At 66.2% G+C, this 55,847-nt stretch carries 50 protein-coding genes and 1 pseudogene (2 of these 51 cut by a window edge); 29 read left to right on the top strand and 22 right to left on the bottom strand.

Annotated elements, in window-relative coordinates:
- Positions 1–489: the start of a cation diffusion facilitator family transporter gene (locus tag JCQ34_RS16390; RefSeq protein ID WP_286399246.1), read on the bottom strand. 600 nt of this gene lie to the left of the window's left edge; the window shows 489 of its 1,089 coding nt (coding positions 1–489); the start codon lies at positions 487–489; its stop codon lies beyond the left edge, outside the window.
- On the bottom strand, positions 486–863 hold the full coding sequence (locus JCQ34_RS16385; RefSeq protein WP_286399244.1) for an ArsR/SmtB family transcription factor: 378 nt from the start codon (positions 861–863) through the stop codon (positions 486–488). Before JCQ34_RS16385 ends, JCQ34_RS16390 begins: the two co-directional genes overlap by 4 nt.
- Positions 864–1,026: 163 nt before the next feature.
- On the opposite strand from JCQ34_RS16385, the gene JCQ34_RS16380 reads away from it, so the two are divergent.
- Positions 1,027–1,863: an alpha/beta fold hydrolase gene (locus tag JCQ34_RS16380; RefSeq protein WP_286399242.1), complete on the top strand. Its 837-nt coding sequence runs from the start codon at positions 1,027–1,029 to the stop codon at positions 1,861–1,863.
- 83 nt (positions 1,864–1,946) lie between these two features.
- On the opposite strand, the gene JCQ34_RS16375 is transcribed toward JCQ34_RS16380, so the two are convergent.
- Positions 1,947–2,372 carry a response regulator transcription factor gene (locus JCQ34_RS16375; RefSeq protein WP_286399240.1) on the bottom strand — a complete coding sequence of 142 codons (426 nt, stop codon included), beginning with the start codon at positions 2,370–2,372 and terminating at the stop codon, positions 1,947–1,949.
- A 69-nt stretch (positions 2,373–2,441) separates the two neighbouring features.
- Entirely contained in the window at positions 2,442–3,185 is a 744-nt protein-coding gene (locus JCQ34_RS16370) for a GAF and ANTAR domain-containing protein (RefSeq protein WP_286404607.1), read from the bottom strand.
- 253 nt (positions 3,186–3,438) lie between these two features.
- On the opposite strand from JCQ34_RS16370, the gene JCQ34_RS16365 reads away from it, so the two are divergent.
- From JCQ34_RS16365 to JCQ34_RS16350, 4 genes are all read left to right on the top strand, one after another.
- Positions 3,439–4,032, top strand: a complete 594-nt coding sequence (locus JCQ34_RS16365; protein ID WP_286399237.1) for an adenylate kinase — start codon at positions 3,439–3,441, stop codon at positions 4,030–4,032.
- 44 nt (positions 4,033–4,076) lie between these two features.
- Positions 4,077–4,943, top strand: a complete 867-nt coding sequence (locus JCQ34_RS16360; protein WP_286399234.1) for an NAD-dependent epimerase/dehydratase family protein — start codon at positions 4,077–4,079, stop codon at positions 4,941–4,943.
- Positions 4,944–5,298: 355 nt separating this feature from the next.
- Positions 5,299–6,966, top strand: a complete 1,668-nt coding sequence (locus JCQ34_RS16355) for a S8 family serine peptidase (protein WP_286399231.1) — start codon at positions 5,299–5,301, stop codon at positions 6,964–6,966.
- A 176-nt stretch (positions 6,967–7,142) separates the two neighbouring features.
- Entirely contained in the window at positions 7,143–7,928 is a 786-nt protein-coding gene (locus JCQ34_RS16350; RefSeq protein ID WP_286399228.1) for a phosphatase PAP2 family protein, read from the top strand.
- A gap of 34 nt (positions 7,929–7,962) precedes the next feature.
- Here the strand turns inward: JCQ34_RS16350 and JCQ34_RS16345 are convergent, their stop codons facing one another.
- Positions 7,963–8,280: a MerR family transcriptional regulator gene (locus tag JCQ34_RS16345; RefSeq protein ID WP_286399225.1), complete on the bottom strand. Its 318-nt coding sequence runs from the start codon at positions 8,278–8,280 to the stop codon at positions 7,963–7,965.
- 141 nt (positions 8,281–8,421) lie between these two features.
- Here JCQ34_RS16345 and JCQ34_RS16340 point away from each other — a divergent pair, with 141 nt between their 5' ends.
- The 4 genes from JCQ34_RS16340 to JCQ34_RS16325 all read left to right on the top strand — a co-directional run bounded on the left by JCQ34_RS16340 (position 8,422) and on the right by JCQ34_RS16325 (position 11,425).
- On the top strand, positions 8,422–8,847 hold the full coding sequence (locus tag JCQ34_RS16340; protein WP_286404604.1) for an Hsp20/alpha crystallin family protein: 426 nt from the start codon (positions 8,422–8,424) through the stop codon (positions 8,845–8,847).
- A gap of 65 nt (positions 8,848–8,912) precedes the next feature.
- Positions 8,913–9,308 (top strand): J domain-containing protein, encoded by a 396-nt coding sequence (locus JCQ34_RS16335; protein ID WP_286399223.1) that lies wholly within the window; start codon positions 8,913–8,915, stop codon positions 9,306–9,308.
- Between the two features lie 78 nt (positions 9,309–9,386).
- The gene (locus JCQ34_RS16330) at positions 9,387–9,764 is read left to right on the top strand and encodes a hypothetical protein (RefSeq protein WP_142132599.1); all 378 of its coding nucleotides are present in this window, start codon (positions 9,387–9,389) and stop codon (positions 9,762–9,764) included.
- 98 nt (positions 9,765–9,862) lie between these two features.
- Positions 9,863–11,425 (top strand): glycoside hydrolase family 1 protein, encoded by a 1,563-nt coding sequence (locus JCQ34_RS16325; protein ID WP_286399217.1) that lies wholly within the window; start codon positions 9,863–9,865, stop codon positions 11,423–11,425.
- A gap of 57 nt (positions 11,426–11,482) precedes the next feature.
- On the opposite strand, the gene JCQ34_RS16320 is transcribed toward JCQ34_RS16325, so the two are convergent.
- Positions 11,483–12,595, bottom strand: a complete 1,113-nt coding sequence (locus JCQ34_RS16320) for an App1 family protein (protein ID WP_286399213.1) — start codon at positions 12,593–12,595, stop codon at positions 11,483–11,485.
- Between the two features lie 32 nt (positions 12,596–12,627).
- Positions 12,628–13,359, bottom strand: coding sequence for a DUF72 domain-containing protein (locus tag JCQ34_RS16315; RefSeq protein ID WP_286399210.1), 732 nt, complete (start codon positions 13,357–13,359; stop codon positions 12,628–12,630).
- 64 nt (positions 13,360–13,423) lie between these two features.
- On the opposite strand from JCQ34_RS16315, the gene JCQ34_RS16310 reads away from it, so the two are divergent.
- From JCQ34_RS16310 to JCQ34_RS16300, 3 genes are all read left to right on the top strand, one after another.
- A complete protein-coding gene (locus tag JCQ34_RS16310) occupies positions 13,424–15,232 on the top strand; it encodes a glycoside hydrolase family 15 protein (RefSeq protein WP_286399208.1) in 1,809 nt (602 codons plus the stop codon).
- 114 nt (positions 15,233–15,346) lie between these two features.
- On the top strand, positions 15,347–15,637 hold the full coding sequence (locus JCQ34_RS16305) for a hypothetical protein (protein WP_286399205.1): 291 nt from the start codon (positions 15,347–15,349) through the stop codon (positions 15,635–15,637).
- A complete protein-coding gene (locus tag JCQ34_RS16300) occupies positions 15,637–16,350 on the top strand; it encodes an HAD family hydrolase (protein WP_286399202.1) in 714 nt (237 codons plus the stop codon). Before JCQ34_RS16305 ends, JCQ34_RS16300 begins: the two co-directional genes overlap by 1 nt.
- Before the next feature lie 19 nt (positions 16,351–16,369).
- Here JCQ34_RS16300 and JCQ34_RS16295 read toward each other — a convergent pair whose 3' ends face one another.
- Entirely contained in the window at positions 16,370–16,618 is a 249-nt protein-coding gene (locus JCQ34_RS16295; protein ID WP_286399200.1) for a hypothetical protein, read from the bottom strand.
- A gap of 199 nt (positions 16,619–16,817) precedes the next feature.
- On the opposite strand from JCQ34_RS16295, the gene JCQ34_RS16290 reads away from it, so the two are divergent.
- Positions 16,818–17,999, top strand: coding sequence for a zinc-dependent alcohol dehydrogenase (locus tag JCQ34_RS16290; protein ID WP_286399197.1), 1,182 nt, complete (start codon positions 16,818–16,820; stop codon positions 17,997–17,999).
- Positions 18,000–18,080: 81 nt separating this feature from the next.
- On the opposite strand, the gene JCQ34_RS16285 is transcribed toward JCQ34_RS16290, so the two are convergent.
- The 4 genes from JCQ34_RS16285 to JCQ34_RS16270 are packed head-to-tail and all read right to left on the bottom strand — an operon-like array spanning position 18,081 to position 23,273.
- Complete coding sequence (locus JCQ34_RS16285) at positions 18,081–18,893, bottom strand: bifunctional allantoicase/(S)-ureidoglycine aminohydrolase (RefSeq protein ID WP_286399195.1); 813 nt, start codon at positions 18,891–18,893, stop codon at positions 18,081–18,083.
- Between the two features lie 17 nt (positions 18,894–18,910).
- Entirely contained in the window at positions 18,911–20,185 is a 1,275-nt protein-coding gene (locus JCQ34_RS16280) for a DUF6986 family protein (RefSeq protein WP_286399192.1), read from the bottom strand.
- 1 nt (position 20,186) lies between these two features.
- The gene (aceB, locus tag JCQ34_RS16275) at positions 20,187–21,785 is read right to left on the bottom strand and encodes a malate synthase A (RefSeq protein ID WP_286399191.1); all 1,599 of its coding nucleotides are present in this window, start codon (positions 21,783–21,785) and stop codon (positions 20,187–20,189) included.
- A gap of 36 nt (positions 21,786–21,821) precedes the next feature.
- Entirely contained in the window at positions 21,822–23,273 is a 1,452-nt protein-coding gene (locus tag JCQ34_RS16270; RefSeq protein WP_286399189.1) for an NAD-dependent malic enzyme, read from the bottom strand.
- A gap of 221 nt (positions 23,274–23,494) precedes the next feature.
- Between JCQ34_RS16270 and JCQ34_RS16265 the strand changes: the two genes are divergently transcribed.
- A complete protein-coding gene (locus tag JCQ34_RS16265) occupies positions 23,495–24,250 on the top strand; it encodes an IclR family transcriptional regulator (protein ID WP_286399188.1) in 756 nt (251 codons plus the stop codon).
- A gap of 128 nt (positions 24,251–24,378) precedes the next feature.
- On the opposite strand, the gene JCQ34_RS16260 is transcribed toward JCQ34_RS16265, so the two are convergent.
- The gene (locus tag JCQ34_RS16260; RefSeq protein ID WP_286399187.1) at positions 24,379–25,884 is read right to left on the bottom strand and encodes a nucleobase:cation symporter-2 family protein; all 1,506 of its coding nucleotides are present in this window, start codon (positions 25,882–25,884) and stop codon (positions 24,379–24,381) included.
- 137 nt (positions 25,885–26,021) lie between these two features.
- Complete coding sequence (gene pucL, locus JCQ34_RS16255) at positions 26,022–26,930, bottom strand: factor-independent urate hydroxylase (protein ID WP_286399186.1); 909 nt, start codon at positions 26,928–26,930, stop codon at positions 26,022–26,024.
- A 360-nt stretch (positions 26,931–27,290) separates the two neighbouring features.
- Here pucL and JCQ34_RS16250 point away from each other — a divergent pair, with 360 nt between their 5' ends.
- Both JCQ34_RS16250 and JCQ34_RS16245 read left to right on the top strand, forming a co-directional pair.
- Positions 27,291–27,485, top strand: a complete 195-nt coding sequence (locus JCQ34_RS16250) for a hypothetical protein (RefSeq protein WP_286399185.1) — start codon at positions 27,291–27,293, stop codon at positions 27,483–27,485.
- A 203-nt stretch (positions 27,486–27,688) separates the two neighbouring features.
- Complete coding sequence (locus tag JCQ34_RS16245) at positions 27,689–28,684, top strand: glycoside hydrolase family 16 protein (RefSeq protein WP_286399184.1); 996 nt, start codon at positions 27,689–27,691, stop codon at positions 28,682–28,684.
- Positions 28,685–28,697: 13 nt separating this feature from the next.
- Here the strand turns inward: JCQ34_RS16245 and ligD are convergent, their stop codons facing one another.
- On the bottom strand, positions 28,698–29,942 hold the full coding sequence (ligD, locus tag JCQ34_RS16240; RefSeq protein ID WP_286399183.1) for a non-homologous end-joining DNA ligase: 1,245 nt from the start codon (positions 29,940–29,942) through the stop codon (positions 28,698–28,700).
- Between the two features lie 31 nt (positions 29,943–29,973).
- Entirely contained in the window at positions 29,974–31,344 is a 1,371-nt protein-coding gene (locus JCQ34_RS16235) for an 8-oxoguanine deaminase (protein ID WP_286399182.1), read from the bottom strand.
- A 402-nt stretch (positions 31,345–31,746) separates the two neighbouring features.
- On the opposite strand from JCQ34_RS16235, the gene JCQ34_RS16230 reads away from it, so the two are divergent.
- From JCQ34_RS16230 to JCQ34_RS16195, 8 genes and pseudogenes are all read left to right on the top strand, one after another.
- Positions 31,747–32,241 carry a nucleoside deaminase gene (locus JCQ34_RS16230; RefSeq protein WP_056330103.1) on the top strand — a complete coding sequence of 165 codons (495 nt, stop codon included), beginning with the start codon at positions 31,747–31,749 and terminating at the stop codon, positions 32,239–32,241.
- A 14-nt stretch (positions 32,242–32,255) separates the two neighbouring features.
- Positions 32,256–33,797 carry an NCS2 family permease gene (locus JCQ34_RS16225; RefSeq protein ID WP_286399177.1) on the top strand — a complete coding sequence of 514 codons (1,542 nt, stop codon included), beginning with the start codon at positions 32,256–32,258 and terminating at the stop codon, positions 33,795–33,797.
- Positions 33,798–33,894: 97 nt separating this feature from the next.
- Complete coding sequence (locus JCQ34_RS16220) at positions 33,895–35,103, top strand: XdhC family protein (RefSeq protein ID WP_286399175.1); 1,209 nt, start codon at positions 33,895–33,897, stop codon at positions 35,101–35,103.
- Entirely contained in the window at positions 35,094–36,023 is a 930-nt protein-coding gene (locus tag JCQ34_RS16215) for an FAD binding domain-containing protein (RefSeq protein WP_286399173.1), read from the top strand. Before JCQ34_RS16220 ends, JCQ34_RS16215 begins: the two co-directional genes overlap by 10 nt.
- 2 nt (positions 36,024–36,025) lie before the next feature.
- The gene (locus tag JCQ34_RS16210; RefSeq protein WP_286399171.1) at positions 36,026–38,860 is read left to right on the top strand and encodes a molybdopterin-dependent oxidoreductase; all 2,835 of its coding nucleotides are present in this window, start codon (positions 36,026–36,028) and stop codon (positions 38,858–38,860) included.
- An 87-nt stretch (positions 38,861–38,947) separates the two neighbouring features.
- A complete protein-coding gene (locus tag JCQ34_RS16205; protein ID WP_286399169.1) occupies positions 38,948–39,928 on the top strand; it encodes an aldo/keto reductase in 981 nt (326 codons plus the stop codon).
- Between the two features lie 26 nt (positions 39,929–39,954).
- Complete coding sequence (locus JCQ34_RS16200) at positions 39,955–40,602, top strand: uracil-DNA glycosylase (protein WP_286399167.1); 648 nt, start codon at positions 39,955–39,957, stop codon at positions 40,600–40,602.
- A gap of 50 nt (positions 40,603–40,652) precedes the next feature.
- Positions 40,653–42,229 (top strand): annotated as a pseudogene (locus JCQ34_RS16195) (DUF222 domain-containing protein).
- A 90-nt stretch (positions 42,230–42,319) separates the two neighbouring features.
- Here JCQ34_RS16195 and nboR read toward each other — a convergent pair.
- Both nboR and aceE read right to left on the bottom strand, forming a co-directional pair.
- On the bottom strand, positions 42,320–43,024 hold the full coding sequence (nboR, locus tag JCQ34_RS16190) for a nicotine blue oxidoreductase (RefSeq protein WP_286399164.1): 705 nt from the start codon (positions 43,022–43,024) through the stop codon (positions 42,320–42,322).
- Between the two features lie 79 nt (positions 43,025–43,103).
- Complete coding sequence (gene aceE / locus JCQ34_RS16185; RefSeq protein WP_286399160.1) at positions 43,104–45,872, bottom strand: pyruvate dehydrogenase (acetyl-transferring), homodimeric type; 2,769 nt, start codon at positions 45,870–45,872, stop codon at positions 43,104–43,106.
- A gap of 312 nt (positions 45,873–46,184) precedes the next feature.
- On the opposite strand from aceE, the gene JCQ34_RS16180 reads away from it, so the two are divergent.
- From JCQ34_RS16180 to JCQ34_RS16170, 3 genes are read left to right on the top strand one after another with little or no spacing between them, the layout of a single operon-like run.
- Entirely contained in the window at positions 46,185–47,753 is a 1,569-nt protein-coding gene (locus tag JCQ34_RS16180) for an NCS1 family nucleobase:cation symporter-1 (RefSeq protein ID WP_286399158.1), read from the top strand.
- A gap of 53 nt (positions 47,754–47,806) precedes the next feature.
- Complete coding sequence (locus JCQ34_RS16175; protein ID WP_286399155.1) at positions 47,807–48,550, top strand: aspartate/glutamate racemase family protein; 744 nt, start codon at positions 47,807–47,809, stop codon at positions 48,548–48,550.
- A gap of 13 nt (positions 48,551–48,563) precedes the next feature.
- Positions 48,564–49,325, top strand: coding sequence for an SDR family oxidoreductase (locus JCQ34_RS16170; RefSeq protein ID WP_286399153.1), 762 nt, complete (start codon positions 48,564–48,566; stop codon positions 49,323–49,325).
- 30 nt (positions 49,326–49,355) lie between these two features.
- Here the strand turns inward: JCQ34_RS16170 and JCQ34_RS16165 are convergent, their stop codons facing one another.
- From JCQ34_RS16165 to JCQ34_RS16155, 3 genes are read right to left on the bottom strand one after another with little or no spacing between them, the layout of a single operon-like run.
- The gene (locus JCQ34_RS16165; RefSeq protein WP_286399150.1) at positions 49,356–49,733 is read right to left on the bottom strand and encodes a sterol carrier family protein; all 378 of its coding nucleotides are present in this window, start codon (positions 49,731–49,733) and stop codon (positions 49,356–49,358) included.
- 39 nt (positions 49,734–49,772) lie between these two features.
- On the bottom strand, positions 49,773–50,789 hold the full coding sequence (locus JCQ34_RS16160) for an asparaginase (protein ID WP_286399148.1): 1,017 nt from the start codon (positions 50,787–50,789) through the stop codon (positions 49,773–49,775).
- Between the two features lie 60 nt (positions 50,790–50,849).
- Complete coding sequence (locus JCQ34_RS16155) at positions 50,850–52,436, bottom strand: molybdopterin-dependent oxidoreductase (protein WP_286399147.1); 1,587 nt, start codon at positions 52,434–52,436, stop codon at positions 50,850–50,852.
- A 98-nt stretch (positions 52,437–52,534) separates the two neighbouring features.
- Here JCQ34_RS16155 and purD point away from each other — a divergent pair, with 98 nt between their 5' ends.
- Positions 52,535–53,851, top strand: a complete 1,317-nt coding sequence (purD, locus tag JCQ34_RS16150) for a phosphoribosylamine--glycine ligase (protein WP_286404602.1) — start codon at positions 52,535–52,537, stop codon at positions 53,849–53,851.
- Between the two features lies 1 nt (position 53,852).
- Positions 53,853–54,791, top strand: a complete 939-nt coding sequence (locus JCQ34_RS16145) for a phosphoribosylaminoimidazolesuccinocarboxamide synthase (protein WP_286399145.1) — start codon at positions 53,853–53,855, stop codon at positions 54,789–54,791.
- Positions 54,792–54,862: 71 nt separating this feature from the next.
- Here the strand turns inward: JCQ34_RS16145 and JCQ34_RS16140 are convergent, their stop codons facing one another.
- Positions 54,863–55,847, bottom strand: partial view of a helix-turn-helix domain-containing protein gene (locus JCQ34_RS16140; RefSeq protein ID WP_286399143.1) — the 3' portion only. Its footprint extends 281 nt past the window's final position; the window shows 985 of its 1,266 coding nt (coding positions 282–1,266); the start codon falls outside the window, past its right edge — the gene reads right to left on this strand; the stop codon is at positions 54,863–54,865.

The raw sequence follows: 55,847 nt of genomic DNA, 5'->3' as shown, positions 1-55,847 counted from the left end.
GGCCACGATGAACAGGCCGGCCAAGTCCTCGGCCCTGCCGTAGCCGTAGGTGTACCGGCGGGTGGCGGCCCTGCGCCCCAGGATGAACGCAATCCACAGGGGCACCGCGGTCAGGGCGTCGGAAAAGTTGTGGATGGTGTCCGCCAGCAGGGCCACCGAACTGCTGAACAGGACCACCACGAACTGCAGAACGGTGGTGGCCAGCAGAAGGAACATGCTGATTTTCAGCGCCCGGATGCCCTCGGTGCTGGCCTCCATCGCATCGTCGATCGAATCGGCGGCATCGTGCGTATGCGGGACGAACAGCTCGATCAGCCAACCCTTGAAGCCGGAGTGGTGATGATGCCCGTGGTCGTGGTCGTGGTCGTGGTCGTGGTCGTGGCTGTGCCCATGGCTGTGGTCGTGGCCGTGATCATGCCCGTGCCCGGCGTGGCCGTCCTCGTGGGGGTGGCTGTGCGCATGCGTCGACTCCTGATGCGGCCCGGTCATGAAGCGCTCCTGTCTGCAGTGTGGGCGGGAACGCGGTGGTGCGCGGGCTCCCCGCCGAGTGCGTGCTCGGCTTGGAAGATGGCGTCGGCCACCAACTGGCGGGCGTGCTCATTCTCCAGCCGGTACAGCACCCGCGTGCCCTCCTGCCGCGTGGACACCATCCTGGCGAGGCGCATCTTGGCCAGGTGCTGGGAGACGGCGGCGGGGGATTTGCCCACCACATCGGCCAGGGCTCCCACCGCCATCTCGCCGTCACGCAGCGCCAGGATGATCCGCACCCTGGTGGCGTCGGCCAGCATGGCGAAGACCTCCACCGCCAGCTCCACATACTGGCTGTCTGTGCCCAACGAGCAAGCATTAGTATCTGCATTCATGCGCATATAGTGTCATAACTTCAGCCCTGGAGCACAATTTGGGCAGTCCCGCTGCGGTCGAATTCAGGCCTGCTCCCGGGCGGCGGCGCACCCTAAAGTAGGAGGTGCACGGCCACGGCGCTCCGCCTGCCGCCCTGATCAGTCTCGAAAGGAATTCGCCCCGATGGCTTTCATCACCGTAGGTACCGAGAACAGCACTGATATCGAGCTCTACTACGAGGACCACGGCTCGGGCCAGCCCGTGGTGCTGATCCATGGCTACCCGCTGGATGGCTCCTCCTGGGAGAAGCAGACCGCGGCTCTCCTGGGTGCGGGCTACCGGGTTATCACGTACGACCGCCGCGGTTTCGGCAAATCCAGCAAGCCCACGGAGGGCTATGACTACGACACCTTCGCTGCGGACCTCAACACCCTGCTCACCACCCTGGACCTGAACGACGTCGTACTGGTGGGCTTCTCCATGGGAACCGGCGAGGTGGGCCGCTACCTGGGCACCTACGGCTCCGTCCGCGTCGCCCGTGCCGCGTTCCTGGGCTCACTGGAGCCGTACCTGCTTAAGACCGACGACAACCCCGACGGCGTCCCGCAGGACGTGTTCGACGGCCTCAAGGAAGCTGTTACTGCTGACCGGTACGCCTTCTTCTCCGAGTTCTTCAAGAACTTCTACAACGCGGACACCTTCCTGGGCACCCCGCGCCTCAGCCAGGAAGCGGTGAACGCCAGCTGGAACCTTGCTGCAAGCGCCGGTGCCACCGCATCGGTCGCCGCCCAGCCCACCTGGCTCACCGACTTCCGCCAGGACATCCCCAAGATCGATGTTCCGGCCCTGATCGTGCACGGCACCGCCGACAACATCCTCCCCATCGATTCCACCGGGCGGCTGTTCGCCAAGGCACTGCCCAGCGCTGAGTACGTGGAGATCGAAGGCGCACCGCACGGCCTGCTGTGGACGCATGCCGCAGAGGTCAACCAGGCGCTGCTCGGCTTCCTTTCCAAGTAGGCGCTGACGGAAGAAGGGCGACGGCGGCTGCCCGCCGCCGTCGCCCTTCTTCCCAACGGCCGTTCCCGGCCAGGGCGTTGTGCCTAGGCGTGGGGTTCGCCTGCCGTTGTCTGTTTCCGGGACGCAGGCTGTTCTAACGGCGGTGTTGATGCCACAAGTTGCCGTGCCAGCTCTTTCAGTTCCCCTGGACGGAACGGCTTGGTGAGATAGCCGGCAGCCCCTGACGCCATGCCGGCCAGCACGTCGTCGTTCTCGGAACGTGCCGTCAGGAACAACAGGGGTGCGGTGGTGAGGGCACGGATGGCGCGGGCCACCACGTGCCCGTCCATATCCGGCAGGCCAAGGTCCAGGGTGACCAGGGCGATGGCGGGATCAGCAGCGGCGGCGATGCCCTCTGCCCCCGTGCCCACGGCTGTCACTTCAAAGCCCGCACGGGACAGGACCACTGTGATCAGTCCCCGGATATCGTCGTCATCCTCCACGACAAGGCAAACACGCTGCTGTTCCATTCAAGGCCCCCCGGCGAAAAGTTGGCACCAGTCTACTGGTGGCGGAACACCTTGCCGCAGACCGCCGTCCTAGCCGTCGTAATGTGTACGCGCAGGCCCCTGGCCCAAGGCATTCACAACGGCAGCGGCCACATCGTGCAGCTTGGTGTTTCGGGTACTCGATGCCGTCTTCAGGATGCCGAACGCGTCCTGCTGGCTGCACCGGTTCTGGGCCATGATGATTCCCACCGCCATATCGATGACCGTGCGGGATTCCAGCGTGGCGCGGAGGTTCGCCGCCGTTTCGCTGTAATGCGCAAAGCGGACTGCGAGGCGGAGCGCCAGCGAGGTCTGGCTGACGAAATCCTCGGCGAACGCCAGCACCCGGCCTTCAAAGCGGTTGGCCCGACGGGAGTACAGCAGCAGCGCAGCCTTGGTTTCCCCTTCAAGCCGGAAAGGAAGCGCCGCGACCGATTGGACGCCCTGGGCAACGACGGCAGAGGAGTATTCCGGCCAGCGGTCATCCCCGGCAAGGTTCGGCGCGTGCACAGTCTCCTGGGCGGTGATTGCGGTGAGGCTGGGCGTTTCTGCAAACCTGTGCTCAAGCCGGCCGAGGGCCTTGGCTTCTTGGCTGCTGCTGGCGATTGTGGCTGTTTTCCGCTGCCGGAGCAGGGTGATGGCACACAGCATTTCATCGCCGGGCTCGGAGAGGTTGCGGGCGGACACCTGCGCCAGCTCCGTAAGGAAGTCCTCAACGTCGGAGCTGTTGAGGACCAGTTCATGCAGGTGTTCGGTAATGGATGTATCGGTTTTTGCTGTTGACTCGCTGGCCACGGTTCCTGGTGCCATTCGTTCAGGTCAAAACGAGCCTGCAACACACAAACGCCCCGCAACTGGGCGGGGAGCCGGTGATGGTCGCTGGATCGACGAACTTTCCAACGGCCTGCTGCTAAACCGATAACCAGAGTATATACATTCGGGGCGGCACGAAGCCCACAACCACTTGGGGCGGTGACGCCGTTTGCCGGCGCTGGAAAAGGGTACCGGTCACAATGAAGCGGGTAACGCCCCGGGGAAGGGCAGGAACATGACCAGGCTCCTCATCATCGGCCCACCAGGCTCCGGCAAAGGGACACAGGCAGAACACTTGGCGCGGCACTTCGGAGTGCCCGCCGTTTCCACCGGTGACATCTTCCGGAGCAACGTCAGCCGGCAGACAGAGCTCGGAAACCAGGCCGCGGACTACCTGGACGGCGGCCACTTCGTGCCGGACCATCTCACCAACGCGCTGGTGCAGGACCGCCTCCTTGAACACGATGTCCGGCACGGCTTCCTGCTGGACGGGTATCCGCGGACAGCGCCGCAGGCAACCGAACTCGACAACATGCTCGCGGCGCAGGGACATGCGCTGGACGCAGTTATCGAACTGCAGGCGCCGGACGCGGAACTGGAGGAGCGGATGCGCCGCCGTGCGCTGGAACAGGGACGAACGGATGACACCATCGACGTCTTCCGGCGCCGGCTGGACCTCTACCGCCGGGAGACGCATGAAGTAGTCTCGGTGTACGCGGGCCGGGGCATCCTGGTGTCCGTCAACGGCAGCGGTGATCCGGGAGCGATTACCGGCCTGGCGATCGCCGCCGTCGAACAGTTCCTGGCAGCCCCGCGTCCCCCGTCCTGACCGAAACACCACACGGAGAAGCACTCGAACAGAAGGAAACACTGATGAGAATTGCCGTTACAGGCGGAAACGGAAAACTGGGGCGGCACGTGGTGCGCAGGCTCACCGACGACGGCCACCAGGTCCTCACCCTGGACCGCGCAGGTGACCGCAGCCCGGACCTGCTGATGGTGGACCTGCGCAATTATGGCCAGGTGGTGGACGCGCTGCTGGGCGTTGATGACCGGCATGACGGGTTCGACGCCGTGGTGCACCTAGGTGCCATTCCTGCCCCCGGCATCCTTCCGGACGCAGCAACGTTTGAAAACAACATGCTCTCCACCTACAACGTCTTCCAGGCGGCACGCCGCGCGGGCATTAAGAAGGTGGTGTACGCCTCCAGCGAGACAGTGCTGGGGCTGCCGTTCGACATCGACCCGCCCTACATCCCGGTGGACGAGGAATACCCGCCCCGGCCGGAGAGCACCTACTCCCTGGTGAAGACCCTGGAGGAGCGGATGGCCGTGGAAATGACGCGGTGGGACCCGGAACTGAGCATCACGGGCCTGCGGTTCTCCAACGTCATGGACGAAGCCGACTATGCGCGGTTCCCCTCCTTCGACGAGGACGCAACCCTGCGGAAGTGGAACCTCTGGGGCTACATCGACGGCAGGGACGGTGCCCAGGCCGTGGCACGGGCACTGGAGAACGCCAAGCCAGGGTTCGAAGCCTTCATCATTGCCAATGCAGATACCGTCATGAGCCGGTCAAGCGCCAGCCTGGCCGCTGAGGTCTTCCCGGACGTCAAGGTCACCAAGGACCTGGGCGAGCACGAAACGATGCTGTCCATCGACAAGGCGCGGCGCCTGCTGGGTTTCGAACCCGAGCACAGCTGGCGGAACCACGTTCCGGCAGCCACCCGCGCCGGCTAAAACCAGCAAAAACGCCGGCCCGCAGGAATCCCCAAGGGTTGGCACAGGATCATCCAAGGAGCCGGAAGCCACACGCTTCCGGCTCCTATCCTTTTGGTACAGCCACCGTCTGTCCGGCTCCCGGGAAGGATTCCCCCGGCTGATACCGGCGCCCAGCCACCACGAGGACCCCAAAATTCGTAATCGATCCTTCCTGCTGCCTGCCCTCACGGCGCTGCTCTCCGCCGTCGCCCTTTCCACCCCGTCCCTTCCGGCCGTCGCCGCCCCTGCCTCCCCGGCCGGTTCCGGCGGAGCCGGCAACGCAACCGGCCGCTACATCGTCCAGTACGCGCCCGGAACCGATGTCGCCGCGGAGGTGTCCGGACTGCACGGCCAGGGACTCGCCGTCGGGCGCACCTTTGAGCACGCCATCCGTGGCGCCGTCGTCACCGCCAACCCGGCCCAGGCGGCCGCCCTTGCCAAGTCCGGAAAGGTGCTGTCCGTCGAACCCGATGCCCCCGTCAAGGTCTCCGGGACGGAGCAGCCGGCCCCTTGGGGCCTGGACCGCGCCGACCAGCGGACGCTGCCGCTCTCCGGTTCCTACTCCTGGACGGCGGCCGGCGCCGGCGTGACCACCTACGTGGTGGACACCGGCATCCTGGCTTCGCACACAGACTTCGGCGGCAGGGTGGCCGCCGGCTGGACCGCCGTGGCGGATGGCAACGGCACCATCGACTGCAACGGTCACGGCACCCACGTGGCCGGAACCGTTGCCGGCTCCACGTATGGAGTGGCCAAAAGCGCCACCCTGGTGCCGGTCAGGGTGCTTGACTGCAGCGGATCCGGCTACAACTCCGACGTCGTGGCCGGCCTGGACTGGATCGCCGCGAACCACGCAGCCGGCACCCCCGCCGTAGCCAACCTTAGCCTGGGCGGAGCCGCCAGCAGCACCGTGGACAATGCCATCCAGGCAGTCATTGACGACGGCGTCACCACCGTGGTTGCCGCCGGAAACTCGGCCGTGGACGCCTGCACCACCTCTCCGGCCCGCGTTCCCGCGGCCGTCACGGTGGCCGCCAGCGACTCCGCCGACAAGCAGGCATCGTTCTCCAACTTCGGATCCTGCGTGGACCTGTATGCTCCCGGCGTCGGCATCACCTCCGACTACTACACCTCCACCACTGCCACGGCATCCATGTCCGGAACCTCCATGGCGGCACCGCACACCGCCGGCGCCGCGGCCGTGCTGCTGTCTCAGAATCCTGCCCTGACGCCGGCCGACGTGGCCGCGGCGCTGGTTTCCAACGCCACGCCCGGGGTGATCGGCGGGGCCACCACCGGGACCCCGAACCGCCTGCTGTTCACCGGTACGGACGCAGCTGCTCCTGCGCCTGCTCCCGCCCCTGCACCAACTGTCGCGTCCGTGTCGCCCGCGGGGAAGGCAACGGCGGTGGCAGTGGGCACCAACGTGACGGCCACCTTCGGCACCTCGGTGCAGGGCGTGTCCGCGGGGACCTTCGTGCTGCGGAATGCAGCCGGCGCCAGCATCGCCGCGGCCGTCAGTTACAACGACACCACCAGGACGGCCACCCTTGACCCGGCTGCAAACCTGGCCGCAGACACCACCTACACGGCAACCCTGGTGGGCGGAGCCTCTGCCATCCGCGATGCTGCGGGTACGCCGTTGACCACCATCAGCTGGACGTTCACCACCGGTCCGGCGCCCACGGTCACCAGCTACAGCCCGGGCAGCAATGCCTCCCTGGTCCGCAGGAGCAGCAACGTCAGTGCCACGTTCAGCGAGGCGGTCCAAGGCGTTGGCACGGCCACCTTCACCCTGAAGAACGCTTCCACCGGGGCAGTGGTGGCGGCAACGGTCTACCGCAACGGCACCACCAACCAGTGGATCCTCGATCCCCAGGCAGCGCTGGCCGCCAAGACCCGGTACACCGTAACGCTGACCGGCGGTGCCACCGGCATCCGGGACCTGGCGGGGAACCCGCTCGTTTCCCGCAGTTGGCAGTTCACCACCGGCTCGTTCTAGCCGCCAAGCTGCCGGAGCGCCGCGGCGCCCGCCCTGGACCACGTCCAAGGCGGGCGCCGCGGCGTACGGCCCCATGATGGAGCGAATGACCCTTCGCCGGGATAATCTTCAGCCTAGGCATTTACCATGGCCGTTATTCGGCATGGCTATAACAGGGCGCAGGGACGGGCAGCACATTGGCACAAAATTCAGCAGGTTCCGCAGTCAAGAAAGATGGCAACGGCAGGTGGCGTACCTTCCATGAGAAGTTCGTGGTGGAGGAGCGGTATATCGACCCTGCCGACCGGCGCCGCCTCTACCGGACGTCGGTGATCCTGGCCGTGGTGGGGCTGGCCCTCTTCATCGCCACACTGGTCAGCGTTGTCCAGGCCGACGGACTTTCCTTCGCCGACCACCCGGTGCACGACTGGCTCCTGACGACACGTTCGGCAGCGGTGACGGCCATCATGATCTTCCTGGCAATATTCTTCGGCCCCATCGCGCTCCCAATCATCATCCTGGTGGTGATCCTCATCTGGGGGTTTGCGGCCAAACACGCCTGGCGCCCCATCCTGCTGGCCGCGGCCATGCTGACCGGGGTGATCATCTCCCAAATCATCCTGCATATCGTCCAGCGCTCGCGGCCGCCCGTGGACCAAATGCTCTTCGGTGCGGACCAGACCTTCTCGTTCCCGTCCGGGCACGTGCTGGGAGCCTGCGACTTCCTGCTGGTGGGTGCCTACCTGATCTTCTCCCGCCGCCGGAACCCGCGCGCGGCGGTGTTCGGATTCATCGGCGCCGGGATCGGGATCGTCCTCGCCATCGCAAGCCGTCTGTACCTTGGATACCACTGGCCCACGGACACGCTTGCGTCGTTCTCACTGTCGCTGCTCATCCTGGGCGGCGTCATCGCCCTGGACACCTGGCGGACGGCCCGGATCCCCGGGGAACCCGTCACGGGAGAACTGTCAAAGCCCGAGTAATCAGCGCGGGTGGACCTTCCATTCCAGGACCTTTTTACTGCGGCCGCGACCGTGCGCGCTTCAGGGCACGGTGGAGTTTGACGTTCGTTGCCTCCAGCTCCAGGACCTTGGCAACGCCCGCCAGGTTCAGCCCTTCTTCGAGGAGCTCGCCAATCCGCAGCAGCACCGCGATATCGTCGTCGCTGTACTGGCGGGTTCCCCCGGCAGTCCGCGAAGGTGTCAGCAGACCCCTCGTTTCGTAGAGCCTGATGTTCTGCTGTCCCGTTCCCGTAAGCTCGGCCGCCACTGAGATGGCGTACAAGGCCTTTGAGCCGGGGGCCCTTGGTCCGCGTCCTGCATCAGGTCCTGCCATTGTTTCTCCCAAAATCGGCCCGTCCGGTGTCTTGCTTCAGTTTGCCACTGGTGCTATAAAAAATCTATATCCACCGCCATAGATTAATCGTCGGTGGGTAACCACAGATCCAACACCTGGAAGCTGAAGGAGTGGGAAATGATGTTGATGCGTACTGACCCGTTCCGTGAGCTGGACCGGCTCACGCAGCAGGTCTTTGGAACCACCGCCCGCCCGGCTGCCATGCCCATGGACGCCTGGCAGGAGGATGGCGAGTTTGTGGTGGCGTTCGATCTTCCCGGCGTGAAGCTGGACAGCCTGGACCTGAACGTTGAACGGAATGTCCTGACCGTCCGGGCGGAGCGCCAGGACCCCACGCAGCCCAACGTTGAGCTGGTGGCCTCGGAGCGTCCCCGTGGTGTGTTCAGCCGCCAACTGATCCTGGGCGACACCTTGGACACGGAGAAGATTAAGGCCAGCTACGACCAGGGCGTCCTGACCCTGCGGATTCCGATGGCTGAGCAGGCCAAGCCGCGCAAGATCGAGATCCAGACCCAGCAGGGCGACATGCACCAAATCGGCACCTAGATCCATGCTTTCCCGCCAGTGCCCCCGCCTTCCCGGCAGGGGCACTGGCGGAACAGGAGGCTGGGATGACTGACATCCGCGATTACTACACCGTCCTGGGGGTGGCCAGGGATGCCACCCGGCAGGATATCTCGCACGCTTACCGCGCCCTGATGCGCAGCCACCACCCGGACATGGACGGCGGCCACCCGGACGTGGACGCTGGCCAGGGGGACATTGACGGCGGCCCTGCCGCTGGGGGCGCGCACAGTGGAGACTCCAAGCAGGGGGATGAACTCCTCCGGATCATGCAGGCGTTCAACGTGCTGCGCGACCCGGAGCGGCGCGCGGCGTATGACAGGAAGCTGGCGGCAACGGCGCCCATCATCATCCCCGTCCGGAAGGTCCACAGCGCCGGGGCACCAGCCGGGCCTGCGATCCGCATCACTGCGGTGCGGTGGGAAAGCGGACCCTGGGCCTGAACCGGGCCCGGACAGCAGCCCACACCAAACAGGCCCACGATTTGAATACATACCCTTTTCAAGGAGGCGGAACACTGCATGAGCGAGTGGCGGCGCTACGATTCACACCTGATCCCCGCGTTCCACGAACGTTTTGAGCAACGGTGGGGCGCAGGCACCGCGCCCTTCCTGGACCCCGAGGCGCATGAACAGCCGCTGCCCCGGGCGCAGTGGATCAACCCGGCCACCGGTGCCGCCCTGGCGGTAGTTCCGGTCTGGACCGCCGACGAGCGGCAGCAGCGTTCGTTCGGTGTGTTCTACCTGCCGCCAGGAGGGGACATCTGGGTCCTGCGGCCCGGCTACACCGGCTATTTGGAACCGTCCGACGGCGACTCGGAGCACCTGGTGACCTTGCGCAATGACGCCTTCCGCAAGGCAGTGGCGCACGCCAAGGAGTTCCTTTTCGGTTCGCAGTAGCCGCTGTGCTGCGTGGAGGGTTGCTGCTCGTCAGCCGCCCTTCCCTGTGAGATTCTGGGACATACTCTGACCACTGCGACCCAAAAAGGCTGGACCCAATGCACATCACCGCCAAGGACCTTGCAGCACTCATCCCACCGGGGTTCACCCTTGGCGTCGCAACCGCAGCATTCCAGATCGAAGGGGCACTGGATGAGGGCGGGCGCGGTCCGGCGGCCTGGGACAGGTTCGCAGCCAAACCGGATACGATCGTTGAGAACCACAGCCCGGTGGTGGCGACGGACCACTACCACCGGATGCCCCAGGACGTGGCGCTCCTGAAGCAGTTGGGCGTGGACTCATACCGGTTCTCTTTCTCCTGGCCGCGCATCCAGCCCGGCGGCACCGGCCCTGCCAACCGTGCCGGGCTGGCCTTCTACGACCGGCTCCTGGACGAGCTCCTGGCCAGCGGCATCTCGCCCATGGCCACCATCTACCACTGGGACACACCCCTGGAACTGGAGGAGGCCGGCGGGTGGATGAACCGGGACACTGCCTACCGCCTGGGGGAGTACGCCGCCATCGTGGCCGAAGCATTCGGGGACAGGGTGGCCCGCTGGGTCACCATCAACGAACCTGCAACGGTGAGCGCCAACGGCTACGCATTCGGGCTGCATTCGCCGGGCAAGGAGCTGGCCTTGGGCGCCTTCCCCACCGTCCACCACCAACTGCTGGGCCATGGGCTGGCCGTCCAGGCCCTGCGCGCCGCGAGGGTACCGGGTGAGATCGGGATGACCAACGTGTACTCGCCCATGGTGCCGAACTCGATCAACCCGCTGGACAAAATCAGCGCTGGAATCATGGACCTGGGCCAGAACCGGCTCTACGCGGACCCGGTCCTCACGGGTAAGTACCCGGACCTGATCCGTGCCGCAAAGTTCTTCAGCTCGTTCGAGCACCCCGACGAGGACATGGAGATCATCTCCCAGCCCCTGGACTTCTACGGGCTCAACTACTACATGCCCACCAAGGTGGCGGCGGGGCCCGGCGGCGGTACCGTGCCGTCAAGCATGGCTGAGGCCATGGGCAGCGACCTCAGCGCTACGGGCAGCGGGACAACGCCGTTCCACGTCGAGACCTGGCCGGAAGCGGACATCACCGCCTACGGCTGGCCGGTCAAGCCGGAGTACATGGCGGTGGCGCTGAAGGAAATGGCGGAGCGGTACCCCAATTTGCCGCCCGTGATCATCACCGAGGGCGGCGCGAGCTTCGAGGACATCATCGTCCGGGACAAGTCCACCAACACCCTGTTCATTCCGGATGAACGCCGGCTCAAGTACCTTTCCGATCACCTGGAAACCGCGCTGCGCGCCACGGCGCCCGGCGGTGTGGCGGAGTCCATGGACCTGCGCGGCTATTACGTATGGTCCTTCCTGGACAACTTCGAATGGTCCGCCGGCTACAAGCAGCCGTTCGGCCTCCTGCACGTGGACTTCGAAACGCTGGAGCGCACGCCCAAGGCGTCCTACTTCTGGTTCCAGGAGCTCATCGAGGAACGCGACCTCGCCGCGGCGGCGGAACTGGCCATCGCCCAGGCTGTGGTCCCGGATGTTCTGGTCGATGACGGTGTGGAAGGCTCTGAAGCGCCCGACGACGGCGCGGCCTTGGGTGCCAACGCCTAGACCGCAGGTGCAGGCGCCGGCCGTGGCGGCACAGTGCCGGACCGCTACAGTGCCGGATCAGCCCCGGAGCAGGTCCAGCATGGCGAGCTGCCTTGCGATGCCGGCGCCGTCGGGGGAATAGATCCACGGCACCCTCGAGGTGGTGTGGTCCCCGTCTTCCGAGTGCCCGCCGGCGAATACCGACTCGCTGACAGACAGTTGCCGGATGGCGATCGCCGCAACCTTATCCGGGTTCTCAGCCGCGAAGGCGGAATAGATGGTTTCGTCGTGCTGGCCGTTGTCGCCGATCAGGAGCCACCGCATGTCCGGAAACTCCTGCGCCAGCCGCTCCAGATTCCGGTGCTTGTGGTCCTGGCCGCTGCGGAACCAGCGGTCCTGGGTGAGCCCCCAGTCCGTCAGCAGCAGCGCGCCCTTGGGATACATGTTGCGGGTCAGGAACCGTGCCAGCGTGGGGGCGGCGTTCCAGGGCCCGGTGGACAGGTAGATGACCGGTGCTTCGGGGTGCTCGATGGTCAGCCGGTCCAGCAGCACGGCCATGCCCGGGGTGGCCATGCGGGCGCGCTCGCTGAGCACAAAGGTATTCCACAGTGCCAGGAAGGGCCGGGGCAAGGCGGTGACCATCACGGTGTCGTCGATGTCGGAGACGATGCCGAATTCCACACCGGGAGCGATCACCTGGATCAGTGCCTCTGCCGGCTCGGTTCCCTCCGCGCGGAGCACCGCAGTGTGCCAGCCGGGGGAGAGCTGGACATCCACCTCAGTGTCGATCAGCCCGCCCCGGTCCGCCGTGACGTGGGTGACCACGTCCCCGATGGTGATTTCGACGTCGCTGTACTGCAGCGGCACCCCGGTGAAGGCGCGCCAGCCGCGGATGTTCTGGTTGCCGTTTTTCGCTTCGTGCTCCGCCTTGCTTCCCGGCAGCGGCTTCTGCGTCAGCAGCACCCGCCCCAGCACCCGCACCCGGGTGGTGGAACCGTAACCCTGGTAGGCGATGGTCTGCGGCACGAACTTCCACCGTTTGGCGAGCTGGATCCGGACGTCATTGACGCCGTCGGACAGCCGGTGTGCCAGCCGGAAGAACTGGCTTCCGGAAAGCGCAACGCGGCCCTTGGTGTTGTCCCTGGGCGGGCGTGCCGTGTCATGGGCGGGGTTCTGCGGAGCCGTGTCCATGGCACCACTCTGCCATAGCGCGGCAACCGCCATCAGCCGTTGCCCAGGATCCCGCGCAGGGTCTGGGCGTTCCGCACTGCGTTCCCGCCGCCGTCGTTGTTGAAGTAGGCGTAAACGTCGATGCCCGCACCGTCCCACTCCCGGATCCGGTCCGCCCACCACTGCATGTCCGCGTCCGAGTAGGAGCCGCCGTACAGGTGCTCCTGGTCCGGGCCATGCAACCGGACATAGGTGAACGGCGCGGTGGTCCGCAGGATGCAGGGCAGGTTGGCGCCGCTCATGATGCAGTACGCCGCCTGGTGGCGTTCAAGCAGCTCAAATACCTCCGGGCAGTCCCAGCTGGGGTGCCGGAATTCAAGGGCAACCCTGATCCAGGACGGCAGGACGCCCAGGAAATAGTCCAGCCTCGCGTCGTCCCGCTCCAGCTGGGGCGGGAGCTGGACCAGGAGTACGGCACGTTTGTCCCCGAGTTCATGCCAGCACCTGGTGATGCGCTCCACCCAGACTTCAGGCGAGTACAGCTTGCGGGCGTGGGTCAGTCCGCGGGGGGCCTTGACGGACATGCTGAAACCGGGCGGCAGGCGCCTGTTCCAGCCCGCGAAAGTGGTGTCCCGCGGCCACCGGTAGAAGCTGGCATTCAGTTCAACCGTGCTGAACCTGGAGACGTAGCACTGGAGCCGGTCCCGGACGGGCAGCCCGGGCGGGTACAGCACGTTCTCCCAGTGGTCGTAACTCCAGCCGGAGGTGCCAATGTGGATTGCCATTTGCCTCAGGCTACACCCGGACATTTCCCCTTCCGTTGGGGGCTCTGTATGGCAGGGTAATGTCATGGTGCGAATTGAGGATTATGCGGTGGTTGGCGACCTTCACACCGGGGCCCTGGTCAGCAAGGAGGGCTCAATCGACTGGCTTTGCCTGCCACGGTTCGATTCGCCCGCGTGCTTCAACGCCCTGCTGGACACCCCGGACGCCGGCCGCTGGCTGCTGGCACCCGCGGGCGGAGGAACGTGCACCCGCCGGAGCTACCGGGACGGCAGCCTGGTCCTGGACACCGAGTGGGACACCCCGGAAGGAACCGTCCGCGTCACCGACTTCATGCCGCCCCGCGACTCCGTTGCCGACATCGTCAGGATCGTGGAAGGCGTCAGCGGCAGCGTCAGGATGCATGGCGAGCTCATCATGCGGTTTGACTACGGGCACATCATTCCATGGGTCCGCAAGGACAAGCGCGGGCTGCATGCCATCGCGGGACCGGACGCCGTCTACCTGGTCACCCCCGCACCCCTCCACGGTGAAAACATGCACACCGTCAGCGACTTCACCGTGAACGCCGGCGACAAAGTCCCGTTCGTGCTGACCTGGGCACCCAGCCATGTGGGGAGGCCGGTCAGCGTGGATGCCGAGGACGTCCTCGACAGCACCTATGAATTCTGGCGGGGATGGTCCTCGCAATGCACGGTGGAGGGGAAGTACCAGGAAGCCGTGGTTCGCTCCCTGATAACGCTCAAGGCGCTGACCTACGCCCCAACCGGTGGCATCGTTGCTGCCGTCACCACCTCCCTTCCCGAGCAGCCCGGCGGCCAGCGCAACTGGGACTACCGCTACTGCTGGCTGCGGGACGCGGCCATGACCCTGCAGGCGCTGCTGGCCGCGGGGTACACAGCCGAGGCCTCTGCCTGGCGGGACTGGCTGCTCCGTGCGGTTGCCGGCGACCCCGCCGACCTGCAGATCATGTACGGGATCCACGGTGAGCGGCGGCTGCCGGAGATGGAGCTGCCCTGGCTGAAGGGCTACGAGAACTCGGCCCCTGTGCGGATTGGAAATGCGGCGGCCGAGCAGTTTCAGCTGGATGTATGGGGAGAGGTACTGGACTGCCTGGCGCTGACCCGGAACTCGCTGCTGAAGCACACTGACGAGGCCTGGGATGTGCAGATCGCGCTGATGGAACACCTGGAAACCATCTGGGACCAGCCGGACAACGGGCTCTGGGAGATGCGGGGGCCGCGCCGGCACTTTACCCACTCCAAGGTCATGGCCTGGGTCGCGGCAGACCGGATGGTCAAGGGCGTGCGCGAGTCCGGCCTCCCCGGTCCCGTGGAGCGCTGGGAGGCGCTGCGGGACCAGATCCGCGCGGACATCATGGCCAACGGATTTGACGCAGAGCGCAATACGTTCGTCCAGTCCTATGGCCGGCCCGAACTGGATGCCAGCCTGCTGCTGATTCCCAGGGTGGGCTTCCTGCCCAACGACGATCCCAAGGTCATCGGCACCATCGAGGCCATCCAACGGGAACTGACCCAGGACGGGTTCGTGCTGCGGTACAAGCCGGAAGAGAGCGACGACGGCCTGCCGGGCGATGAGGGCGTTTTCCTGGCCTGCTCGTTCTGGATGGTGGAGGCGCTCCTGGGCGCCGGGCGCCATGAGGAATCGCGCGAGCTCTTCGAACGGCTGCTGGAGCTGCGCAACGATGTGGGGCTGTTGAGTGAGGAATGGGCGGTCAAAGCCGGCCGCCAGCTGGGTAACACCCCGCAGGCGTTCAGCCACTTTGCCCTTGTGACTAGCGCTCTTGAGCTCCATCAGGATACGGTTCGGCGCAGTGACACCCCCCTTCCGTCCGCAAGGGCGGATTCGCGCTGAGGCGGCGCGGACCGGGGCTGGAACTTCTCCTTCGCGGGATAGATAAGTATACTTACTAACACCTCATGGAGTGCTCCCAAGCACAGCGCCGTGATTGATGGAGGAGTGAAAGCTATGGCCGGATTTTTTGAGCTCGTTGATGCCCCTGACGGTGGTTACCGGATCAGGATGATGGACGGAAGCGGGAACCTGATGGCCATCTCGGTCACCTTCCCCACGAAAAGGGCAGCGGTGGCAGGCGTCGCCATGGCCCGGGAAATCGCAGGCACGGGCCTTATTCGGGACAAGAGCCTGGACGGCGCCGGGTCCGTCATTCGTGAGCGCGTGCGGCCCGTCAATTCCCCCAAGGAGGAAGCGGCCAGGCGGAAAAAAGCGCCTGAGGTGCGACGGGCAGCGGTGGGCTGATGACCGAGTCCATGACACCCCCTGGCGGCGACCGACGGGGGGTCCTCTTTGACGTTGACGGCACCCTGATCGACTCGTCCTACATCCACACCATCTCCTGGTGGGGCGCTTTCCGCCAATACGGGCACGACGTGCCAATGGCGGCCATCCACCAGCTCGTCGGCATGGGTGGCGCCCGGTTGGTGGACAACCTGCTGCCGTCCGACCGCGACCGTGACGAGGACGAGGACATCATGGCCAGCCATGGGGCGCTGTACGCCTCGCATTGGCCCTCGCTCCGCCCCCTGGACGGGGCCAAGGAACTGCTGGGCCAGTGCCACGCCGGCGGGCTGGCCGTTGCGCTGGCCTCCTCGGCCCGGCAGCGGGACCTGCAGGTCATGCGGTCAGTGCTGGACGCGGACGCCTTCATTGACGTGGCAACCAGCGCCAACGATGCGAAGGAAAGCAAGCCGGCGCCGGACATCCTCGAGGCGGCACTCGAGTCGGCGGGCGTGGACGCGGCGCATGCGGTCTATGTCGGGGATGCTGTGTGGGACATGAAGGCAGCCGGAGCCTTGGGCATCCCGGCCATTGGGCTCACCTGCGGGGGCATCCAGGCTGCGCAACTGCGCGAGGCGGGCGCCGTCGAGGTTTACGAAGGTCCGCGCGACCTGTTGGAAAATCTTGGCTCAAGCGCCATCGGCCGTCTGCTTGCACTGCAGCCGAACCCTTAGTTCGCCGCGGCTGCCCAACTCACAGCGGCTGGCCGCCGGGTACTGAGTCCTCGTTGCCGGCAACAGCAGGTTTTGTCCACGACACGACCACCCTGACGGAGCCGTCGACGTTCCGCTCAATGTCGGTGGCCACCTCCGCTGCGGGCGCGCCCATCTCCTCCACCCGCTTCCGGTACGTGTCAACCAGTTCCACCAGGCTGTCCTCCGTCCATTCGCCCGGACGCATGCGGGTGGAGATTTCGACCGGTTCCGGCTGGTACAGCGACATGGCGTTCCTCTTTCGGGTGCTCTTTCTTGGTGTTCCGGGACTCTTCCTACGCTAGAAGGAGTGGACGCCTGCCACAAGCTTTTAGTCAGCATGCTTACTTTTTTCCCTCAAAACCGATACGGTCGAAGAAAGGGTGCCCGCGGGTGCCCTGCCCGCCCCGGGAGACCCCCTACGGGCAAAGCAGAGCGAAAGGGAGACTGTGAAAGCACTGACGTGGCAAGGAAAACGGTCGGTAAGCGTAGAAGAAGTACCCGATCCCGTCATCCAGGAACCGACGGATGCGATCGTACGCATCACCTCCACCGCGATCTGCGGATCTGACCTGCACCTCTACGAGGTCCTGGGCCCGTACATGCACAAGGGCGACGTCATTGGCCACGAGCCAATGGGCATCGTGGAAGAAGTGGGCAGCAGCGTCACCAATCTCCGCAAGGGCGACCGCGTGGTGATTCCGTTCAACATCTCCTGCGGCTCCTGTTACATGTGCAAGATGGGGCTGCAGTCCCAATGCGAAGTCACGCAGGTCAAGGAAAAGGGATCCGGCGCAGCCCTCTTCGGCTACTCCGAGCTGTACGGGTCCGTTCCCGGCGGCCAGGCCGAGTACCTGCGGGTGCCGCATGCCGATTACGGGCCGGTCAAGGTGGGCAACGAGCTTCCGGATGACCGGTATCTGTTCCTCTCCGACATCCTGCCCACCGCCTGGCAGGCCGTGGAATACGCGGACGTCCCGGCGGGCGGCACCCTGGCCGTGTTCGGCCTCGGGCCGGTGGGCCAGTTCGCCAGCCGCATCGGCGTCCATCGCGGGTTCCGCGTCATCGGTATCGATCCCGTCTCCGAACGGAGGGAGATGGCAGCGCGGCACGGCGTGGAAACGCTGGACCTGAGCAAGACCATCGGCGACGAACTCCGGGAAATGACCGGCGGCCGCGGCCCGGATGCGGTGGTTGACGCCGTCGGAATGGAAGCCCACGGCTCCCCGGTTGCGGGATTCGCCCACCAGGCGCTGGGGCTCCTGCCGGACAAGCTCGCGCAGAAGGCCATGGAGACCGGCGGCGTGGACCGGCTGGCGGCGCTGCACGCCTCCGTCGACGCCGTCCGCCGCGGCGGCACCCTGTCCCTCAGTGGCGTGTACGGCGGCACCGCCAGCCCCATGCCGCTGCTCACCATGTTCGACAAGCAGCTGCAGGTGCGCATGGGCCAGTGCAATGTGCGGAACTGGACGGACGCCATCCTTCCCCTCGTGGAGGACGACGCCGATCCGCTGGGCGTGATGGACCTGGTTACCCACCGTTCGGGGCTGGATGGTGCTCCCGCCCTGTACGAGAAGTTCCAGAAGAAGGAAGACGGCTGCATCAAGGTGGTCCTCAACCCGGGCGCCTAAGCCTTACCAGTAACACATAAACAGCAGGGGCCGTTATGGAAATCCATAACGGCCCCTGCTGCTGCCCGAAGGCGGAAACGGCTAGGTCAGCTTCACCTGGCGGTTCATGTCCTTGTAGAGCAGGTAGCGGAACTCGCCGGGGCCGCCGGCGTAGCAGGCCTGCGGGCAGAAGGCGCGCAGCCACATGAAGTCGCCGGCCTCCACCTCCACCCAGTCGTTGTTCAGCAGGTACATGGCCTTGCCCTCCAGGACGTACAGGCCGTGTTCCATCACGTGGGTTTCCGGGAACGGGATCACGCCGCCCGGCTGGAACGTGACGATGTTGACCTGCATGTCGTGGGCCAGGTCGCTGGAATCCGTGAAGCGGGTGGTCTTCCAGACGTCGTTGGTGTCCGGCATGGACGTAGGCTGAACGTCCTTCTCGTTGGTGACGAAGGACTTGGCCTCGTACCCTTCCAGGCGCTCGTAGGCCTTGCGGATCCAGTGGTAGGACACGACGTCGTCCGAAACGTTCTCCACGCCCCACTCCGAACCGGCGGCCAGGTAGGCGTAGCCGCCTTCCTCCATCTGGTGCAGCTCGCCGTCGAGGGTCAGGTTGAGCTTGCCCTTGGTCACGAAGACGACGCCTTCCACGCCTGACTCGAATTCGGCCTTCGGTGCGCCGCCGCCCGGAGCGATCTCGACGATCAGCTGGGAGAACGTGGTGGCGAAACCCGAAATGGGCCGGGCGATGATCCAGGAGCGGGTGTTGGAGAAGCCAGGCAGGTTGGACGTGACGATGTCCGTCATCACGCCCTTGGGGATCACCGTGTAAGCCTCGGTGACGATGGCGCGCTCGGTGGTCAGGTGGGTCTGCGGCGGCAGTCCGCCGCTGGGGGAGTAGTACTTGCCCATGAATGGATTCCTTTTGCTTACGAGTTGGAAGTGGTGGCCAGCCGCGGGTGTGCCAGCGCGGTGAGCTGCGGAATTCCGACGCCGGCGAGCGCCTGGACCTCCTCGGCACCCACAGCGCCGCACTGGACGCCGCGGAGCACGAAGGCGGCCAGGGCGCGGGCAGTGGCAGGCTCATCCATGACGCCGCCTAAGGTCCGCTCCACGTAGTTGCGCAGGCGGGCGGCAGCGGCCGGCAGGCCCTCGCGGTAGAAGGCGTAAGTGGCAGCGAACCGGCTGGGCAGCTGGGCCGGGTGCAGGTCCCAGCCCTGGTAGTAGCCGCGTTCCAGTGACCGCCGGACCAGGCGGCCGTGCAGCTGCCAGGCGTTCTCCACGTTGTCGCCCACGGGGATGATGTTGGTGGAGCCATCGGAGAGCCGGATGCCGGTGCCGGCCACGGCCAGCTGCATGACTTCCTTGGCAAAGTCCGCCACGGGGTGCTCCATGGACTGGTACTCCGCGGAGATCTGGAGGGAGGCCGAGTAGTCGTAGGTGCCGTAGTGCAGCCCGCTGATCCGCCCGGGCACGGCATGCGGCAGCTGAGCCACCGGCAAGGTTCCTTCCGGGCCCAGGATCAGCTGCGGAGTTTCCACCTGCACCTCGAACCGGAGGCGGCCGGCGGGCAGGCCGTGGACTTCCTCGAGCCGGGACACCGCATAGTCCATGGCCTTTACCTGCGCCACCGTGGTGACCTTGGGCAGGGTCAGCACCAGGCCTTCCGGCAGCTCGCCCGCCTGGGCGAGGCCGGAGACGAACAGGTCCAGCGTCCGCAGCCCGCGGGCCCGGGTGGGAGCCTCGAAGCACTTGAAGCGGATGCCGATGAACGGGGGAGCGGACCCGGAAGCGGCTGCCGTGGCCACCGCGGATGCTGCCGCAACGGCTGCGGCGTCCTCGGCGTCGTCGCCCCTGTCCCCGAAGCCGTCCTCAAAGTCCAGGCGCAGGTCCTCGATCGGCTCGTCTGCCAGCTTTGCCGCCACCCGGCCGGCCACTGCCTCGGCGAGGGCCGCTTCCTGGCCCAGGAGCCGGCCCAGCTTTTCGAACCCGCCGTGGGCTTCCGCCGTCGCCGCCGCCTGGGCGCCCCAGTCAGCCGCGAACGACGGCGTGAACCGGTCCGCGGGCACGTACACCGTGTGCACGGGCTGCCGGGAGCCGTCGTCACCCGGGTAGTTCTGTTCGAGCAGCCGGTCCGTGGCGGCAAGCTGCCCGTCAATAGCGGCCAGGTCCCCTGCAGAGAGTGAGGGTTTGGGTGTTGCCATCTCAGCCCACCAGTTCGTACGCGGGCGTGGTCAGGAAGTCCGTGTAATCGTCGGAGAGGCAGATGTCCGCGATCAGCTCGCTGGCCGGCTGGTAGTAACGGCGGAACGCCTCATCGCCAAACTCGGTGCGGAGCCGCTCGGTCTCCTCGCCCAGGACCCGCTCCACCAGTTCCTTGGTCACCGTGTTGCCGGTGTCCGCCAGGATCGACTTGTTGCGGATCTGCTGCCACACCTGGGAACGGGAGATCTCCGCGGTGGCGGCATCCTCCATGAGGTTGTGGATGGCAACGGCGCCGTTTCCGGACAGCCACACCGCGGTGTAGGCGACGGCCACGTAGAGGTTCAGGCGCAGGCCGGCCTCCGTGACCTGGCCGTCCGCGGACTGGACGTCCAAGAGCTGGTCCGCCGTCACGGAAACCTCCGGACGCTGCTTGTCCACCTGGTTGGGCTTGTCGCCGAGGACGGAGTCGAAGACCTCGCGGCAAGTAGGGACCAGGTCCGGGTGGGCTACCCAGGAACCGTCGAAGCCGTCGTTTGCCTCGCGGGTCTTGTCAGCGCGGACCTTTTCGAAGGCGGCCGCGGTGACTTCCGGGTGGCGCCGGTTGGGGATGACCGCTGCCATGCCGCCCATGGCGAATGCCCCGCGCTTGTGGCAGGTCTTCACCAGGAGTTCGGTGTAGGCACGCATGAACGGGGCGGTCATCACCACGGAGGCGCGGTCCGGCAGGACGAACTCCTCGCCGGCGTCGCGGAAGTACTTGATGATGCTGAACAGGTAGTCCCAGCGGCCGGCGTTCAGGCCGGAAGCGTGGTCCCGCAGTTCGTACAGGATCTCGTCCATCTCGAAGGCGGCCGGGATGGTTTCGATCAGCACGGTGGCGCGGATGGTGCCCTGGTTCAGGCCAAGGTAGTCCTGAGCGAACACGAACACGTCGTTCCACAGGCGTGCCTCGAGGTGGCTCTCCATCTTGGGCAGGTAGTAGTACGGGCCCTGTCCGTTGAGCACCAGCTGCTTGGCGATGTGGAAGAAGTGCAGCCCGAAATCCACCAGCGCGCCGACGGCCGGTTCGCCGTTGACCAGCAGGTGCTTTTCCTGCATGTGCCAGCCGCGGGGGCGGGCCACCACGACGGCGAGCGGCGCGTCGGTGCGCAGGCGGTACTCCTTGCCTTCCTCGGAGGTGAAGCTCAACGTGCCCTGGGCCGCGTCGCGGAGATTCAGGATGGCGTCGATGACATTGGCCCAGGTGGGCGTGCTGGCGTCCTCGAGGTCCGCCAGCCACACCTTGGCGCCGGAGTTCAGGGCGTTGATGGCCATCTTCGCCGGCGACGCGGGCCCGGTCATCTCCACCCGGCGGTCCTGCAAAGCCGCCGGTGCCGGCGCAACCTTCCAGTCGCCGTCGCGCACCTCCTTGGTCTCCGGCAGGAAGTCCAGCTTGCCGGTCTCGGCTACCCGCCGCCGCTTGACGGCGCGGGCCGCCAGGAGCTCGTTGCGGGTGCCGGCGAACCGGTTGTGGAGCTCCTCCACGAAGGCCAGTGCCTTGGGCGTGAGGATCTCCTCCGCGCGGTCGATCGGCCGGGGATCTGTGACGGTGATGGCCATTTCTGGTCCTTTCCTATGGCTGGGAAGTCGTGCGGGTCAGGCGGAGGCGAGTGCCGGCGCTGGTTCCTTGGCAGGGTCGGCCGGTTCGGCATCCGTTGCAACGTTTGAGGCGTGGGCTGCGGCCGCGACGGCGGCCGCGACGTCGGCGGTCACGTGGGGGTCGAAAATGCTCGGGATGATGTAGCTCGCATTGAGCTCATTATCATTCACGCGGTTTGCGATTGCCTCGGCGGCAGCCACCAGCATTTCCGGGGTGATGTCGCTCGCGCCGACATCCAGGAGCCCGCGGAAGAGGCCGGGGAAGGCCAGGACGTTGTTGATCTGGTTGGGGAAGTCGCTGCGGCCGGTGGCCACCACGGCGGCGTGCCGGGACGCGATTGCGGGGTCCACCTCGGGGGTGGGGTTGGCCATGGCGAACACGATGGCGTCCTTGGCCATGGAGGCAATGTGCTCTTCACCGAGGATGTTCGGGGCGGAGACGCCAATGAAGACATCGGCGCCCACCAGGGCCTCGTGCAGGCCGCCGGCGAAGCCCTCCCCATTGGTGTTGTCTGCGATCCAGGTGCGGTGGGAATCGTTGTAGGTCTCGCCCTTGTGGATGGCACCGGAGCGGCCTGCGGCCACGATGTGCCGTGCGCCCTGGGCCTTGAGCAGCTGGATGATGGCGGAGCCGGCGGCACCGACGCCGGATACCACGATCCTGACGTCCGCGATCTTCTTGTCCACCACGCGCAGGGCGTTGACCAGGGCGGCCAGGGTAACGATGGCGGTGCCATGCTGGTCGTCGTGGAAGACCGGGATGTCCAGTTCCTCACGCAGGCGCGCCTCGATCTCGAAGCAGCGGGGAGCAGCGATGTCCTCCAGGTTCACGCCGCCGAAGACGGGTGCCAGGAGCTTGACCGTCCGGATGATTTCCTCGGTGTCCTGGGTGTCCAGGCAGACGGGCCAGGCGTCCACGTTGGCGAACTGCTTGAAGAGGGCGGCCTTGCCCTCCATGACCGGCAGGGCCGCGGCGGGGCCGATGTTGCCCAGGCCCAGCACGGCGGAACCGTCGGTAACCACGGCGACGGTGTTGCGCTTGACCGTCAGGTTGCGGGCTGCGGCAGGATCCTCGGCGATGGCAAGGCAAACGCGGGCGACGCCGGGCGTGTAGGCGCGGGAAAGATCGTCGCGGTTGCGCAGCGGGACCTTGGGGACGACTTCGAGCTTGCCGCCGAGGTGCATCAGGAAGGTGCGGTCCGAGACGTGCTGGACTGTGACGCCGTCGAGGGCGTTGAGGGCGTCCTTGACGCGTGCAGCGTGGTCGTCGTCGGTGGTGTTGCAGGTGACGTCGACAACGAGGGTCTCGTGGTGGGACTCGGTGACGTCGAGGGCGGTGATGGCCGCGCCGGCTGCTCCGACGGCTGCGGCAAGTTCGCTGGTGGCGCTGAAGCTTGAAGGCGCTTCCACGCGCAGGGTGATCGAATTTCCGGGGCTGGGGTTCGCCATTGAATGTCCTCCTGTTTGGGCCTGGTCCGGCTTCTGCTCTAATCCGAATGTTTTCGTATTATGGATATTATTATCTACTTTATGGAAACACAACCCCTCCGAATGCGACTGTCCCATCGCATCGCGGTGGGCAACTGTGTGCTGTATGTTGGGTGTTCTAAGCAACTCTTTTCACGATGCGGATAAGAGTTGTCGGATTCCGAGCCATAGGAGACAACGGAATGGCAGAAAAAGCCTCTGGCGGGGTGCAGTCGGTGGAGCGCGTCTTCGAACTGCTGGAGCTCATCACCGATGCCGGCGGAGACGTCACCCTCAGCGAGCTGTCGTCTTCCACGGACCTCCCGCTGCCCACCATCCACCGCCTGCTCCGCACCCTGGTGTCGCTGGGCTACATCCGGCAGCTCCCCAACCGGCGCTACGCACTGGGCCCCCGCCTCATCCGACTGGGCGAAGGTGCCAACAAGCAGCTGGGCGCCTTGGCCCAGCCCCAGCTGAAGATCCTGGTGGACCGGCTGGGGGAGACCGCCAACATGGCCGTGCTGGATTCGGACATGGTCATTTACGTGTCGCAGGTGCCGTCGCTGCACTCCATGCGCATGTTCACCGAGGTGGGCCGCCGGGCCCACACCCATGCCACCGGCGTGGGCAAGGCCATCCTGGCCCAGCTGGACGACGACACTGTCCGCGGCATCGTGGCCCGCGCCGGGATGCCCACCCCCACGCCCAAGAGCATCGGCGATGTGGAGGAACTCCTGGCCGATCTTAAGCTCATCCGCGAGCGTGGCTACTCCATTGACGAGGAGGAGCAGGAGCTCGGCGTCCGCTGCTTCGCCATGGCAGTGCCCAACGCCCCCACGCCCGCTGCAATCTCGGTGTCCGGGCCGGTATCCCGGGTGGATGAGGACTTCGCGGATAAGGCCGTGCCCATCCTCCGCGAAGCCGCCGCGGCGATCTCCCGCGAGCTCAACCGCACCTGACCTTTTGAGGGGCCCACGCCCGCAGGGTTCCCTGGCCGAGCTTGCGAGGTTAGGGTGCGGGTGGGGTACGACGGCGGCCCGCACCTTTCGCGAAAGGTGCGGGCCGCCGTTTTGCGTTTCCCGAACAGTCAGTGCTCTGACGCCTTCTCGGCTGACTGGACGGGAACTTCCTTGCCATCGCAGTCGATGAGCTTGCCGTTCTCGAACCGGTCGCCCTCGGCCAGGCAGCGGAGGTCCTCGGCGCGTACCAGGCGCTCGGTACCGGCGACGAACACGGACTGGTTGTCCGAGTTGCCGGCCCGGAGGTGGTTGAACAGCAGGTTCAGCAGGATGGCCATGACCGCGGCCGAGCTGATGCCCGAGTGGAAGATGGTGCCGAACCAGGACGGGAACTGGTCGTAGAAGGTGGGGGCTGCGATCGGGATCATCCCGAAGCCGATGGAGGCGGCCACCACGATCAGGTTCATGTTGTTCTTGTAGTCCACCTTGGACAGCGTCCGGATGCCGCTGGCCGCGACGGTGCCGAAGAGTACGATGCCGGCGCCGCCCAGGACGGGGGTGGGTACTGCGGCCACCACGCGGCCCAGGACGGGCAGCAGGCCCAGGACCACCAGGATCACGCCGCCGGCGCTGACCACGAACCTGCTCTTGACACCCGTGATGGCCACCAGGCCCACGTTCTGCGCGAACGCGCTCTGGGTGAAGGAGTTGAAGAGCGGGGACACGGCGCTGGACAGCATGTCCGCGCGCAGGCCGTTGCCGATCCGCTTGGAGTCAACCTTGGTGCCCACGATCTCGCCCACCGCGATGATGTCCGCGGAGGTTTCGGTGAGGGTCACCAGGATGACGATCAGCATGGAGATGATGGCGGCGACCTCAAAGGTGGGCGGTCCGAAGGCGAACGGGGTGGGGAAGGCGACGATCTCGCCCTGGCCCACCTTGGAGAAATCGGCCATACCGAAAACGACGGCGATCAGCGTGCCCAGGACCATGGCCAGCAGGATGGACAGGCGGGAGATGGCGGCGCTGCCCACCTTGCTCAGGAGCAGGACGATGCCCATGGTGGCTGCTGCCAGTCCGATGTTCGCCACGCTGCCGTAGTTGGGCGCCTTGTTGTTGCCGCCCATGGCCCAGTTGGCGGCCACCGGCATAAGTGTCAGGCCGATGGTGGTGATCACCGTGCCGGTGACGACAGGCGGGAAGAAGCGGATGATCTTCGAGAACAGTGGAGTGATTAGCAGACCGATCAGCGAGGCCGCGATGACGGAACCGAAGACTGCCTGGATGCCGCCGCCGCCGTGGACGATGGCCACCATGGTGGAGACACCTGCGAAGGAGACGCCCTGGACCAGCGGCAACTGGGAGCCGAAGAAGGGAATGCCGACGGTTTGCAGGATGGTGGCCAGGCCGCCGACGAACAGGCAGGCGGCGATGAGCAGGCCGATGTCCTGCGAGTTCATCCCGGCGGCCGCGCCGATGATCAGGGGCGGGGCGATGATTCCGCCGTACATGGTGAGGACGTGCTGGAAGCCGTAGGCAAACATGCTTCCGATGGGGAGCCGCTGGTCCTCCGGGCGGGCCGGCCGTGCGCCTTTGCCGGCGGCTGCGGGGGCCAGTTTCTTCTTGGTGTTCATGGCAGACTTTCTTGGTTCATGGCAGACGTCATCGTCTGGCTAACTGGTGTCTGGCTAACAGGTGAAGCTATGGGTTTGGGGATGCTGATGGCGGGCCCGGCTATCGAAGTCCGGGCCCGCCGCTTTGTAGCAGCGCTTTAGCAGAAGCCGGCGATGCCCGACCAGGCAGCAGGGGCTGCCGCTGCGTCGTCGCGCTGCACGGTGGCCTCGATCAGGCCGTACGGGCGGTCGGCGGCGAAGAAGACCTCGTTGGGGTTGTCGAGGCCGAACGGCGAGAGGTCCACCAGGAAGTGGTGCTTGTTGGGCATGGAGAACTTGATCTCGTCGATTTCGCTGTGCGCTTCAAGGACCTTGGTGCCCATGTCAAACAGGGTCTGCTGCAGCGCATGGGAGTACTTCTCGGTGAAGCCTTCGAGCAGGAGGCCCTTGACGTCGTCGTAGCTCTTGTTGAAGTCCAGGGTGCTGAAGTCCGTGCCGGTCTTGAAGCGCCAGCGGGCTGAAACGTCCGTGGCCAGGATGCGGTCGGTGGTTTCGGGCAATGTGGTGTAGCGGTCCCGGGGGTAGCCGACAAAGCCGGACTGCGTGGACTTCAGGACGGTCAGATCCTTGAGTCCGGAGATCAGGTGGCTGGTGGCCCCGTCCCGGACCAGGACGGCGGTCCGGACTTCCTGGCCGTTGCGGACGAACGAGTGGTCGTGTTCGCTGCCGTGGGCCTGGATCCGGTTCCAGGCGTAGGACTCAGCTTCCCAGCGACCGCCGTTGACCCAGTCGAAGCTGGAAGTGAAGTGCTCGCCGAGGCGCAGCAGGAACTCTTCCGGGGAGCCGATGCCGTCGCGGGCAAAGGCGTAGATGGTGTTCTTCTGGGTATCCGTGGCCACCACGTGGGCGTTGTCGCCCTCAAGGTGGGCCGCGGCGAAGTCGCCCCGCAGCTGCGAGGTGACGTTCAGGTCCTCAATCTCGTGGCGGTTGCTGTCGCGGGTGATCTTGACGACGCGCACTTCTGCCTTGCCGTACTGGTTCTCGCCGAGGATGATCTTGCTGCTCATGGTCTTTTCCCAACTTCCGGTAAGTGGAACCTAGGTTCCATCACTGAAATTAAGCGCGCGTTTCATGCGCGTTTCCGATGGAGCCGACCCAACAAAAAAGAGCCGGCATCCGTTGATGCCAGCTCATTACGACCCTGCCTGCTGCTCCCAGGTTACGTGACGTGCGCCACGAGTTGCATACCAGCGTACCCCCACAATCCGGTGGTGTACATCACAGATTCAAAAATCACTTTGTGACCGGTTCGGGCGGGCGGGGCCGGGTGGGACGCCGGAGCGGCTATTGACCGCGCCAGTAATCGGGCCCTACTCTTTTCACATAGCAAAAATAGCTTTCCGTAATATGAAAATTAGGAGGTTCCGATGTACCAGCAGGACAACCATTCCGTGTCGGCAACGCCGTCCACAGGAGCCGGCGCAGAGGAGTTCTACCTCCCGCTCGGAGGTGGAATTGATCCGGATCTGTACGTGCCGGAGGACCGCCTTCACCCCACCGGCCGCTTCTCCCGGTGGATCCAGTCTTTGCCTGTTTTCGGTGGCGGGGCCGCACGCCGGTAGAAGCCGGCACGGTGCACGCGCAATTTCGTCGCCTGCGAGTACCCTGCAGTCATACCGCGTGTCGGTGATATGAAAGGCGAGTAGTTGCTACTCGCGACTGCCGGCGGCGCTTCACCTAGCCTTGCACAATAGACGGCAGTCCATGGCCCTGGTGTTCAGCCCAGGACTTGGCCAGCCTCCGTTATGTGCACGGAAGGACAGCGATGCCACAGGCCACAGCCCGCTTGGTGCAGGTCCTGTGCTGCCTGTTGGTCCTGGCGGGGCTGTCGGGAAGTGCCATCCGGCTGCAGGACCCGGTTGATGCGTCTTCGCCCGGCCAGGACCCGTCCGTGCCGGCTGCTGACCCGCTGGCGGGGAAGGCGCCTTCGGATCCCAAAGACGGCGCACCGCAGCAGGCGGCGGAGCCGGGCGGGACTGCTGCGTCCGCTGCGCAGCCACCTGAAGCTGAAGGGACTGGCAAAGCCGACGATTCCCCTGTCGGGGCGGCCGGCGATGACGCCTCCGCCAAAGGCACGCCTGTAGTGGCCAGTAAGGAAGCGGGACCACTCGGCCCTCCAGGGCCGTGGCAGCTGGTGTTGGACGAGGAGTTCGACACTCTTAATACCAGCCTTTGGACTCCCTACTGGTTCCGTGACTGCCACCCCGGATCGACGAAGAACGGCGTCAAGACCTGTTCGGGCAACGTCAAAGTGGAAAACGGAAACGCGGTCCTCCAGTTGTCCGACTCCCAATCCGGAGCGTTGCTCTCCACTAATCCCAAAGACGGCGTTCCGGGCCATGTGGGCTTTCAGTACACCACCGGATACGTCGAGGCCCGGATCTACTTCCCGGGAACCTGCTCGGGCGGCATCCACAACTGGCCTGCGTGGTGGACCACCGGCCAAAAGTTTCCCTCGACCGGCGAGATCGATATCGCCGAGCCGCTTGAGGGCACCATGACCACGGTCTATCACTCCACTGACAGCGACCCCGCCAAATGGTTCGTAGGCTGCTACGCCGGCGGTTACCACACCTATGGCGTGCACCGGAAGGTTGGCGTAAATGACATCTACTTCGACGGCAAGCTTGAGTTCTCCTACGCCACGAACGACGGGAACGCTCCGCACTACCTGATCCTGAACGTCGGCATTTGGGCGGACAAGAAGACCTTGGGACCGGCCGGAGCATTCAAGGTGGACTGGGTGCGGGCCTGGAAGTGACCGGCGCCCGGCGTCAGGAGCCGGGCCGCCCCGGCCACTGCTTGCCGGCCCAGGGGTCGTAGTCCGCAACGAGTTCCTCCTGAACCGGGCGATCGGTGTCGGGAACGTGCTGCAGGTTCACCCGCACGCGGTACCAAAGCGAGCTGGACCCGCGCATCCCGTCAACCAGGACATCAGCGGGCTGCAGGGATTTGACGACGGCGGCGTGCCGGCTTTTCCATTCATCGAGCGCTGCGAGGGCTTCCGGCTTGGTCTTGGTGCGGGCCACCTCGATCAACGGCATGGAGGACTGCCGGCGGCCGGACCCGTTGCCTGACCGGGGGGCCTTCTCGGCGGGGCCCAGCTCTTTTGCGAGGGCCAGGAGCCCGTCCAGCCTGCCCACTGAATCATCGATGCCGGTGTGCGGATCACCGATCCGGGCGTACCGCTCCAAAACCGTGCGCACCGTGAACTCTTCAGGCCGGGCAGTGCGCATCTCCTCCCACGTGACCGGTGTGGAAACGCGGGCATCGGGCAGCGGCCGGACGGAGTAGGCGGAGGCCACGGTGCGGTCCTTGGCGTTCTGGTTGAAGTCCACGAAGACGCTCTCGCCGCGCTCCTCCTTCCACCACCGTGCGGTAGCCAGGCCGGGAGCCCGGTTCTCCACCTCCCGCGCCAGGGTTTCGGCAGCGAGACGGACGTCCTTGTAGGACCACTCGGGGGCAATGCGGACCAGGATGTGCAGCCCGCGCGAACCGCTCGTCTTCGGCCATCCCACCAGGCCTGCGTCCTCCAGCACCTCCTGCGCCACGTACGCCACGTCCACAATCTGCGACCAGCCCACTCCCGGCATGGGGTCAAGGTCCACCCGCAGCTCGTCCGGGCGCTCAAGGTCCTCCGCGCGCACCGGATGCGGATTCAGGTCCAGGCAGCCGAGGTTGATAACCCAAGCCAGTCCGGCAGCATCCCGGATCACGGCTTCCTCCGCCGAGGTCCCGGACGCGTAATGCAGCGTGGTGGTGTCGATGAAGGGAGGGTGGTTTTCCGGCACGCGCTTCTGGAAGAAGGGCTCCGCGTCGATGCCCTTGGGGAACCGCTTGAGCACCATGGGCCTGCCGCCCGCGCCCCTCAGCGCGCCGTCTGCCACCGCCAGGTAGTACTTGACCAGGTCCAGCTTGGTCAGCCGCGGCCCGGGGAACACCACCTTGTCCGGGCTGGAGATCCGCACTTCGATCCCATCGATCTCCAGAACCTCGGGTGGCGTCTTTGACGGTGTCATGGCGCCACGCTAGCAGCGGGCCGGGCGCATGTCAGCCGTTGACCAGCCTCTTTGCCGCCGCCGAGTGGTCCGCAATGAGGCCGGCCACGTCCAGCCCCGGGATCTGCCCGTCCACCACCCGCCACTGCCCGCCCACCATCACCCGGTCCGCCCGGTCGGCGGCGCACAGGAGGAGGGCGGCGATGGGGTCGTGGCTGCCGGAGAAGCGGAGGTCGTCGAGCCGGAACAGCGCCAGGTCGGCCTGCATGCCGGGTGCCAATTGGCCCAGGCCGGTCCGTCCCAGTACGGCGGCGGATCCGCGGGTTGCCCAGCCCAAAGCCCGCTCCACCGGCACATCGGCGCCGTACCGCAGCCTTTGGAGGTAGAGGGCCTGCCGGGCTTCCAGGATCATGTTGGAGGCATCGTTCGATGCCGAGCCGTCCACTCCCAGCCCCACCGGGACTCCGGCGGCCTCCAGTTCCAGGACGCGGGCAGTTCCGGAGGCAAGCCGCATGTTGGAGGTGGGGCAATGCGCGACGCCGGTCCCCGCCGCACCGAGGCGGGTGATCTCGGCGTCGCTGAAGTGGATTCCGTGCCCCAGCCAGGTGCGGTCCGTCAGCCAGCCCACGCTGTCCAGGTAGTCAACTGTCCGCAGGCCGAAAATCTCCCGGCAGAAGTCCTCCTCGTCGAGGGTTTCGGCCAGGTGCGTATGCAGGCGGACGTCCAGCCGCTCGGCCAGGGCAGCGCTTTCGGCCATGATCTCCTTCGTTACCGAAAACGGCGAACAGGGTGCCAGGGCGATCTGGACCACCGCATCGTCCCCGCGCTCGTGGTACCGGCCCACCAGGCGCTCGCTGTCCGCCAGCACCACCTCCGGGTCCTGCACGGTGGACTGTGGCGGCAGGCCGCCGTCGTCCGTTCCCAGCGTCATGGACCCCCGGGTGAGTGTGGCCCGCATGCCCAGCCGCCGGACCGCCTCAACCTCGATGTCCACGGCATCCTCAAGCCCCGCAGGGAAAAGGTAGTGGTGGTCGGCGGCGGTGGTGCAGCCGGAGAGCAGCAGCTCGGCCAGTGCCACCGTGGCAGCCAGTTCCAGGTCCTTCGGCGTGAGCCGGGCCCATACCGGATACAGGTTCTGCAGCCAGGGGAACAGCGGGGCGTTGGCCACCGGACCCCAGGCGCGCGTGAGGGTTTGGTAAAAGTGGTGGTGCGTGTTGATCAGGCCCGGCAGCAGCGCATGGCTGCCGGCGTCGAAGGTCTCCGTGCAGGGCGCAGACGGCTGCTGCCCCGCGGCCAGGACCTCGGTGATAACGCCGTCAGCAACCACCACCCCGCCCGAGGCGTCAAGGGTATTGGCGGTGAAGGCGGCCAGCGGATTGCGGATCCATAAACGGGAGGCGGATGCAGGGGTGGGGAGCGTCATGGCGGTCCTTGTCTGAGCGGAAGGCGGTGCGGTGCGTCCAGCTCAGTGATGCCCTGTCTGCTGATCCAGGTAGCCGTTCCTGCGGGCAGGACGGGTGCTGCCAGCGTAGGGAAACGATCCCGCCTGCGTGAACGCCGGCATTTATGACTGTGGCGGCGGAAGGGAGGTGAAGAGCCCGAAACATGCATTTCACATAGCGAAATTAAATTTCCAGAAAACTATGGCGTAGCCCACAAACCGGTGCTAATCTCGATTCTGCCAAAGGCGGGCACCCGAACCCGGGAAGCTATCTACCAGGCGCAACTTAACCTTCACAGCACATGCTGAAGCCTGGTAACCGTTCGCACCTGGTTTTACTGGTCCTGCGCGGCGACAGGCTTCCCGGCAAAAGGAAGTCGCATCATGAGTACCACCGTCACGGCCGAACAGTTTTTGGCCCGCTCCATCAGGCTGGCAACAGCCAATGTCCTCAACAGCGGAGGCCCGTTCGGCGCCATGATCGTCACGGCGGACGGGCAGACGTTCGACGGCGTCAACCGCGTCACCGCGGACAATGATCCCACCGCCCACGCCGAAGTTACCGCCATCCGCACCGCCTGCCGCGAACTGGGCACCTTCGACCTCAGCGGCGCCACCCTCTACACCAGCTGCGAGCCGTGCCCCATGTGCCTGGCCTCCGCACTCTGGGCACGGGTAAGCCGCGTTGTCTACGCCGCAGACCGCCACGACGCCGCCTCCGTCGGCTTCGACGACGCCGTGTTCTACGAGTACTTTGAAAACCAGGACAGGGATTCCCTGATGCCGGTCTCCAAGCTGGAACTGGGCGATCCCCAGGCCCCGGCCCCGCTGGAGCCCTTCAACACCTGGAACACGCTCGAATCCAGGATCGACTACTAGGCCCGGCGGCTCCGATGACCATCCTGGACCATTCCCACGAGGAGCGTTCGGCTCCAACCACCAGCACCACCCGGCGGGCGCCGCGCACTTCCACGCAGGCAACCGGAACACCGCGGCCGCCGGCGCCGGAATCCTTCCTGGACCGTTTCTTCCAGATCACCCGGCGCGGCTCAACCCTTGCCCGCGAATTCCGGGGCGGCCTGGTCACCTTCTTCACCATGGCGTACATCGTCATCCTGAACCCCCTCATCCTGGGCGGTTTCAGCGCCGACAACGCCCCCACCGACGTCGCCGGCGGCTGGCTCTCCGCAGCCCAGGTGGGCGCCGTCACCGGCCTGACCGCCGGCGTCATGACCATCCTCTTCGGCCTCATCGCCAACCTGCCGTTCGGGCTCGCCGCGGGACTGGGCATCAACTCCTTCCTGGCCGTTTCGGTGATCCACGAAGTTACCTGGCCGGAGGCCATGGGCCTGGTGGTGATCAACGGCATCCTGATCGTGCTCTTCGGCGTCACCGGCGCGCGGACCGCCATCTTCCGGGCCGTTCCCAAAGAGCTGAAGGCCGCCATCACGGTCGGCATCGGCCTCTTCATCGCTTTCATCGGCTTCGTGGACTCCGGCTTCGTCCGGCCCACCGCGGGCGGTCCGCCCGTCCAGCTGGGCGACGGCGGCTCCATCACCTCCGTGCCCACGCTCGTGTTCGTCGTCGGACTCCTGGCCATGGGCATCCTGGTGGCACGCAAGGTCCAGGGCGGCCTGCTCATCGGTATCGTCGGCACCACCGTGCTGGCCGCGGTCGTGGAAGCCATCATGAAAATCGGCCCCGCCAGCTCCACCAACCCCGGCGGCTGGCACCTGAACACTCCCGTTCTGTCCGGCCAGCTGGTGTCGGCCCCGGACCTGGGCCTGGTGGGCCAGTTCGACCTGTTCGGCTCATTCGCCAGGATCGGCGGACTCGCAGCCACCATGCTGGTCTTCACCCTCGTGTTCACCAACTTCTTCGACGCCATGGGCACCATGACCGGCCTGGCCAAGAGCGCCGGCGTCGCGCACAAGGACGGCACGTTCCCGCGGCTGAAGTCAGCCTTCATCGTGGAAGGCTTCGGCGCCGTGGCGGGCGGGGCCACCTCCGGTTCCTCCAACACGGTCTACATCGACTCGGCGGCCGGCATCGGCGAAGGCGCCCGCACCGGCTTGGCCTCGGTGGTCACCGGCCTGCTGTTCCTTGGCTCGATGTTCCTCACTCCGCTCACCAGCGTGGTGCCGCTCGAGGTCGCCGCAGCCGCCCTGGTGGTGGTGGGCGCCATGATGATGGCGCAGATCCGCGAGATCAAGTTCACCAAGTTCACGGTGGCCCTGCCGGCGTTCCTCACCATCGTGACGATGCCGCTGAGCTACTCGATTGCCAACGGCATCGGGGTGGGCTTCGTGAGCTGGGCCGTCATCGGGGCCGCTTCCGGCAAGGCGAAGAAGATCCATCCGCTCATGTGGGTGGTCAGCGCCGGGTTCCTGGTGTACTTCGCCCGCGGGCCCATCAACGCCCTGCTGGGCGGCTAAGTAGTGCCCTTTCCTTCCGGGGGCCGGGCCAACCCTTGGCCCGGCCCCCGGCGGGACCGACAATGGACACCACCGCTGCGGAAGAAGGAGCGCCGCCATGATTGACCTGATCCCTTCACTTGGCCCGTGGGTGCCGCGGCTTGCGGGCGAGGAGTTCGCCGTGGCCACCATCGTGGGCGCGTCCGGCTCGGTGCCACGGCCGGTGGGGACCTCCATGCTGGTCGCCGCATCCGGTGACGTCCTGGGCAGCCTCTCCGGTGGCTGCGTGGAAGGCGCCTTGGTGGCGCTCGCGCAGGAGGCAATGGACGACGGCGTTCCCCGCCACGAGACCTTCGGTTTCAGTTCCGCCGACGCCTTCGCAGCCGGGCTAACCTGCGGGGGAGAACTGGCCATCCACATCGAGCCTGTGCCCGCGGGGACTGGCGCTGCGCACCCGCTCCGCGCCGCCCTTGCGCGACTCGCCGGCCTCGGCCCGGACCAACCCGTCGCGCTGGTACGGCTGCTGGGGAACGCGGGAGGTGCCGCCGTCGTCCTTCCCGATCCGGCCGCTTTCCGTCTGGCCGCGTCTCCCCAGCTGGCAGTGCTGCTCGACGGGGAGCCGGCGCTTCAGGTTGAGGCGCTTGTGCGCGGCGGCGGAGCCGGCCTGGTCCACCTCCCACAACCGGGGGAGTGCGCTGCGGACCGCAGCGACAGCCAGCCGGCGGGGCCGGCTGTCCTGGTGGAGTCCCGGCTGGCCCCGCCACGGATGCTGGTGTTCGGCGCCAACGACTTCGGCGCGGCACTGGTGCCCGCCGCCAAACTGCTGGGCTACCACGTGACCCTCGTGGATGCCCGCCCAGCCTTCGCGTCGCAGCCACGGTTCGCCGCCGCAGACCAGGTGGTCACGGACTGGCCGCACCGCTACCTGGCTGCGGAAGCGGCGGCAGGCCGGACGGACAGCCGCACCGTGGCCGCCGTCCTCACCCATGACCCCAAGTTCGATATCCCCCTGCTGGAAACCGCACTGGCACTGGACCTCGCCTACGTTGGCGCCATGGGATCCCGCCGCAGCCACCTCCAGCGGGTGGACGAGCTCCTCAACGCAGGCGTCCCGCCGGAACGGATCGCCCAGCTGCATTCACCCATCGGCCTTGACCTCGGCGCCGTGACTCCTGCCGAAGTGGCGGTGTCCGTGACCGCGGAACTGATTGCCGCACGGAACAGCGCCGCCACCTGCGGGCCGCTGCGGGACACCTCCGGCGCCATCCACCACCCGGCTGCTCCTGCAGCCGCAGACCTTGATACTCAGGAGATCGCATGGACATGAACACTATCGAGGCGGTGGTCCGCACCACAGACCCCGCACAGTGGCGCGACGGCGATGCCTGGCTTGCCGGTGGCACCGTCCTGTTCTCGTACGGCAGCTACGCCTTTGGCCCCCGGCCGCTCACCCGCCTGCTGGATCTTGGCGAGGCCGGTTGGACGCCCGTCACCGTCACCGACGACGGTATCGAGCTGGCCGCGACCTGCACGATCGCCGAGCTGTACAACCTTCCGGCATCCCCGGCCGCGGCAGGCCGCTCCTGGCCCGGGCTGGACCTGGTCCGCGCGTGCTGCGATTCGTTCGTGGCGTCCTTCAAGATCTGGAACATGTCCACCGTGGGCGGCAACCTCTGCACCTCCCTGCCCGCAGGGCCGATCATCTCGCTGTGCGCCGGGCTGGACGGCACGGCCACCATCCTCGGGCCGGGCGGCACCAGCCGGCGGGTTCCGGTGGCGGACTTCATCACCGGGGATGCGACAAACTGCCTGGCACCCGGCGAGCTGCTCCGCAGCGTCCACCTGCCGGCGTCGGCCCTTGCCTCGCGGGTGGCGTTCCGCCGGCTGTCGCTAAGCAACCTGGGCCGGTCCGGGGCGCTGCTCATTGGAAGGCTCGACGGCGGCGCCTCCCTGGTGCTGACCGTCACCGCCGCCACCAAGCGGCCCGTTCAGCTGCGCTTCGACGGAGTGCCGGATGCAGACCGGCTGGCCGCTGCATTGGACGATGCCATTCCGGCAGAGCTCTATCACGACGACATCCACGGCCTGCCTGCCTGGCGCCGCGATATGGCCTACCGGCTGGCCGAGGAAATCCGCGCGGAGCTGGCAGTCCCCGAGGGAACGCCGGGACTGGCGGTCTCCGGGGACTTCTGGCCGCCCCGGAGCGCCACCCCGCCCGGATCAACAGCACTTTCGAAAGGGGCCTGAGCATGGCCATCGAGATCAATGGCACCCCCGCAGGCACCGCACCCCGCCCCGGCCAGTGCCTGCGCACTTTCCTGCGGGAGCAGGGCAACACCGGCGTGAAGAAGGGGTGCGATGGGGGCGATTGCGGCGCCTGCACCGTGCACGTGGACGGAACACCGGTCCACAGCTGCATCTACCCGGCCGTCCGGGCGGAGGGGCATGCGATCACCACTATTGAGGGGTTGGCTGCTGCTGGCCCTGGCGGTGACGGGGAATTGCACCCCGTGCAGCAGCAGTTCATGGAGCGGCAGGGTTTCCAGTGCGGCTTCTGCACCGCGGGCATGGTGATGACGGCGGCAACGTTCGATGAGAAGCAGAAAGAGAACCTGCCCAGGAACCTCAAGGGCAACCTTTGCCGGTGCACCGGGTACCGCGCCATTGCCGATGCGGTCTGCGGGGATGCCGGCCATCCCGCCCCTGAAGGACGCGGCTCCGGCATCGCCGGGGACGGCCAGCCGGATCCGGAGCCGGGCCGCCTGGGCGACGACGTTCCCGCGCCCGCAAGCCGGGCCGTCGTCACCGGCGCCGCCCGCTACACCCTGGACCTCCCGATGGACCAGCAGCAGGCACTGCTGCACCTGAAGATCCTGCGCTCGCCGCACGCCCACGCACGGGTGGTGTCCATCGACAAGGAGGGGGCGCTGCAGGTCCCTGGCGTCGTGGCCGTCTTCACCCATGAGGACGCGCCGGAGCAGTTGTTCTCCACGGCCCAGCACGAGCTCTTCACCGACGACCCCGACGATACGCGCGTGCTCGATGACGTGGTGCGGTTTCGCGGGCAGCGGGTGGCCGCCGTCGTCGCGGAATCCGTGGGCGCCGCGGAAGCCGGGGTCCGTGCGCTGCACGTGGAGTATGACGAGCTTCCCGCCGTCTTCTCGCCCCAGGATGCCCTGCTGCCCGGCGCTCCTTTGGTCCACGGGGACAAGGACGCCTTTGCCTCCCGCATCGCCGGTCCGGACCGCAACGTGGTGGCGGAACTGCACTCGGAGCTGGGAAACGTGGCCGATGGTTTCGCCGCCGCCGACTTCATCCACGAACAGACCTACCAGACCCAGAGGGTGCAGCACGTTGCGCTGGAAACGCACGCGGCCATCGCCTCGGTGGACGCCGAAGGCCGGCTGCAGGTCCGCACCTCCAGCCAGGTCCCGTTCCTGGTCCGGCGGACGCTGTGCCGGGTGTTCGGCCTGGAAGAAGACAAGGTGCACGTGGTGGCCGGGCGTGTGGGCGGTGGCTTCGGCGGCAAGCAGGAAGTCCTCACCGAGGACCTCGTGGCGCTCGCGGCCCTGAAGCTGCAGCGGCCGGTCCAGCTGGAACTCACCCGCACGGAGCAGTTCACCGCCACCACCACCCGGCACCCGTTCACCATCAAGCTGAAGGCGGGCGCCAGCAGGGCCGGCAGGCTGACGGCCCTGGAGCTGGACGTCGTGACCAACACCGGCGCCTACGGCAACCACGGGCCGGGCGTGATGTTCCACGGCTGCGGTGAATCGCTGGCCGTGTACAACTGCGCAAACAAGAAGGTGGACGCGCACTCGGTGTACACGAACACTGTTCCGGCCGGTGCTTTCCGCGGCTACGGACTCAGCCAGATGATCTTCGCCATCGAGTCTGCCATGGACGAACTGGCGGCCGGGATCGGCATGGATCCGCTGGAGTTCCGCCGCCGGAACATGGTCCGGGAGGGGGACCACATGCTGTCCACCCAGCCGGATCCGGAGGAGGACGTCCACTACGGCAGCTACGGCCTGGACCAGTGCCTGGACCTGGTCCGCGATGCCTTGGACCGCGGCAAGGCCCGCTACCAGGATGCGGGTCTGGATGACCTGGGGCCCGACTGGATGGTGGGCGAGGGCGCTGCACTGTCGATGATCGACACCGTGCCGCCGCGCGGGCACTTCGCCCACTCCCACGTCCGGCTCCTGCCGGACGGAACGTACCAGGCCGACGTCGGTACCGCCGAGTTCGGCAACGGCACCACCACGGTGCACGCACAGTTGGCGGCCACAGCCTTGTCCACGGAGGCGGCCAGGGTGGTGGTGCGGCAGTCAGACACGGACCTGGTGGAGCACGATACCGGTGCGTTCGGCTCTGCCGGTACGGTGGTGGCCGGCAAGGCCACGCTGGCCGCGGCGGAAGAGTTGGCCGTCCGGATCCGGGCCTTCGCGGCAGGCATCCGGCAGACGCAGGCTTCCGCGTGCGTTCTTGACGGAGGCAGCGTTGTGATCGATGGAACTCCCGTGGCACTGGCTGACCTGGCGCAGGCTGCTGCGGATGCCGGCGTCGAACTTGCTGCCGAGGGGCGCTGGGGTGGCACCCCACGCTCCGTAGCCTTCAACGTGCACGGCTTCCGGGTGGCGGTGAACCGCGGCACCGGTGAGCTGAAGATCCTGCAAAGCGTGCAGGCGGCGGACGCCGGCGTGGTGGTCAACCCGCGCCAGTGCCGCGGCCAGATCGAGGGCGGGATCGCGCAGGCCCTGGGTGCCACGCTGTACGAGGAGGTGGTAGTGGACGACGCCGGCAAGGTCACCACGGACATCCTGCGGCAGTACCACATTCCTACTTTCGCGGACGTGCCGCGCAGCGAGGTGTACTTTGCGGACACCAACGACAAACTGGGGCCGCTGGGGGCGAAATCGATGAGCGAAAGCCCGTTCAATCCCGTGGCGCCGGCGCTTGCCAATGCCATCCGGAACGCCACCGGAGTGCGGTTCGCGTCTTTGCCCATCGCCCGGGACCGGATCTACATGGGGCTCAAGGAAGCGGGCCTGGTGCCCAAGCTGGAGCGCGTGACTTCCTAGGCTGGCAGGTGGTCATAGTTCCGCTTGCGCGGGCGCAACCCGGGGTCGGAACTGACCCCGGGTTGCATCGTTGCATATAGTCGGGGGATGGAACAGCGGATTTTAGGCAAGACCGGACGGAACGTCTCCATCGTGGGGCTCGGCACCTGGCAGCTCGGCGCGGACTGGGGCAACGTGGATCCGGCGCAGGCGCAGGCCATCCTCGCAGCCTCGGTGGAGGCCGGCGTCACCCTCTTCGACACCGCCGACGTATACGGCGACGGCAAGAGCGAGCAGGCAATCGGGAAGTTCCTGGCGGACAACCCGGGCCTCGGCATCACGGTGGCCACCAAGATGGGCCGGCGGATGGAACAGCGGCCGGAAAACTACACCCTGGCCAACTTCCGCCAGTGGGTTGACCGCTCACGGAAGAACCTGGGCATGGACACCCTGGACCTGGTCCAGCTGCACTGCCCGCCCACCCCGGTGTACAGCAACAACGAAGTTTATGACGCCCTGGATACACTCGTGGCCGAAGGTGCCATCCGCAACTACGGCGTGAGTGTGGAACGCACGGACGAGGCACTCGAAGCCATCCGGCACGAGGGAACGGCCTCGGTCCAGATCATCCTCAACGCCTTCCGCCTCAAGCCGCTGGACGAGGTACTGCCCGCCGCCAAGGCCGCAGGGGTTGGCATCATCGCCCGCGTGCCGCTGGCATCCGGCCTGCTGTCCGGCAAGTACACCAAGGACACCACGTTCGCGGAGAACGACCACCGCAACTACAACCGCCAGGGCGAGGCCTTCGACGTCGGGGAGACCTTCTCCGGCGTGGACTACGAGCAGGGCCTCAAGGCAGTGAAGGAATTCGAGCAGTTGGTGCCTTCCGGTGCCACCACCGCCCAGGCAGCCATCGCGTGGATCGCCGCGCAGGACGGCGTCACCACCGTTATCCCGGGCGCCCGCAATGTGGAGCAGGCCCGCGCCAATGCTGGCGCGGCCACTGTCAGCGTGGGCAAGGAGTTCGACGACGGCGTCCGCTGGATCTATGACCACTACTTCCGCGAGTCCATCCACCCGCGCTGGTAACCCGGTCGCCGCCTGGAAGCTCGCCGGTGACTGACCCAGTCCATGACGTTGTAGAGCGGCTCGCGGCCGTGGAGCTGGGGCCTGGGTGCACCAACTTCTTCAATCATGAAGTTCCGGCGAACGCGCTGCGCCGGCACAACCTTGAGCTCTACCTGCAGGAGATGCTGGACCGGCGGCCCAAGGTGCTGCTGGTGGGGGAGGCGCCGGGCTTCAGGGGCATGCGGATTACCGGGGTGCCCTTCACCAACAGGGTCATTCTCGGAGGGCCCGCCAACAGCTTCGGGCTCTTCGGCCCCGGCAAGGGCTACGTTCTGCCTCCCGAAGCTGCAGGGGTAGCTGCCGAGCCCACCGCCACCGTGCTCTGGCAAGTCCTGGAAGAAGTGGGGTTCCTGCCGCTGCTGTGGAGTGCTTTTCCCTGGCACACCCACAAGCCGGGGCAGCCGTTGTCCAACCGCACGCCCAGGCCGTCCGAAACCAACCTCGGCACGTCTTTCTGGCAGGAACTGGCGGAGCTGTTCGGAGTCACCTCCATCGTGGCGGTGGGAAACGTGGCCCAGCACAGCCTGCAGCGCAGTGGTCTGTCCGCGCCAAAAATCCGGCACCCGGCCCATGGCGGGCGGTCCGGCTTCAAACAGGGGCTGGAACAGCTATTGGAAAGTGGGATGCAGGCCTGAGCTGACGTCTTCACGGCCAGAATGTCGTACCCCCTTGTCATGATTGGTTTATGGGGAAGGCAGCGGTAACCAGGGCTTATGCGGACATCCGGGCTGCCCTTGCTGTGTTGCATGCGGAGGTGGATGGGTGCGGTTCTGAGCCGTTCTCGGTGGCTGATCCGTTGGCGGGGCTGGCTGATGGGTGCCTGGACGTTTTGGCCGGTGCCCGTGAGGTGGAGGCCGGGTTCGCTGGTTTGAAGGCGAAGGCTGCGGTGACGTACGCGGGGAGCGCCTCTGTTGTTGCCGGGCCTGATGTGCCGGTGCAGGCGCAGGAGATGGCGTTCGCGGCGGAGGTCGGGTGTGTGCTGGCTTTGGGGCCGCGGGCTGCGTCATCGTTCCTGGCGACTTCGCACGCCGTTGTTTCCTCGTTGCCGCGGACGTTGGCGGGGCTGCAGACCGGGACTCTGTCGTGGCAGCACGCGGTGGTGATGGCGGATGAGACGGCCGGCCTTGATGCTGCGGGGGCGACGGCGTTGGAAGCCCATTTCCTTGACCCTGACGCCCAGGACCCTGCTCGGGGGTGCCCGGTGGGGGAGATGCCGGCGCACCGGTTTCGGGTCAAGGCCAGGACGTGGCGGGAACGTCACCACGCGGAGAGCATCGAGAAACGCCATGCCAAGGGGCTGGCGGATCGGCGGGTGGAGTTCCGGCCGGACCAGGATGGGATGGCGTGGCTGTCCGCGTGCCTGCCGGCGGCTGAGGCGTTGGCCGGTGGAACCGGCTCACCGCGATCTCGCGTGGCATGCAGGGGCCGGATGAGTCCCGCAGCATGCCGCAGCTGCGGGCCGACAAGTTCGCCAGTGCGGTCCTTGGCAGCGGCAGTATCGTCCACGCCGGTGGTCCCTGTGCCACGCCCTTATCCGACGCAGGCAGTGACGTCGAGGCCGTCCACCGGGGCGGCGCTGGTGCCGTCGACGGTCCAGATGCCGGTGGACGTTACGGTGCCGGGCAGCAGCCCTGGTCTTCGCCGATCCATGCGCAGGTCCTGGTCACGGTCCCGGTGTACTCGTTGATGGGGTTGACGGATGAGCCGGCCGTGCTGGACGGGTACGGGACGATCCCGCCGTCGATGGCGCGGGACCTGGTGGCGAATGGGGCAACATCGTTTTACCGGGTGTTGGTGGATCCCCGGGACGGGGCGCCGCTGGAGATCGGGCGGACGAGTTACCGGGTGACCCACGCGATGCGGGCTTGGTTGCGGATGCGGGACGGTAAGTGCCCGTTCCCGGGCTGCAGCAATAATTCCCTGGATAATGACGCCGACCACATCCTCGCCTGGGCCAACGGCGGCACCACCGGGATCAGCAACCTGGGACAGCCCTGCCCGAAACACCACAAACTCCGCCACACCACCGGGTGGAAACCCACCCCGGCCACCAAAAACGAACCACCCGGCTGGACCTCACCCACCGGCAGGCAGTACCCGAGCGAACACCAGGACTGGGAACCAACGAAATGGCCAGCCCTTCGCAACCGGAACAAGGTACCGGGGGAGGGAGCGCCTGGCGTGCTTTCGGATCTCGTGCGCCTCGGCATATCCCCTGCAGAACATTGGCTGGAGCGGATCCTGCACGCCCCAACCGCCTGACGCGGCCCGGGTCATGTTGCCCTGACCGTGCTCGAGTGCTTGTGGAGGTCGCCTGCTACTGGAGCCCCGGGTGCTGAGGGTGGGAGGGCGCTAGCGTAGAAGACCCAGCTGGTCCGGCGTATCGACGTCTTCACCGGTGGACTGGTCGCTGCAGTCCACCTCATCCACCAAGTCCGGGTGGGAGCGCAGAAAGCCGCGCGCCCCGGCGTCGCCCGTCACCGTTGCGCACACGGCCTCCCGCAGGGAGGCGTCGATGAGCAGGGGGTGCCCGCGGCGGAGTTGTCCCGCTTGCCGGTTGTCTCCGTGGCCGGCGCTGTTGTCTTTGCGGCCGCTATGGTCCGTCAGCGCGCCCTCAGCGAATGCGCGGCGGTACGCGGCGGCGGTGATCCGGCCCGTACGATGCCGGGCCAGCAACCGTGCCACGGTTTCACGGGTCAGGCCGGGTTGGTCCACGAGGGCGATCAAAACGTGGCTTCCGGGATCCGCGGCTCGGTTTCCAAGGAGGAACGAGCTGCCCATGCCCGTCTGCCACTCCGGGTTCTTCACTACCCGGAAGCGGTCGAGGCCGGCAACCGACTGAACTTCAGATGCTCCTGCCCCCAGGACCACCACCACTTCCCGGCAGCCGCCGTCGAGCAGTGTGTTGGCGACCGACTCCACCAGCGGCCGGCCCCGGTAGGGCAGCAGCGCCTTCGGTCCCAGTCCCAGGCGGGTGCCCGCTCCGGCCGCAAGGACGACGCCAATCACCCCGTGGCCAGTCGGGCCTGCGGGCCCGGGCGCGTCCGTGTTCTTCATAGCTGCACCCTAGCCAATGCCAAAGCAGTCGGGGCAGCCTCCCCCCGGAAACTGCCCCGACTGCTGCCGGCTGTGGTTGTCAGGCGTCGCCGCCCGCCCCGCCGGTGGTGCCGGCGTTGACGTCTAGGATCTTGTAGCGGTCCATGGCGTACGACGGCGCACCCTCCTCAACTTCGCCCCTCGCCGCGAGCATCTGCAGTACTTTCACGACGATGGAGTGGGTGTCGTTTTTGAAGTAGCGGCGGGCTGCTGCGCGGGTGTCGGAGAAGCCGAAGCCGTCGGCGCCGAGGGTGGCGTATTCGTTGGGGACGAATTGCCGGATCTGGTCCGGGACGGCCTTCATGTAGTCGGACACGGCGACGATGGGGCCGGTGGCTCCTTCGAGTTGCTGGGTGACGAAGGGGACGCGGGTGGGTTGGCCGGGGTTGAGGAAGGCTTCCTCTTCGGCGGCGAGGCCGTCGCGGCGCAGCTCGTTCCAGGAGGTCACGGACCAGACGTCGGCGGAGACGTTCCAGTCATCGGCCAGCACGCGCTGGGCTTCGAGGGCCCAGGGTACGGAGACGCCGGAGGCGAGGATCTGGGTGCGGGGACTGCTTTCGTTCAGTCCTGCGGCCTTCGCCGGGGCGAGCAGGTAGATGCCCTTGATGACGCCTTCGACGTCGAGGTTCTCGGGTTCTGCGGGCTGGATGATGGGTTCGTTGTACACGGTGAGGTAGTACATGACGTTTTTGTCGCCGTTGTGTCCTTCGGACTCTGCCCCGTACATCCGTTCCAGGCCGGAGCGGACGATGTGTCCGATCTCGTAGCCATAGGCGGGGTCGTAGGTGAGCACGGCGGGGTTGGTGGAGGCCAGCAGGGGGGAGTGGCCGTCGGCGTGCTGGAGGCCTTCGCCGGTGAGGGTGGTCCGTCCTGCGGTGGCGCCGATGATGAAGCCGCGGGTCATTTGGTCCGCGGCGGCCCAGAAGGCGTCGCCGGTGCGCTGGAAGCCGAACATGGAGTAGAACACGTAGACCGGGACCAGGGGGATGCCGTGGGTGGCGTAGGAGGTCCCGGCGGCGGTGAACGCTGCCACGGCGCCGGCTTCGTTGATCCCGGGGTGGATCAGCTGCCCGGCGGGGGATTCCTTGTACGCCAGGACCAGGTCACGGTCCACCGACAAGTAGTTCTGGCCGGCCGGGCTATAGATCTTGGCAGTCGGGAAAAACGCGTCCATACCGAAAGTGCGGGACTCATCCGGCACGATGGGCACAATCCGGTTCCCGAATTTCTTGTCCCTGAGCAAATCCTTCAGCAGGCGCACGAATGACATCGTGGTGGCCGCCATTTGCTTGCCCGAGCCGCGCTTGGCAACCTCGTAGGACTTGGCATCCGGAAGCTCCACGGCCTGATGACCTCCACGGCGCTCCGGAACGGACCCGCCCAGTGCCCTCCTTCGTTCGAGGAGATAGGCAATCTCGGGCGCATCGAATCCCGGGTGGTAGTAGGGAGGCCCGTAGGGATCGGCATCAAGCTGTTCATCCGAAATGGGAATGCGCAGGTAGTCCCTGAACTCCTTGAGATCCCCGATGGTCAGCTTTTTCATCTGGTGGGTGGCGTTGCGGCCTTCGAAGTGGGGGCCGAGGCCGTAGCCCTTGACGGTGTGGGCGAGGATGACGGTGGGTTTGCCCTTGAATTCGGTGGCTGCTTTGTAGGCGGCGTAGACCTTGCGGTAGTCGTGGCCGCCGCGTTTGAGGTTCCAGATCTGGTCGTCGGTGAGGTCCGCGACGAGGTCCTTGGTCTGCGGGGTTTTGCCGAAGAAGTGTTCGCGGACGAACCCGCCGGATTCGGCCTTGTAGGTCTGGTAGTCCCCGTCGACGGTTTCGTTCATGATTTTCACCAGGGACCCGTCGGTGTCGCGGGTGAGCAGGTCATCCCATTCCCGGCCCCAGACGACCTTGATCACGTTCCAGCCCGCGCCGCGGAAGAACGCTTCGAGTTCCTGCATGATCTTGCCGTTGCCGCGCACCGGACCGTCCAGGCGCTGGAGGTTGCAGTTGATCACGAAGTTCAGGTTGTCCAGGTTCTCGTTCGCGGCGAGCTGGAGCAGGCCGCGGGATTCGGGTTCGTCCATTTCCCCGTCGCCCAGGAACGCCCAGACCTGCTGGTCGGAGGTGTCTTTCAGGCCCCGGTTGTGCAGGTAGCGGTTGTTCTGGGCCTGGTAGATCGCGTTCATCGGCCCGATGCCCATGGACACGGTGGGGAATTCCCAGAAGTGCGGCATCAGGCGCGGGTGCGGGTAGGAGGACAGGGCGTGGCCCTCACGGGACTTTTCCTGCCGGAACCCGTCCAGGTCCTCCTCGGAGAGGCGGCCTTCCATGAACGCCCGGGCGTACATGCCGGGGGAGGCGTGGCCCTGGAAGAAGACCTGGTCCCCGCCGCCGGGGTGGTCCTTGCCGCGGAAGAAGTGGTTGAACCCGACCTCGTACAGGGTCGCGGCCCCGGCGTAGGTGGAGATGTGCCCCCCGACGCCGATATCGGGCCGCTGCGCCCGGTGCACCATGACCGCGGCGTTCCACCGCATGTACGCCCGGTAGCGGCGCTCGTACTCCTCGTTGCCCGGGAACTCGGCTTCCTGGTCCACCGGGATCGTGTTCACGTAATCGGTGGTGGTCACCATCGGCACACCCACGCTCTGCGCACCCGCGCGCTGCAGCAGGCTCCGCATGATGTATTGGGCACGCTCGGTGCCCTGTTCCCTGATCAACGCATCCAGGGACTCAACCCACTCGGCAGTCTCTTCCGGATCACGATCAGGCAGCTGGTTAGTCAACCCGCTGAGGATATGGGAGGTATCTTCTCCTGCAGCCACGGCAGCCTCTTTTCATCTTTGAATGGATCGGCTCATATTTTCGTATTGTGAGAAAACATTATTGCTAGATGAGATTAGTGAGTGAGAGGGCCGGGGTCAACGTGACAGCCGCCACCTCCCGCCCGTTGGCGCGCATAGAAGCGAAGCGACGGATTGTGACCGACCCGGAGTGCCCGGGGCGCTTGACCGGCAGTGACCTGGGTCATACCATTATTTCACTATTCAATATCTCGTTTCCGCTAGGTGGAATAACAGAAACGACTCTCCCGGTCGGCCTCACCACCCGGAATCCTCCAAAGAATTGAGACCCCTATGCAAACCCCTCCCACGGCGGGCGTTGCTGCTGAGCAGGGCCTGACAGCGTCGTCGGCCCCTACAGCACATGCCACCAACAGTGTTGAAGCCCTGTGTGAATCCGCCAGCGCAGCTTCAGGCACAAGCATCAGCCCTTCCCTGTACAACTCGGATCTGGCCCCCACCAAGCGAGCCGGCCGCAGCTGGACCAGCTACAGCATCTTCACCCTTTGGGCCAACGACGTGCACAGCCTGGGCAACTACGCCTTCGCCATCGGTCTGTTCGCGTTGGGGCTGGGCGGGTGGCAGATCCTCATGGCCCTCGGCATCGGTGCCGCCCTGCTGTTCGGCCTCCTGACGCTTTCCGGCTTCATGGGTGTCAAGACCGGTGTTCCCTTCCCGGTCATGAGCCGCATCAGCTTCGGCATCAGGGGAGCCCAGATCGCCAGCCTCCTCCGCGGAGCCGTGGCAGTGGCCTGGTTCGGCATCCAGACCTACCTCGCGTCCGTGGTGTTCCGCGTGATGATCGTGGCCATGTTCCCAGCGTTGGCGGACATGGACAAAGACTCCATCCTAGGCCTGTCCACACTCGGCTGGATGGCATTCGTGACCCTCTGGGTGGTCCAGCTGGTGATTGTCAGCTTCGGCATGGAAATGATCCGCAAGTATGAGGCCTTCGCCGGCCCCGTCATTCTTGCCACCATGGCCGCGATGGCCATCTGGATCTTCGTCGAAGCCGGCGGAAGCATCGCATGGTCCTCCAACAAGGCGCTGGAAGGGCCGGAAATGTGGCTCACCATCTTCGCGGGCGGCGCCCTGTGGGTGTCCATCTATGGCACCTTCGTCCTCAACTTCTGCGACTTCACCCGCTCGGCGGTCTCCAAAAAGGCTGTGGTGCGCGGCAACTTCTGGGGCATCCCCATCAACATGCTGGTCTTCGGCGCCATCGTAGTGGTCATGGCCGGCGGCCAGTTCAAGATCAACGGCACCATCATCAAGAGCCCCTCGGACATCGTCCAGACCATCCCCAACACGCTCTTCCTGGTCCTGGCCTGCCTTGCCCTGTTGATCCTGACCATCGCCGTGAACCTGATGGCCAACTTCGTGGCCCCCGTTTACGCCCTGACCAACCTGTTCCCCAAACGGCTGAACTTCCGCAAGGCTGCCATGGTCTCGGCGACGATCGGCCTGGTCATCCTGCCCTGGAACCTCTACAACAACCCGCTGGTCATCGTGTACTTCCTCGGTGGACTCGGTGCGCTGCTCGGCCCGCTGTTTGGCGTTGTCATGGCCGACTACTGGCTGATCCGGCGTGGCAAGGTCAACGTGCCGCAGCTCTACACGGCATCCCCTGACGGCGCGTACTTCTATAAGAAGGGCGTCAACCCCCGCGCCATCATTGCCATGGTTCCAGCGGCCGTCCTGGCCCTGCTCATCGCCTTCGTGCCCGGACTGGCTGCGGCGGCCCCGTTCGCCTGGTTCTTTGCAGCGGGCATCGCCGCCACGCTCTACTTCTTCATCGCCGACCGCAACCAAAGGCTCGAAGACCACGATGGTGAGGCAATCGCCGTCGTCAGCACCCACTGAGCCCTACCAGCAAAGCGGCCCACAGGGATCCGCAGCACCAAAGGACCTACCCCATGCGCATACTCGTCGCCAACGTGAACACCACCTCGTCGATGACCGACTCCATTGCCGCCTCGGCGCGCAGCGTAGCCGCTCCCGGTACGGAGATCGTCGGCATCACCCCAAGGTTTGGGGCGGACTCCTGCGAGGGAAACTTTGAGAGTTACCTGGCCGCCATTGCCGTCATGGACGCCGTCACCTCCTACCCGGAGCCCTTCGATGCCGTTGTGCAGGCCGGCTACGGCGAGCACGGCCGTGAAGGTCTGCAGGAGCTGCTGGATGTGCCGGTGGTGGACATCACCGAGGCCGCGGCCAGCACGGCGATGTTCCTGGGGCATAAATACTCCGTGGTCACCACCCTGGATCGCACGGTTCCCCTCATCGAGGACCGGCTGAAGCTGGCCGGGCTGGACGCCAGGTGCGCGTCCGTCCGAGCCAGCGGCATGGCGGTGCTGGAACTCGAGGAAGAGCCGGAGCGGGCCGTGGAAGCCATCATCAACCAGGCGATGCTTGCGGTCACGCAGGATAGGGCCGAGGTCATCGTGCTCGGCTGCGGCGGCATGGCCGGACTGGATGAGCAGATCCGGCAGCGGGCGGGAGTCCCCGTCGTGGACGGCGTGGCTTCCGCGGTGACCATCGCCGAATCCCTGGTCCGGATGCGCCTCTCCACCTCCAAGGTGCGGACGTTCGCTGCGCCCCGGCCCAAGACCGTCATAGGCTGGCCGCTGAACAAGCCGGCCGTGCCGGCGCAGCCCTAAGCCAGGAGACAGAATGGACACGTCCCCTCCCACTGCCCGCGTCGCCGTCGTCACCGGGGCCGGCTCCGGCATCGGCCGGGAGGTTGCCCGGCAGATGCTGGCCGACGGCTACCGCGTGGCGCTGGCCGGCCGCCGTGAAGCCCAGTTGAAGGAGACAGCGGACAATCATCCGGACGCGCTCGTGGTGCCGTGCGACGTCACCCGGCCCGACGACGTCGAACGCCTTTTCGACGCGGTCCACCAAAAGTGGGGGCGCGTGGACGTGCTGTTCAACAACGCCGGTGTGTTCGGGCCCGCAGCAGGCGTGGACGAGATCAGCCTGGAGGACTGGAACGCCACGGTGGCCGTGAACCTCACCGGGTCCATGCTGTGTGCAGCGGCCGCTGTCCGGGCCATGAAGGCGCAGGAGCCGCAGGGAGGGCGGATCATCAACAACGGCTCCATATCGGCCCACTCGCCCCGGCCCCGCACCGTGGCGTATACAGTCACCAAGCACGCCATGACCGGCCTGACCAAGAGCATCGAACTGGACGGCCGCGGATATGGCATCACGTGCGGGCAGATCGACATCGGCAACACGGCCACCGAAATCATGGACACTATCGGCGTCGGCTCGGGGGCGCTCCAAGCGGACGGCAGCCGCAGGGTGGAGCCGATGTTTCCCGTGAAGGACGCGGCGCGCGCGGTGCTGATGATGGCCAACATGCCTGCCACTGCCAGTGTTGGTTCAGTGGTGGTCACCGCAGCCGGCATGCCCTTCATCGGCCGCGGCTGACGCGACGCGGCTGGGGCAGGGACAGCAGGGCTAGAGGGGCAGCAGCGCCGACAGGTCCGCCCGCAGGCCTGACGCTGCCACTTTGCCGGCGGTAACTGCTTCCGCCCAGCCCACCTGTCCCGTCACCATTGCAAGCCAGGTGGCGGCGTCGCACTCGATCACGTTTGGCGGGGTGCCGCGCGTGTGCCGCGGTCCCTCCACGCACTGCGTGACGCCGAACGGGGGCACGCGCACCTCAACAGAGTTGCCCGGGGCGCGGGCGGTGACTTCCTCCAGCGAGTACCTCACGGCGGTGGCCAGGACAGTGCGCGGCACGGAAGCGCCCGACGGCGTCCGGGCGGCTTCCAGCCATGCCTTCAGTGCTGCTTTGCCTTCCTGGACGTCAATACGACGGCGGGCTACGGCCATGCTTTTAGTCTTTCCTTTTGCGTCGGTTGGGAGTCGGTGTCAGTCCAGGAGCGCGGAAACCGCCGGGCCCAGCCGGATCTTGCCCACTGGACGGCCCCCACCAAGCACCGGCTCAACCACCTTCTCCAGGGCACTGGCGACCCCCGGAATCTCTACCGCCCCCGCTGCCGCAAGAAGTGTCAGGGCCACGAGCGAGGTGGCGCGGACGTTTCCGTCGAGGATCTTAACGGCCACGGAAACGCCCTGGGGCGTGGCCATGGCCAGGACGCCCTCGGCCCCGATCTTGGCTATGATCTCGAGCTCGTCCATCACCAGGGTGTTGGCTTCGCCGCGGCCCTGTACGGCCCACGGGTAGTCGAGCATTGAGGTGGCGATGGTGGCTGCCCTGGCGCTGAAGCTCTGGTCACCCGGGGCCTTGGCCAGCTGCGAGTAGGCCCGGGCCAGCCCCTTCAGGGAAACGGCTGCCACGGGAGCGCCGCAGCCGTCGATGCCCAGGTGCGCTATCTGTTCGCCCGTGTATTCCTCGATGACTGTGCGGACCCGCTGCTGCAGCGGGTGGTTGGGCTCCAGGTAGCTGTGCGTGTCCCACCCGTTCTCGGTGCAGGCCCACAGGAAAGCGGCGTGCTTCCCTGAACAGTTGTAGGCCAGCCGCGACTTCCCCTTCTCCGAGCGAACCAGCCAATTGCGGGCAGTTTCATCCTGGGGCCAGGCCTCCGGGCACTGCAGCTGGTCTTCACGGACGCCTGCTGCCTTGAGCATGCCCGCCACCACGTCCATGTGGTCCAGGGAACCCGTGTGGCTTCCGCAGGCGATGGCCACCTGGGCGCCACGCAGCGGAACCCCGGACTGCATGGACGCCAGCGCCTGGAACGGCTTGAGGGTAGAGCGGGCGTAGATGGGGGTGTTGATGTCGCCAAGCTCGGTGACCACCGACCCGTCGGCGGACAGCAGGACGGCGGAACCGATGTGCCGCGACTCCACGAAGCCGCTGCGTTCGATCACGGCCAGTTCGACGGCGGAGTCCACGGTGAAGGTGGCATGCGGATTGTGCGGCATGGTGCCAGTCTATGGGCCAGCCTGCCACAGCGCCGGGACCCGCTACTGGATGGTGACCATCTACTGCACGGTCACCATCACCGACTGCCAGCCGGAGGCGCCGTCGGGAACCGGATCGGCGCGCTTGTCCGTCTGGACCTCACCGGTGCCGTCGGTGGCCCGGACCTTGATGTAGTGCGGGCCGGGCGTGGCGTCCCATTCGTAGGACCACTGGCGCCAGGTGACGGTGGAGGCTTCAGTGGAAAGCGTAGTTTCCACCCAATCCGCATTATCGATCTGGATCTCCACCTTGGTGATGCCGCGCGTCTGGGCCCAAGCGGTGCCACCCACGGCAACCTTCCCTGCCGGTACCTTGGCGAAGGACTTGGGCACCTCCACGCGCGCCATGGTCTTGATGGGGCCGCGCTCGGACCACCCGCGGTTTGTCCAGTAAGCCTTGTTGTCGGCGAAGCGGGTGACTTCCAGGTCCACCACCCACTTGGTGGCAGAGACGAATCCGTACAGCCCGGGGACCACCATCCGCACCGGGTAGCCGTGCTCCAGCGGCAGCGGTTCGCCGTTCATGCCGATGGCCAGCATGGCGTCGCGGTCGTCCTGCAGCACCTCCAGCGGAGTGGAGGCGCTGAAACCGTCAATGGAGGTGGACAGCACCATGTCCGCGCCGTCCTTGGGCTTGGCCCGCGCCAGGACCTCGCGGATGGGAAGGCCAAGCCACTTGGCGTTTCCGGCAAGGTTGCCGCCCACGGGGTTGGAGACGCAGGTGAGGGTCACGTGCGATTCGATCAGCTGCGCGTCCAGCAGGTCCTGGAAAGTGAGCGTTACTTCCTGCTCCACAAGGCCGTGCACGCGCAGTTCCCAGTCGTTGACGTTGATTTCCGGAACACTCAGGGCGGTATCGATGCGGTAGAACTCATTGCTGGGCGTCAGCCAGGGGGTAACGCCCTGAACGGGGGACTGGACGCCCGCTGGTACGGGCGCTGCAGCCTTGGCCGGTGCCGGCAACCGCAGGGCATCCCTGGCCTGGGCTACATTGTTGCGCGCGGCGCCCAATAGCCGTCCGCCGGTCGCCGCGATTCCCGCAGCCACCGCGGTGATCCCTGCGGCGGTGAAGAAACTCCGGCGGCTGGTGCCCTCGCCGCGTTCCCGGGCATCGCCGGCGTACGCTGTATCCGCCGGAGCTTCCGGCCATTCCTTCAGCCCCCACAGCGTCACCATCAGCCTGCGCAGGACCACCAACCCGGCCAGCGTCCCCAGCACCGACGGGATGGCGTCCGCGATGCCGACGCCTGAACGGGTCACCACGCACGCCACAATCACGGCGCCCATGAACAGCACACCCAGGACGCCCAGCGCCCACTTCCGGTAGGCCACCACGCCCAGAACGCAGGCAAGCACCGCGATGGTCAGGCCCATGCCCACGAACAGGGCGGCCTTGTCGTTCGTGCCGAACGTGGCGATCGCGAAGTCCTTCAGCCAGGGCGGCGTGAAGTCGATGAAGGTGGACCCCAGGGCAAACAGCGGTGTTGCCCTGGCGGTAAAGAAAGCGCCAATCAGCTCCGCAACGGCAAGTACGACGGCGGCCGCCACCACGCCTGCCAAGGCGGCCATGGCGGCGGGGCCGATTTTCCGGTTTCGAAGCGTTGTCATGTGTATGGTTCGGAGCGGGCGGGGGTACGGATTGACGGCCGGGCAGGCCAGGTCACAGCTTAGGAGCGGGAAGGGTGCACAAAGTACCCTTGGAGACTGTGAAGGTACTCGTCATTGGCCCCGGAGGCCGCGAACACGCCATTGTCCGCTCCCTGCTTGCCGATCCCAACGTGTCCGAGGTCCACGCGGCGCCGGGCAATGCCGGCATCAGCAAGCTGGTCCCTACCTACAACATCGACGGCAATGATCCCCAGGCAGTTGCGGAGCTGGCCACCCGGTTGGCCGTGGACCTCGTGGTGGTGGGCCCGGAAGCTCCGCTGGCCGCAGGTGTCTCCGACGCCGTGCGCGAAGCCGGCATCCCTGTCTTCGGGCCCAGCAAGGCCGCCGCCCAACTGGAGGCCTCGAAGGCTTTCGCCAAGGAAGTCATGGCCGAGGCCGGCGTTCCCACGGCCATGGCCCTGGTGGCCACGAACGCAGAGGAAGCCGCGTCCGCCCTGGACACCTTCGGCGCCCCCTACGTGGTGAAGGACGACGGCCTGGCCGCCGGCAAGGGCGTGGTGGTCACCAGGAACCGCGACGAAGCCCTGGCCCACGCCCAGTCCTGCTTTGATGCCGCTGGCTCCGTGGTGATCGAGGAGTTCCTGGACGGGCCCGAAGTTTCCCTGTTCGTGCTTTGCGACGGCCAGAGCACCGTGGCGCTCTCACCCGCGCAGGATTTCAAGCGAATCTTCGACAATGACGAGGGCCCCAACACCGGGGGCATGGGCGCCTACACCCCGCTGGAGTGGGCTCCCGAAGGCCTGGTGCAGGAAGTCCTGGACCGGGTGGCCCAGCCCACCGTCAACGAGATGGCCCGCCGCGGCACCCCGTTTGTTGGCGTGCTGTTCGTTGGTTTGGCCCTCACCTCACGCGGAACCCGCGTCATCGAATTCAACGTCCGCTTCGGCGACCCCGAGACGCAGGCGGTCCTTGCCCGGCTCAAGACTCCGCTCGGTGCGCTGCTCATGGCGGCTGCCAAGGGCGAACTGGACAAGGCAGAGGAGCTGCGCTGGTCCAAGGAAACTGCTGTCGCCGTCGTCATCGCCTCGGAAAATTACCCGGACAAGCCCCGCACCGGCGACCGGATCCGCGGACTCAAGAAGGTGGAAGCGCTGGAAGGCGTCCACGTCATCCACGCCGGAACCGCCCTGGACGAGGATGGCAAAGTGGTTTCCGCCGGCGGCCGCGTCCTGGCCGTCGTCGCCCTGGGCAGTGACCTGGTGGAGGCGCGCGAAAAAGCGTACGACGGCGTGGAACTGGTCCAGCTGGAAGGCTCGCAGTTCCGCAGCGACATCGCCCGCAAGGCCGCCCGTGGGGAAATCAAGGTTCCATACGGCGCCACCGGCTCAATGCCCATCGTGAAAGCAAAGGCCTGACATGACTGACACTTCGGAGAACCGCGGTTACGCTACCCAGACCCTGGACTTGCCGGGCTGGAAGCACATCTACTCCGGCAAGGTGCGCGACCTCTACGAGCCCGCCGACCAGTCCATCCTGCAGCGTGTGGGCCAGGACTGCGTGCTGGTGGTGGCCAGCGACCGCATCAGCGCTTACGACCACGTGCTGTCCAGCGAAATCCCGGACAAGGGACGCATCCTCACCCAGCTGAGCCTCTGGTGGTTCGACCAGTTGGGCGTTGAGCACCACGTACTTGGTTCGACCGTGGAGGACGGCGTGCCCGCCGAGGTTGAGGGCCGGGCCATGATCTGCAAGAAGCTGGACATGTTCCCGGTGGAATGCATCGCCCGCGGTTACCTCACGGGTTCCGGGCTGCTGGAGTACAAGGCCTCCGGCACCGTGTGCAACATCCCGCTGCCCGAGGGGCTGGTGGACGGATCGCGGCTGGAGCGCGCCATCTTCACTCCGTCGGCGAAGGCATTGATCGGCGAGCACGACGAGAACATCACCTACGACGCCGTGGTGGCGCTCGTGGGAGATGACATCGCTGCCCGCCTGAGCGAACTGACGCTGAAGATCTACACGACGGCGGAAAAGATCGCCCGGGAGCGCGGCATCATCCTTGCCGACACCAAGGTGGAATTCGGGTACGACGCCGTCTCCGGGTCCATCACGCTGGGCGACGAGGTACTCACGCCGGATTCCTCGCGGTTCTGGGACGCCTCCACCTACAAGCCCGGCCAGGCCCAGCCCTCCTACGACAAGCAGTACGTGCGGGACTGGTTGACCTCCGCCGAGTCCGGCTGGGACAAGTCCTCCGACACCCCGCCGCCGGCGCTTCCCGCAGACGTTGTGGAGCGCACCCGCAGCCGGTACGTCGAAGCGTACGAGAAGATCACGGGAAAGACCTTTTCCTAGCTTTTAGACCAAAGCCAGGTAAGCCCCGCAGTGCGTGGGTTTACCTGGCTTTTGGTTTGCGGGCTTGTCGGCTAGCTGGCTTTGGCGGCTGCCGCGGCGCGTTTTTGCGCGAGCTTGATTTCCAGGATCGCATCCAGTGCCTGCTGGACCCGGTCCTGGGCGCCGGCCGCGGCAAAGGCCTTTTGGGCTTCCTCGAGGTGTACCAGTGCTTCGTCGATATCACCCGCGGCCTTGAGTGACTTGCCGAGCAGCAGGGAGACTTCACCGGCTGTGTGCTTTGCGAGGTGTTCCCGCTCGGCGTGGATTTCGCGCAGCTTCTCCACTGCGGCAACGATGTCGCCGGTGAGGTACAACCACCGGGCGCGAATAAAGGCAACTTCCAGCTGGTCGGACTTGTTGCCGCCCACGATGGACAACGCCAGTTCGGCGCGCTCGATCGCTGACAGGGTTTCCGGCTCAACGATCCCCGAGGAAAGCCTCACCGCCGCGGATGCCTTGTTGAACCGGGCCCAGAGGCCGATGTCATTGGCCGGAGACAGTAGACGGGCCGCGCGCTCGTGGTGCTTGACACCTTCTGCATAGTCATGCCGCATGAAGGCAACGTTTCCCACGACCCAGGCCACCTCGCCGGCGAGTTGGGTCATAGACAGCTCATCCACGTGATCGATCATGGCCAGACAGTACTTCCAGGCCTCATCGAGCCGCCCGCTTTCCGCAAGAGCGCCGATCAGGGCGTGATGGGCGTTGACGATAAGAGTGGATCCCTTGGGTAGTTGCCTACAGAGGTCCACTGCCTGAATTCCCTGATCCACTGCGAGGCTCAGTTGGCCTTGCCCCTGATAGATGCCTGCAAGCATCTGGTGCGCCCGTACCGCCAGTCCCGCGGACTCCCTTGCCATAGGGTGCTCCAGCAGGTGCTCCATGATCTTCTGGGCTTCGCGCCAGTTGCCCTGTTTGATGAGGCATTCGGCCTGCATATAGGTCATGTTCCACCACGCGCTGGTGTTACGTCCTTCAAGGGCGATCTTGGCGGCGGTGGCAGCATGACTCGCCGCC

The organism is Pseudarthrobacter defluvii, from assembly GCF_030323865.1.
GTDB classification, from domain to species: domain Bacteria; phylum Actinomycetota; class Actinomycetes; order Actinomycetales; family Micrococcaceae; genus Arthrobacter; species Arthrobacter sedimenti.
This window is presented reverse-complemented; position numbering and strand designations above follow the sequence as displayed.

What these genes read in the sequence shown, in the direction of transcription:
- JCQ34_RS16385 (WP_286399244.1), bottom strand. Translation starts at nt 863, where the DNA reads ATGAATGCAGATACTAATGCTTGCTCGTTGGGCACAGACAGCCAGTAT.
- JCQ34_RS16380 (WP_286399242.1), top strand. Translation starts at nt 1,027, where the DNA reads ATGGCTTTCATCACCGTAGGTACCGAGAACAGCACTGATATCGAGCTC.
- JCQ34_RS16375 (WP_286399240.1), bottom strand. Translation starts at nt 2,372, where the DNA reads ATGGAACAGCAGCGTGTTTGCCTTGTCGTGGAGGATGACGACGATATC.
- JCQ34_RS16365 (WP_286399237.1), top strand. Translation starts at nt 3,439, where the DNA reads ATGACCAGGCTCCTCATCATCGGCCCACCAGGCTCCGGCAAAGGGACA.
- JCQ34_RS16360 (WP_286399234.1), top strand. Translation starts at nt 4,077, where the DNA reads ATGAGAATTGCCGTTACAGGCGGAAACGGAAAACTGGGGCGGCACGTG.
- JCQ34_RS16345 (WP_286399225.1), bottom strand. Translation starts at nt 8,280, where the DNA reads ATGGCAGGACCTGATGCAGGACGCGGACCAAGGGCCCCCGGCTCAAAG.
- JCQ34_RS16340 (WP_286404604.1), top strand. Translation starts at nt 8,422, where the DNA reads ATGTTGATGCGTACTGACCCGTTCCGTGAGCTGGACCGGCTCACGCAG.
- JCQ34_RS16335 (WP_286399223.1), top strand. Translation starts at nt 8,913, where the DNA reads ATGACTGACATCCGCGATTACTACACCGTCCTGGGGGTGGCCAGGGAT.
- JCQ34_RS16330 (WP_142132599.1), top strand. Translation starts at nt 9,387, where the DNA reads ATGAGCGAGTGGCGGCGCTACGATTCACACCTGATCCCCGCGTTCCAC.
- JCQ34_RS16325 (WP_286399217.1), top strand. Translation starts at nt 9,863, where the DNA reads ATGCACATCACCGCCAAGGACCTTGCAGCACTCATCCCACCGGGGTTC.
- JCQ34_RS16320 (WP_286399213.1), bottom strand. Translation starts at nt 12,595, where the DNA reads ATGGACACGGCTCCGCAGAACCCCGCCCATGACACGGCACGCCCGCCC.
- JCQ34_RS16315 (WP_286399210.1), bottom strand. Translation starts at nt 13,359, where the DNA reads ATGGCAATCCACATTGGCACCTCCGGCTGGAGTTACGACCACTGGGAG.
- JCQ34_RS16310 (WP_286399208.1), top strand. Translation starts at nt 13,424, where the DNA reads ATGGTGCGAATTGAGGATTATGCGGTGGTTGGCGACCTTCACACCGGG.
- JCQ34_RS16305 (WP_286399205.1), top strand. Translation starts at nt 15,347, where the DNA reads ATGGCCGGATTTTTTGAGCTCGTTGATGCCCCTGACGGTGGTTACCGG.
- JCQ34_RS16300 (WP_286399202.1), top strand. Translation starts at nt 15,637, where the DNA reads ATGACCGAGTCCATGACACCCCCTGGCGGCGACCGACGGGGGGTCCTC.
- JCQ34_RS16295 (WP_286399200.1), bottom strand. Translation starts at nt 16,618, where the DNA reads ATGTCGCTGTACCAGCCGGAACCGGTCGAAATCTCCACCCGCATGCGT.
- JCQ34_RS16285 (WP_286399195.1), bottom strand. Translation starts at nt 18,893, where the DNA reads ATGGGCAAGTACTACTCCCCCAGCGGCGGACTGCCGCCGCAGACCCAC.
- JCQ34_RS16280 (WP_286399192.1), bottom strand. Translation starts at nt 20,185, where the DNA reads ATGGCAACACCCAAACCCTCACTCTCTGCAGGGGACCTGGCCGCTATT.
- aceB (WP_286399191.1), bottom strand. Translation starts at nt 21,785, where the DNA reads ATGGCCATCACCGTCACAGATCCCCGGCCGATCGACCGCGCGGAGGAG.
- JCQ34_RS16270 (WP_286399189.1), bottom strand. Translation starts at nt 23,273, where the DNA reads ATGGCGAACCCCAGCCCCGGAAATTCGATCACCCTGCGCGTGGAAGCG.
- JCQ34_RS16265 (WP_286399188.1), top strand. Translation starts at nt 23,495, where the DNA reads ATGGCAGAAAAAGCCTCTGGCGGGGTGCAGTCGGTGGAGCGCGTCTTC.
- JCQ34_RS16260 (WP_286399187.1), bottom strand. Translation starts at nt 25,884, where the DNA reads ATGAACACCAAGAAGAAACTGGCCCCCGCAGCCGCCGGCAAAGGCGCA.
- pucL (WP_286399186.1), bottom strand. Translation starts at nt 26,930, where the DNA reads ATGAGCAGCAAGATCATCCTCGGCGAGAACCAGTACGGCAAGGCAGAA.
- JCQ34_RS16250 (WP_286399185.1), top strand. Translation starts at nt 27,291, where the DNA reads ATGTACCAGCAGGACAACCATTCCGTGTCGGCAACGCCGTCCACAGGA.
- JCQ34_RS16245 (WP_286399184.1), top strand. Translation starts at nt 27,689, where the DNA reads ATGCCACAGGCCACAGCCCGCTTGGTGCAGGTCCTGTGCTGCCTGTTG.
- ligD (WP_286399183.1), bottom strand. Translation starts at nt 29,942, where the DNA reads ATGACACCGTCAAAGACGCCACCCGAGGTTCTGGAGATCGATGGGATC.
- JCQ34_RS16235 (WP_286399182.1), bottom strand. Translation starts at nt 31,344, where the DNA reads ATGACGCTCCCCACCCCTGCATCCGCCTCCCGTTTATGGATCCGCAAT.
- JCQ34_RS16230 (WP_056330103.1), top strand. Translation starts at nt 31,747, where the DNA reads ATGAGTACCACCGTCACGGCCGAACAGTTTTTGGCCCGCTCCATCAGG.
- JCQ34_RS16225 (WP_286399177.1), top strand. Translation starts at nt 32,256, where the DNA reads ATGACCATCCTGGACCATTCCCACGAGGAGCGTTCGGCTCCAACCACC.
- JCQ34_RS16220 (WP_286399175.1), top strand. Translation starts at nt 33,895, where the DNA reads ATGATTGACCTGATCCCTTCACTTGGCCCGTGGGTGCCGCGGCTTGCG.
- JCQ34_RS16215 (WP_286399173.1), top strand. Translation starts at nt 35,094, where the DNA reads ATGGACATGAACACTATCGAGGCGGTGGTCCGCACCACAGACCCCGCA.
- JCQ34_RS16210 (WP_286399171.1), top strand. Translation starts at nt 36,026, where the DNA reads ATGGCCATCGAGATCAATGGCACCCCCGCAGGCACCGCACCCCGCCCC.
- JCQ34_RS16205 (WP_286399169.1), top strand. Translation starts at nt 38,948, where the DNA reads ATGGAACAGCGGATTTTAGGCAAGACCGGACGGAACGTCTCCATCGTG.
- nboR (WP_286399164.1), bottom strand. Translation starts at nt 43,024, where the DNA reads ATGAAGAACACGGACGCGCCCGGGCCCGCAGGCCCGACTGGCCACGGG.
- JCQ34_RS16180 (WP_286399158.1), top strand. Translation starts at nt 46,185, where the DNA reads ATGCAAACCCCTCCCACGGCGGGCGTTGCTGCTGAGCAGGGCCTGACA.
- JCQ34_RS16175 (WP_286399155.1), top strand. Translation starts at nt 47,807, where the DNA reads ATGCGCATACTCGTCGCCAACGTGAACACCACCTCGTCGATGACCGAC.
- JCQ34_RS16170 (WP_286399153.1), top strand. Translation starts at nt 48,564, where the DNA reads ATGGACACGTCCCCTCCCACTGCCCGCGTCGCCGTCGTCACCGGGGCC.
- JCQ34_RS16165 (WP_286399150.1), bottom strand. Translation starts at nt 49,733, where the DNA reads ATGGCCGTAGCCCGCCGTCGTATTGACGTCCAGGAAGGCAAAGCAGCA.
- JCQ34_RS16160 (WP_286399148.1), bottom strand. Translation starts at nt 50,789, where the DNA reads ATGCCGCACAATCCGCATGCCACCTTCACCGTGGACTCCGCCGTCGAA.
- JCQ34_RS16155 (WP_286399147.1), bottom strand. Translation starts at nt 52,436, where the DNA reads ATGACAACGCTTCGAAACCGGAAAATCGGCCCCGCCGCCATGGCCGCC.
- JCQ34_RS16145 (WP_286399145.1), top strand. Translation starts at nt 53,853, where the DNA reads ATGACTGACACTTCGGAGAACCGCGGTTACGCTACCCAGACCCTGGAC.